61 protein-coding genes and 1 rRNA gene (1 of these 62 running past the window's edge) are annotated in these 57,011 nt (G+C 35.5%); 29 read left to right on the top strand and 33 right to left on the bottom strand.

Translation table 11 applies throughout. From position 1 onward, the window contains the following. From ABJH90_RS01160 to ABJH90_RS01125, 8 genes are all read left to right on the top strand, one after another. Positions 1-906: the 3' portion of a Gfo/Idh/MocA family oxidoreductase gene (locus tag ABJH90_RS01160; RefSeq protein WP_348142775.1), read on the top strand. It extends 60 nt beyond the left edge of the window; 906 of the gene's 966 nt are visible here — the last part of the coding sequence; the start codon falls outside the window, past its left edge; its stop codon occupies positions 904-906. A gap of 57 nt (positions 907-963) precedes the next feature. Beyond that, entirely contained in the window at positions 964-1,854 is an 891-nt protein-coding gene (locus ABJH90_RS01155; RefSeq protein ID WP_348142772.1) for a 3-hydroxyacyl-CoA dehydrogenase NAD-binding domain-containing protein, read from the top strand. A 4-nt stretch (positions 1,855-1,858) separates the two neighbouring features. Further along, positions 1,859-3,109 (top strand): DUF1015 domain-containing protein, encoded by a 1,251-nt coding sequence (locus ABJH90_RS01150; RefSeq protein ID WP_348141736.1) that lies wholly within the window; start codon positions 1,859-1,861, stop codon positions 3,107-3,109. A gap of 95 nt (positions 3,110-3,204) precedes the next feature. Beyond that, the gene (locus ABJH90_RS01145) at positions 3,205-3,861 is read left to right on the top strand and encodes a YggS family pyridoxal phosphate-dependent enzyme (protein ID WP_348141735.1); all 657 of its coding nucleotides are present in this window, start codon (positions 3,205-3,207) and stop codon (positions 3,859-3,861) included. Between the two features lie 40 nt (positions 3,862-3,901). Then, positions 3,902-5,023, top strand: a complete 1,122-nt coding sequence (locus ABJH90_RS01140; protein WP_348141734.1) for an exonuclease domain-containing protein — start codon at positions 3,902-3,904, stop codon at positions 5,021-5,023. Continuing rightward, complete coding sequence (locus ABJH90_RS01135; protein ID WP_348141733.1) at positions 5,020-5,856, top strand: ion transporter; 837 nt, start codon at positions 5,020-5,022, stop codon at positions 5,854-5,856. Before ABJH90_RS01140 ends, ABJH90_RS01135 begins: the two co-directional genes overlap by 4 nt. Continuing rightward, positions 5,856-6,770, top strand: coding sequence for a tRNA (adenosine(37)-N6)-dimethylallyltransferase MiaA (gene miaA / locus ABJH90_RS01130; RefSeq protein ID WP_348141732.1), 915 nt, complete (start codon positions 5,856-5,858; stop codon positions 6,768-6,770). Before ABJH90_RS01135 ends, miaA begins: the two co-directional genes overlap by 1 nt. A 1-nt stretch (position 6,771) precedes the next feature. Then, a complete protein-coding gene (locus ABJH90_RS01125; protein WP_348141731.1) occupies positions 6,772-7,266 on the top strand; it encodes a gluconokinase in 495 nt (164 codons plus the stop codon). 56 nt (positions 7,267-7,322) lie between these two features. Here ABJH90_RS01125 and ABJH90_RS01120 read toward each other — a convergent pair whose 3' ends face one another. The 16 genes from ABJH90_RS01120 to ABJH90_RS01045 all read right to left on the bottom strand — a co-directional run bounded on the left by ABJH90_RS01120 (position 7,323) and on the right by ABJH90_RS01045 (position 23,926). Continuing rightward, positions 7,323-8,030, bottom strand: a complete 708-nt coding sequence (locus ABJH90_RS01120) for a response regulator transcription factor (RefSeq protein ID WP_299163102.1) — start codon at positions 8,028-8,030, stop codon at positions 7,323-7,325. A gap of 6 nt (positions 8,031-8,036) precedes the next feature. Further along, entirely contained in the window at positions 8,037-9,617 is a 1,581-nt protein-coding gene (locus ABJH90_RS01115; RefSeq protein WP_348141730.1) for a HAMP domain-containing sensor histidine kinase, read from the bottom strand. Positions 9,618-9,696: 79 nt separating this feature from the next. Further along, complete coding sequence (coaE, locus tag ABJH90_RS01110) at positions 9,697-10,284, bottom strand: dephospho-CoA kinase (RefSeq protein WP_348141729.1); 588 nt, start codon at positions 10,282-10,284, stop codon at positions 9,697-9,699. Then, the gene (locus ABJH90_RS01105) at positions 10,281-11,237 is read right to left on the bottom strand and encodes a YbbR-like domain-containing protein (RefSeq protein WP_348141728.1); all 957 of its coding nucleotides are present in this window, start codon (positions 11,235-11,237) and stop codon (positions 10,281-10,283) included. The genes coaE and ABJH90_RS01105 overlap by 4 nt, the downstream gene beginning before the upstream one ends. Positions 11,238-11,242: 5 nt before the next feature. Beyond that, the gene (locus ABJH90_RS01100; RefSeq protein ID WP_348141727.1) at positions 11,243-12,253 is read right to left on the bottom strand and encodes a glycosyltransferase; all 1,011 of its coding nucleotides are present in this window, start codon (positions 12,251-12,253) and stop codon (positions 11,243-11,245) included. Positions 12,254-12,536: 283 nt separating this feature from the next. Then, a complete protein-coding gene (locus ABJH90_RS01095) occupies positions 12,537-14,273 on the bottom strand; it encodes an acyl-CoA dehydrogenase family protein (protein ID WP_348141726.1) in 1,737 nt (578 codons plus the stop codon). A 50-nt stretch (positions 14,274-14,323) separates the two neighbouring features. Next, entirely contained in the window at positions 14,324-15,343 is a 1,020-nt protein-coding gene (locus tag ABJH90_RS01090; RefSeq protein ID WP_348141725.1) for an electron transfer flavoprotein subunit alpha/FixB family protein, read from the bottom strand. Between the two features lie 20 nt (positions 15,344-15,363). After that, positions 15,364-16,239, bottom strand: coding sequence for an electron transfer flavoprotein subunit beta/FixA family protein (locus tag ABJH90_RS01085; RefSeq protein ID WP_348141724.1), 876 nt, complete (start codon positions 16,237-16,239; stop codon positions 15,364-15,366). 151 nt (positions 16,240-16,390) lie between these two features. Beyond that, complete coding sequence (locus ABJH90_RS01080; protein WP_348141723.1) at positions 16,391-17,257, bottom strand: SDR family oxidoreductase; 867 nt, start codon at positions 17,255-17,257, stop codon at positions 16,391-16,393. Between the two features lie 87 nt (positions 17,258-17,344). Beyond that, positions 17,345-18,997, bottom strand: a complete 1,653-nt coding sequence (gene recN / locus ABJH90_RS01075) for a DNA repair protein RecN (protein ID WP_348141722.1) — start codon at positions 18,995-18,997, stop codon at positions 17,345-17,347. 60 nt (positions 18,998-19,057) lie between these two features. After that, positions 19,058-19,951, bottom strand: coding sequence for a DUF4835 family protein (locus ABJH90_RS01070; RefSeq protein ID WP_348141721.1), 894 nt, complete (start codon positions 19,949-19,951; stop codon positions 19,058-19,060). Further along, positions 19,944-21,149: a bifunctional phosphopantothenoylcysteine decarboxylase/phosphopantothenate--cysteine ligase CoaBC gene (gene coaBC, locus ABJH90_RS01065; protein ID WP_348141720.1), complete on the bottom strand. Its 1,206-nt coding sequence runs from the start codon at positions 21,147-21,149 to the stop codon at positions 19,944-19,946. Before coaBC ends, ABJH90_RS01070 begins: the two co-directional genes overlap by 8 nt. 4 nt (positions 21,150-21,153) lie before the next feature. After that, positions 21,154-21,480, bottom strand: coding sequence for a DNA-directed RNA polymerase subunit omega (locus tag ABJH90_RS01060; RefSeq protein ID WP_348338026.1), 327 nt, complete (start codon positions 21,478-21,480; stop codon positions 21,154-21,156). A 2-nt stretch (positions 21,481-21,482) separates the two neighbouring features. Continuing rightward, positions 21,483-22,325 carry an outer membrane protein assembly factor BamD gene (gene bamD / locus ABJH90_RS01055; RefSeq protein ID WP_348141718.1) on the bottom strand — a complete coding sequence of 281 codons (843 nt, stop codon included), beginning with the start codon at positions 22,323-22,325 and terminating at the stop codon, positions 21,483-21,485. Positions 22,326-22,484: 159 nt separating this feature from the next. Next, a complete protein-coding gene (gene dapA, locus ABJH90_RS01050) occupies positions 22,485-23,375 on the bottom strand; it encodes a 4-hydroxy-tetrahydrodipicolinate synthase (protein ID WP_348141717.1) in 891 nt (296 codons plus the stop codon). An 11-nt stretch (positions 23,376-23,386) separates the two neighbouring features. Beyond that, the gene (locus ABJH90_RS01045; protein WP_348141716.1) at positions 23,387-23,926 is read right to left on the bottom strand and encodes a hypothetical protein; all 540 of its coding nucleotides are present in this window, start codon (positions 23,924-23,926) and stop codon (positions 23,387-23,389) included. A gap of 66 nt (positions 23,927-23,992) precedes the next feature. Between ABJH90_RS01045 and ABJH90_RS01040 the strand changes: the two genes are divergently transcribed. From ABJH90_RS01040 to ABJH90_RS01030, 3 genes are read left to right on the top strand one after another with little or no spacing between them, the layout of a single operon-like run. Beyond that, positions 23,993-24,763, top strand: a complete 771-nt coding sequence (locus ABJH90_RS01040) for a 5'-nucleotidase (RefSeq protein WP_348141715.1) — start codon at positions 23,993-23,995, stop codon at positions 24,761-24,763. Beyond that, entirely contained in the window at positions 24,760-25,671 is a 912-nt protein-coding gene (locus ABJH90_RS01035) for a metallophosphatase (protein ID WP_348141714.1), read from the top strand. The genes ABJH90_RS01040 and ABJH90_RS01035 overlap by 4 nt, the downstream gene beginning before the upstream one ends. 30 nt (positions 25,672-25,701) lie before the next feature. Next, a complete protein-coding gene (locus ABJH90_RS01030) occupies positions 25,702-26,148 on the top strand; it encodes a hypothetical protein (protein WP_348141713.1) in 447 nt (148 codons plus the stop codon). A gap of 51 nt (positions 26,149-26,199) precedes the next feature. On the opposite strand, the gene ABJH90_RS01025 is transcribed toward ABJH90_RS01030, so the two are convergent. Further along, on the bottom strand, positions 26,200-26,502 hold the full coding sequence (locus ABJH90_RS01025; protein ID WP_348141712.1) for a hypothetical protein: 303 nt from the start codon (positions 26,500-26,502) through the stop codon (positions 26,200-26,202). Between the two features lie 135 nt (positions 26,503-26,637). Between ABJH90_RS01025 and ABJH90_RS01020 the strand changes: the two genes are divergently transcribed. Next, positions 26,638-27,405 carry a hypothetical protein gene (locus ABJH90_RS01020; RefSeq protein ID WP_348141711.1) on the top strand — a complete coding sequence of 256 codons (768 nt, stop codon included), beginning with the start codon at positions 26,638-26,640 and terminating at the stop codon, positions 27,403-27,405. Between the two features lie 53 nt (positions 27,406-27,458). On the opposite strand, the gene ligA is transcribed toward ABJH90_RS01020, so the two are convergent. The 3 genes from ligA to prmC all read right to left on the bottom strand — a co-directional run bounded on the left by ligA (position 27,459) and on the right by prmC (position 30,954). Then, positions 27,459-29,456, bottom strand: a complete 1,998-nt coding sequence (ligA, locus tag ABJH90_RS01015) for an NAD-dependent DNA ligase LigA (RefSeq protein ID WP_348141710.1) — start codon at positions 29,454-29,456, stop codon at positions 27,459-27,461. Next, a complete protein-coding gene (locus ABJH90_RS01010) occupies positions 29,457-30,038 on the bottom strand; it encodes a TIGR00730 family Rossman fold protein (protein ID WP_348141709.1) in 582 nt (193 codons plus the stop codon). Between the two features lie 61 nt (positions 30,039-30,099). Continuing rightward, the gene (gene prmC, locus ABJH90_RS01005; RefSeq protein ID WP_348141708.1) at positions 30,100-30,954 is read right to left on the bottom strand and encodes a peptide chain release factor N(5)-glutamine methyltransferase; all 855 of its coding nucleotides are present in this window, start codon (positions 30,952-30,954) and stop codon (positions 30,100-30,102) included. Between the two features lie 100 nt (positions 30,955-31,054). Here prmC and ribD point away from each other — a divergent pair, with 100 nt between their 5' ends. From ribD to ABJH90_RS00985, 4 genes are read left to right on the top strand one after another with little or no spacing between them, the layout of a single operon-like run. Beyond that, positions 31,055-32,107, top strand: coding sequence for a bifunctional diaminohydroxyphosphoribosylaminopyrimidine deaminase/5-amino-6-(5-phosphoribosylamino)uracil reductase RibD (ribD, locus tag ABJH90_RS01000; protein ID WP_348141707.1), 1,053 nt, complete (start codon positions 31,055-31,057; stop codon positions 32,105-32,107). After that, on the top strand, positions 32,100-32,711 hold the full coding sequence (locus ABJH90_RS00995) for an HAD-IA family hydrolase (protein ID WP_348141706.1): 612 nt from the start codon (positions 32,100-32,102) through the stop codon (positions 32,709-32,711). Before ribD ends, ABJH90_RS00995 begins: the two co-directional genes overlap by 8 nt. Then, positions 32,705-33,568, top strand: coding sequence for an EamA family transporter (locus ABJH90_RS00990; protein WP_348141705.1), 864 nt, complete (start codon positions 32,705-32,707; stop codon positions 33,566-33,568). Before ABJH90_RS00995 ends, ABJH90_RS00990 begins: the two co-directional genes overlap by 7 nt. Beyond that, complete coding sequence (locus tag ABJH90_RS00985; RefSeq protein ID WP_348141704.1) at positions 33,568-34,185, top strand: YigZ family protein; 618 nt, start codon at positions 33,568-33,570, stop codon at positions 34,183-34,185. The genes ABJH90_RS00990 and ABJH90_RS00985 overlap by 1 nt, the downstream gene beginning before the upstream one ends. A gap of 26 nt (positions 34,186-34,211) precedes the next feature. On the opposite strand, the gene ABJH90_RS00980 is transcribed toward ABJH90_RS00985, so the two are convergent. Further along, positions 34,212-34,640: a thioesterase family protein gene (locus ABJH90_RS00980; RefSeq protein ID WP_348141703.1), complete on the bottom strand. Its 429-nt coding sequence runs from the start codon at positions 34,638-34,640 to the stop codon at positions 34,212-34,214. A gap of 208 nt (positions 34,641-34,848) precedes the next feature. On the opposite strand from ABJH90_RS00980, the gene dnaA reads away from it, so the two are divergent. The 3 genes from dnaA to ABJH90_RS00965 are packed head-to-tail and all read left to right on the top strand — an operon-like array spanning position 34,849 to position 37,472. Continuing rightward, a complete protein-coding gene (gene dnaA, locus ABJH90_RS00975) occupies positions 34,849-36,273 on the top strand; it encodes a chromosomal replication initiator protein DnaA (RefSeq protein WP_348141702.1) in 1,425 nt (474 codons plus the stop codon). 7 nt (positions 36,274-36,280) lie between these two features. Beyond that, positions 36,281-36,748, top strand: a complete 468-nt coding sequence (locus ABJH90_RS00970) for a low molecular weight protein-tyrosine-phosphatase (RefSeq protein ID WP_348141701.1) — start codon at positions 36,281-36,283, stop codon at positions 36,746-36,748. 1 nt (position 36,749) lies between these two features. Then, a complete protein-coding gene (locus tag ABJH90_RS00965) occupies positions 36,750-37,472 on the top strand; it encodes an SAM-dependent methyltransferase (protein ID WP_348141700.1) in 723 nt (240 codons plus the stop codon). A 55-nt stretch (positions 37,473-37,527) separates the two neighbouring features. Here ABJH90_RS00965 and ABJH90_RS00960 read toward each other — a convergent pair whose 3' ends face one another. The 4 genes from ABJH90_RS00960 to dapF all read right to left on the bottom strand — a co-directional run bounded on the left by ABJH90_RS00960 (position 37,528) and on the right by dapF (position 40,646). After that, positions 37,528-38,124, bottom strand: coding sequence for a hypothetical protein (locus ABJH90_RS00960; RefSeq protein ID WP_348141699.1), 597 nt, complete (start codon positions 38,122-38,124; stop codon positions 37,528-37,530). 184 nt (positions 38,125-38,308) lie between these two features. Further along, positions 38,309-39,352: an endolytic transglycosylase MltG gene (gene mltG / locus ABJH90_RS00955; protein ID WP_348141698.1), complete on the bottom strand. Its 1,044-nt coding sequence runs from the start codon at positions 39,350-39,352 to the stop codon at positions 38,309-38,311. Continuing rightward, positions 39,352-39,873: a GNAT family N-acetyltransferase gene (locus ABJH90_RS00950; protein WP_348141697.1), complete on the bottom strand. Its 522-nt coding sequence runs from the start codon at positions 39,871-39,873 to the stop codon at positions 39,352-39,354. The genes mltG and ABJH90_RS00950 overlap by 1 nt, the downstream gene beginning before the upstream one ends. After that, positions 39,870-40,646 (bottom strand): diaminopimelate epimerase, encoded by a 777-nt coding sequence (dapF, locus tag ABJH90_RS00945; protein WP_348141696.1) that lies wholly within the window; start codon positions 40,644-40,646, stop codon positions 39,870-39,872. The genes ABJH90_RS00950 and dapF overlap by 4 nt, the downstream gene beginning before the upstream one ends. A gap of 127 nt (positions 40,647-40,773) precedes the next feature. Between dapF and ABJH90_RS00940 the strand changes: the two genes are divergently transcribed. From ABJH90_RS00940 to rplS, 6 genes are all read left to right on the top strand, one after another. Further along, positions 40,774-42,171 (top strand): trypsin-like peptidase domain-containing protein, encoded by a 1,398-nt coding sequence (locus tag ABJH90_RS00940; protein ID WP_348141695.1) that lies wholly within the window; start codon positions 40,774-40,776, stop codon positions 42,169-42,171. Between the two features lie 120 nt (positions 42,172-42,291). Continuing rightward, the gene (locus ABJH90_RS00935; protein ID WP_348141694.1) at positions 42,292-43,740 is read left to right on the top strand and encodes a glyceraldehyde-3-phosphate dehydrogenase; all 1,449 of its coding nucleotides are present in this window, start codon (positions 42,292-42,294) and stop codon (positions 43,738-43,740) included. Between the two features lie 140 nt (positions 43,741-43,880). Further along, positions 43,881-44,501, top strand: coding sequence for a tRNA (guanine-N1)-methyltransferase (locus tag ABJH90_RS00930; protein ID WP_348141693.1), 621 nt, complete (start codon positions 43,881-43,883; stop codon positions 44,499-44,501). A gap of 40 nt (positions 44,502-44,541) precedes the next feature. Then, positions 44,542-44,985 carry a GNAT family N-acetyltransferase gene (locus ABJH90_RS00925; RefSeq protein ID WP_348141692.1) on the top strand — a complete coding sequence of 148 codons (444 nt, stop codon included), beginning with the start codon at positions 44,542-44,544 and terminating at the stop codon, positions 44,983-44,985. A 30-nt stretch (positions 44,986-45,015) separates the two neighbouring features. Then, on the top strand, positions 45,016-45,693 hold the full coding sequence (trmD, locus tag ABJH90_RS00920) for a tRNA (guanosine(37)-N1)-methyltransferase TrmD (protein WP_348141691.1): 678 nt from the start codon (positions 45,016-45,018) through the stop codon (positions 45,691-45,693). A gap of 136 nt (positions 45,694-45,829) precedes the next feature. Next, positions 45,830-46,180 carry a 50S ribosomal protein L19 gene (gene rplS / locus ABJH90_RS00915; RefSeq protein ID WP_348141690.1) on the top strand — a complete coding sequence of 117 codons (351 nt, stop codon included), beginning with the start codon at positions 45,830-45,832 and terminating at the stop codon, positions 46,178-46,180. Positions 46,181-46,254: 74 nt separating this feature from the next. Here the strand turns inward: rplS and rocD are convergent, their stop codons facing one another. The 3 genes from rocD to ABJH90_RS00900 all read right to left on the bottom strand — a co-directional run bounded on the left by rocD (position 46,255) and on the right by ABJH90_RS00900 (position 48,587). Further along, positions 46,255-47,541 (bottom strand): ornithine--oxo-acid transaminase, encoded by a 1,287-nt coding sequence (rocD, locus tag ABJH90_RS00910; protein WP_348141689.1) that lies wholly within the window; start codon positions 47,539-47,541, stop codon positions 46,255-46,257. A gap of 121 nt (positions 47,542-47,662) precedes the next feature. Continuing rightward, a complete protein-coding gene (locus ABJH90_RS00905; protein WP_348141688.1) occupies positions 47,663-48,046 on the bottom strand; it encodes a DUF6768 family protein in 384 nt (127 codons plus the stop codon). Continuing rightward, positions 48,039-48,587 (bottom strand): RNA polymerase sigma factor, encoded by a 549-nt coding sequence (locus ABJH90_RS00900; protein ID WP_348141687.1) that lies wholly within the window; start codon positions 48,585-48,587, stop codon positions 48,039-48,041. The genes ABJH90_RS00905 and ABJH90_RS00900 overlap by 8 nt, the downstream gene beginning before the upstream one ends. Positions 48,588-48,706: 119 nt before the next feature. Between ABJH90_RS00900 and rlmD the strand changes: the two genes are divergently transcribed. Genes rlmD through ABJH90_RS00885 form a run of 3 tightly spaced genes read left to right on the top strand, consistent with a single transcriptional unit; the run spans position 48,707 to position 51,433 of the window. Then, complete coding sequence (gene rlmD / locus ABJH90_RS00895) at positions 48,707-50,122, top strand: 23S rRNA (uracil(1939)-C(5))-methyltransferase RlmD (RefSeq protein WP_348141686.1); 1,416 nt, start codon at positions 48,707-48,709, stop codon at positions 50,120-50,122. Positions 50,123-50,163: 41 nt separating this feature from the next. After that, positions 50,164-50,667, top strand: coding sequence for a DUF6452 family protein (locus ABJH90_RS00890; RefSeq protein ID WP_348141685.1), 504 nt, complete (start codon positions 50,164-50,166; stop codon positions 50,665-50,667). Continuing rightward, the gene (locus ABJH90_RS00885) at positions 50,648-51,433 is read left to right on the top strand and encodes a DUF6048 family protein (RefSeq protein ID WP_348141684.1); all 786 of its coding nucleotides are present in this window, start codon (positions 50,648-50,650) and stop codon (positions 51,431-51,433) included. Before ABJH90_RS00890 ends, ABJH90_RS00885 begins: the two co-directional genes overlap by 20 nt. A 67-nt stretch (positions 51,434-51,500) precedes the next feature. Here ABJH90_RS00885 and ABJH90_RS00880 read toward each other — a convergent pair whose 3' ends face one another. Beyond that, positions 51,501-52,667: a THUMP domain-containing protein gene (locus ABJH90_RS00880; protein ID WP_348141683.1), complete on the bottom strand. Its 1,167-nt coding sequence runs from the start codon at positions 52,665-52,667 to the stop codon at positions 51,501-51,503. 83 nt (positions 52,668-52,750) lie between these two features. Here ABJH90_RS00880 and ABJH90_RS00875 point away from each other — a divergent pair, with 83 nt between their 5' ends. Further along, positions 52,751-53,422 carry a ZIP family metal transporter gene (locus tag ABJH90_RS00875; protein ID WP_348141682.1) on the top strand — a complete coding sequence of 224 codons (672 nt, stop codon included), beginning with the start codon at positions 52,751-52,753 and terminating at the stop codon, positions 53,420-53,422. On the opposite strand, the gene ABJH90_RS00870 is transcribed toward ABJH90_RS00875, so the two are convergent. From ABJH90_RS00870 to rrf, 4 genes are all read right to left on the bottom strand, one after another. Next, entirely contained in the window at positions 53,419-54,045 is a 627-nt protein-coding gene (locus tag ABJH90_RS00870) for a hemolysin III family protein (RefSeq protein WP_348141681.1), read from the bottom strand. The genes ABJH90_RS00875 and ABJH90_RS00870 overlap by 4 nt on opposite strands. Then, positions 54,045-55,364 (bottom strand): amidohydrolase family protein, encoded by a 1,320-nt coding sequence (locus ABJH90_RS00865; RefSeq protein WP_348141680.1) that lies wholly within the window; start codon positions 55,362-55,364, stop codon positions 54,045-54,047. Before ABJH90_RS00865 ends, ABJH90_RS00870 begins: the two co-directional genes overlap by 1 nt. 48 nt (positions 55,365-55,412) lie before the next feature. After that, on the bottom strand, positions 55,413-56,735 hold the full coding sequence (locus ABJH90_RS00860; RefSeq protein ID WP_348141679.1) for a hypothetical protein: 1,323 nt from the start codon (positions 56,733-56,735) through the stop codon (positions 55,413-55,415). Between the two features lie 178 nt (positions 56,736-56,913). Continuing rightward, positions 56,914-57,011: ribosomal RNA gene (rrf, locus tag ABJH90_RS00855) — 5S ribosomal RNA — on the bottom strand; the annotation flags it as partial.

The following is a 57,011-nucleotide window of genomic DNA, read 5'->3' as shown; positions in this document are numbered from 1 at the left end:
AGTGAATCCAGTGAATATGATCTAATTGGATTTTTTGACCCGGATGCCGAGAACGCCGAAAAGGTTGCGGCAGAATTTGGATATTCTTATTTTGAAAATATAGATTCCCTAATGGACGCGGTAGACGTAGTAGATATTGTCACTCCCACTTTATCGCATTACGAGTGTGCGAAGAAAGCCATGGAAAAAGGAAAACACGTTTTTATCGAAAAACCCATTACCAACACTTTGAAGGAAGCAGAGGAACTTCTGATAATTGAGGATGTGAATCAGGTTAAAGGGCAAGTGGGGCATGTAGAACGTTTTAATCCCGCTTTTGGAGCGGTTAAAAATAATATTAAGGACCCTATGTTTATTGAAACTCACCGGCTAGCAGAATTCAACCCCAGGGGGACTGATGTTCCGGTGGTATTAGATTTAATGATTCACGATATAGACGTAATTCTTAGTGTAGTCAACTCCGAAGTAAAAAGAATTAATGCCAGTGGCGTATCTGTAATTAGTAAATCCCCAGATATTGCTAATGCCAGAATTGAATTCGAAAATGGATGCGTTGCTAATCTCACTGCCAGTAGAATCTCGTTAAAAAACATGAGAAAATCAAGGTTTTTTCAGCGAGACGCATATATATCTGTAGATTTCCTAGAAAAACAAGTGGAAGTTGTTAAAATGAAAGACGCTTCTGAAAAACCCGGAGAATTTGATATGGTACTTCAGAACGCGGAAGGAGATAAAAAACAGATTTATTTTGAAAACCCCGAAATTCTAAATAATAATGCAATCCAAGATGAACTTGAAACCTTTGCAATGGCTATAAATAATGATACCACTCCAGTGGTAACTTTAAAACAGGGAACTCAGGCATTGGATGTAGCTTTACAGGTAATAACGTCTTTCAAAAACTAATGGGTTTAGAGTAAAAAGTGCATTAAGTAATTTTCACTTATTAATCAGCATAAAATGATAACAACAATTGCAGTAATAGGAGCAGGTACAATGGGTAATGGAATTGCACATGTATTTGCACAAAATGGTTATAAAGTTCACTTAGTTGACATCTCGCAGGAGTCTCTCGACAAAGGGACATTAACAATTTCCAATAATCTGGATAGGATGCTGTTAAAGAATGTCATTAGTAAAAATGAAAAGACAAATACATTAGAGAATATTACTACATATACCTCATTAAAGGAAGGGGTAAATGGAGTTGGGCTGGTAATTGAAGCTGCAACAGAAAATGTAGAATTAAAATTATCCATTTTTAAAGAACTCGACAGCCATTGCGACGAAAATACGATTCTGGCGACTAATACATCTTCCATTTCAATAACCCAAATTGCAGCAGTTACCGAAAGAGCAGACAAAGTAATTGGAATGCACTTTATGAATCCAGTGCCCATAATGAAATTGGTAGAGATTATTAGAGGTTATAATACAAGCGATCGGGTTACTAAAACGATAATGGAGATTTCTGAAAAATTAGGTAAAACAGCCACAGAAGTAAATGATTATCCGGGATTTGTATCAAACAGAATCCTAATGCCGATGATAAATGAGGCGATTGAAACACTTTACAACAATGTGGCGGGTGTATCAGAAATTGATACGGTAATGAAATTAGGTATGGCACATCCTATGGGGCCGCTACAATTAGCAGACTTCATTGGACTTGACATATGCCTTTCAATTTTGAATGTTATGTATAACGGGTTTAAAAATCCTAAATACGCTCCATGTCCACTTCTTGTGAATATGGTAATGGCCGGTAAAACCGGAGTTAAATCCGGAGAAGGGTTTTACGACTATTCAAAATCACGCAAGGCAGAAAAAGTAGCTATTCAATTTGCCCAATAATTCTATGGCAGTTATTAAACCATTTAAAGCAATACGACCGGCAAAGGATAAAGTGTCATTCGTTTCTTCCCGTTCTTACGAGGAATATTCAAAAAAAGAACTAGAATGCGTCTTAAACTACAATCCATTTTCCTTTTTACATATTATTAATCCAGGAAACAGGTTTAATAAAAAAGTCTCCGGCGAGGAGCGTTTTAAACTTGTACATAACCGTTATTTGGAGTTTCTAGAAGACCAAATTCTTTTAAAAGACGATCAGGAAAGCTTTTATGTATATAAAATAGAAAAGGATAATTTTGGTTGCTGTGGAATTATTTGTGCAACCAGTACTGAAGATTACAGGAATTCTGTAATTAAAAAACACGAAAACACACTGGAACACAGGGAAAAATTATTTGCGAATTATCTCCAGTTAGTTCAGTTCAAAGCAGAACCGGTTTTGATGATTTACCCCGATTCCGGGGAAATAACGAATATAGTTGATAAGGAGACTTCAAATAATCCGGAATGTCATTTTACAACACCCGATAACATAACACATACTCTTTGGAAAATTTCAGCCGAAAGTACTTTAAAACAATTGCAGAATGAATTTGGCAAAGTAAATTCCTTGTATATAGCTGATGGCCATCATAGAAGCGCATCTTCGAACCTGTTATCTCTTATATCGCAAAAGAAAAACCCAGGTCATACCGGTAAAGAACCTTATAATTTCATTATGAGTTACTTAATTCCCGAATCAGAGATTAAAATCTTTGAATTTAACAGGATGGTTCGAGATCTAAACGGGCTTACAACTGAGGAGTTTTTGGTAAAACTCGATGAATTATTTAGGATAAAGAATCATGGCAATCAATTGTACAGACCAAATAAAAAGCATCATTTTAGCATGTATTTAAACGGGTCATTTTATTCATTATACCTAAGGAAAAGTGTTTATAAATTTACCGATGCCCTAAGTAAACTCGATACCCAGATTTTATACAAGACCATTCTTGAACCTATCCTAGAAATAAAAGATTTAAGAAATGACAAACGAATCCAATATGGTTATGGGAAACGCAATGTCCTTAAGATGAAAGATGAAATTGACAGTGGGAATTTTGCCGTAGGTTTTGGTCTGGTTCCTTTAGATGTTGAAGAGATAAAGGCGATTGCTGATGCAGGATTGGTTATGCCCCCAAAAAGCACATACATTGAACCAAAACTCAGAAGTGCCCTCGCCATATTCGATTTAGGCATATCAGAAAGTTAAATATTCAACTTAATGCCTCTACTGTTAGCAGATATATAAAAAGCGTAGAGCGGTCATGTAAAGCATCTCATTGACTAATTTCAAATTAAAACTAAGTGTCCATAAAAAAAAATCTACTTAAAATTCTTGATGAGCTTCCCACAGAGATAAGCCTGGTTGCTGTATCGAAAACAAAAACCAATGAAGAAATAATGAAGGCCTATAAAGCTGGCCAGCATATTTTTGGGGAAAACAAAATTCAGGAAATGGTTCTTAAATGGAGTGAATTACCCAAAGATATTGAATGGCACATGATAGGGCATGTACAAACAAATAAGGTAAAATACATGGCGGAGTTTGTATCATTAATTCATGGTGTGGATAGTCTAAAACTTCTAAAGGAGATAAACAAACAAGCCATTAAACATAATCGTAAGATTAACTGCTTACTTCAGGTTCATATTGCTCAGGAGCAATCAAAATTTGGGCTTAATGAAACAGAGTTATTTGAATTAATAGGTACAGATGAGTTTGGAAATCTCAAAAATGTGACTGTAAAGGGATTAATGGGTATGGCCACTTTTACCGATAATGAAGAACAAATACGTAAGGAGTTTTCATATTTAAATTCAGTCTACTCAAAATTAAAAAATAGAATACCCGATGTAAATGTACTATCAATGGGTATGAGTGGGGATTATAAAATTGCAATTCAGCACGGCAGTACAATGGTACGCATAGGAAGTAGTATCTTTGGTAATAGAAATAACTAATGTAATTTAGGTTTACCACAATTTTGTTATAAAACAGTACATGTACGCCATACTTGACATAGAAACTACGGGAGGAAAATATAATGAAGAAGGGATCACCGAAATTGCCATTCATAAATTTGACGGACATAAGGTTGTAGACAAATTCATTAGTCTTGTTAATCCAGAAAAGGAAATTCAGCCCTTTGTAGTTAATCTCACGGGAATTAATAACAAAATGTTGCGTACTGCTCCTAAATTTCATGAAGTGGCAAAACGCATTGTTGAAATAACACAAGATACGGTCATTGTGGCTCACAATGCCCAATTTGATTATAGAATCTTGCGAACAGAATTTCGTAGGCTAGGATTTGATTTTGAGAGGAAAACCCTGTGCACTGTAGATTTGTCAAAAAGGTTGATCCCGGATGCAAAATCGCACAGCCTGGGCAAACTGGTTCGCTCATTAGGTATTCCAGTAAGTGACCGACATAGGGCGAACGGTGATGCGCTGGCTACTTTAAAATTATTTAAACTTTTACTTACTAAAGACAGTGATAAGTCCATAATCAAAGAAATTGTGCGTGAAGAGTCTCTGGGAGAACTCTCACAAAGGCAGCTGGATATTGTGGCAAGTATGCCAACAGAGGTCGGCGTATATTATATGCACAATAAAGATGGTGATATAATTTTGCTAGGCAAAAGTAACAATATCAAAAAACGTGTTAACCGTCACTTTTTAAAAAGTGGGGACTTGGCCAGACAAATTCAAAAGGAGACCAAAAAGGTTAGCTATGAAAAAACCGGCAATGAATTAATAGCATTGCTAAAAGAAAATGAAGAACTCATTAAGAATAAACCCAAATATAATATACAGGGTAAACAAATTATGTCCTCAAATAAAAAACATCTTGTACAAATAAATGGTTATGATATATTATCAAATAATTTAATAATTGTTGACAAGGGCAGGGAAATTGGTGAACGCAGTGCTATATTAATCAAGAATGGGGAGTTTAGTGGTTTAGGTTTCTATAACCTTAATTATCAAATTAATAATATTCATATCTTGGAAACGATTATTACCCCTATGAATAGCTCACGGTATGCCAGAAAAATTATTGAATCATACTTAAGAGAAAAAAAAGTACTTGAGATTATTGAATTGAAAAATAACCCGTGACAGAATACAAACGAAAAAAAGGCTGGAAATATAAGCTTCACGAAATAATTTATGGCACTCATACGCCCGCCGGTAAGCTATTTGATATAGTCCTGCTAATAGTAATTGTATATAGTGTTATTATTGTCATGCTGGAGAGTATCCCCAGAATAGACATGAAATACCATTCATTTCTAAATGTTTCTGAATGGGTAGTTACAATACTATTTACTATAGAATACATACTTCGTCTTATATGTATAAAAAAGCCAACAAGGTATGTTTTTAGTTTTTTTGGTATGGTTGACCTTCTTTCCACTATTCCAAAATACTTGTCCTATTTCATAGGCGGTTCCCAGTATATTACAGCCTTTAGGGCTTTACGCCTATTGCGTGTCTTTAGAATTCTTAAACTGGTTAGATTTGTTGGGGAGTCTAATAATTTATTGAGGGCATTAAGGGCCAGTAGAACCAAGATCTTTGTTTTTGTATTCTTTGTTTTAGTAATCTCCGTATTGCTTGGTACCATTATGTATTTAGTAGAAGGCCCTGAGCATGGGTTTAACAGTATCCCGCACAGTGTATATTGGACAATTGTTACCTTAACAACTGTTGGCTATGGGGATATTTCTCCGGAGACCGGACTGGGACAAATTATCGCTACCTTTATTATGATTATTGGTTATGGTATTATCGCTGTTCCAACGGGTATTGTATCAGCTGAATATACTACAATGAGCAAGGAAGCTAAGGAGGCCGATATGGGGCGGAGTTGTGATTCCTGTGGCACTGAAATTCTAAGAAAGGATGCTGATTTTTGCAGAAGCTGTGGTCATAAATTAGGCGATGACTAATGCCAGGTAAATATCTTATTACAATTGTAGGGCCCACAGCAATTGGGAAAACAAAACTAGCTATAGACCTTGCAAAATATTTCAAGACAGAGATCATCTCCGCGGACTCCAGACAATTTTACAAGGAAATGTCAATAGGAACTGCGGTTCCTTCAAGAAATGAACTAGAGTCTGTACCACATCATTTTATTCAACATAAGAGTATCCGGGAAATATACAATGTAGGCGATTTTGAAAAGGATGCCCTGAATGTTCTAGATAACCTCTTTAAGAAATACGATATTACTATCATGGTGGGTGGCAGCGGCTTATATGTTGATGCGGTTAATTATGGTTTAGACGCTTTCCCCGGGGTTGATAAGGAAATAAGAACCAAATTAAATTCTATTCATAAGCAGGAAGGAATCGAAGTTTTACAAAATCAACTTAAAGAATTGGACCCAAAATATTACGATAAAGTGGATATTCAAAATCCTCATAGAATCATTCGTGCTCTGGAAATTTGCCTTGGTACTCGTAAGACCTATTCTTCTTTTATAAATAAAAAAAAACCACCCCGACCATTCAATTCAATCATGGTAGGTCTTTCGATGGAAAGAAGCATTCTTTATGATAAAATAAATGAACGGGTGGATACCATGATTGAAAACGGACTCATAGAGGAAGCCAGATCATTATATAAACACAAACATTTAAATGCTTTACAAACTGTAGGTTACACAGAGCTTTTTAACTCTTTTGATGGAATATGGGACCTGGATTTTGCAATTTCAGAAATAAAAAAAAATACACGTCGATTTGCAAAAAGGCAATTGACATGGTTTGGAAAAAATAAGGATATTATTTGGGTAGATGTCTCTACTCCATTTGAGGAGGTACTGGACCAAATTATACATTTAAAAAAGTCCACGTAAAATGATAAAGACGGATCCAAAAATTTACTTTATTATGGGGGTTTCAGGTTGTGGTAAATCTACTATTGGGAGTTTATTGGCAAAAGAACTCAAAATACCTTTCTATGATGGAGATGACTATCATTCTAAAACCAATGTTAAAAAAATGGCCTCCGGACAGCCGTTAACCGACGAAGATAGAATAGGCTGGCTATTAAAATTAAATGAATTAGCCCTTAACAAGCGTGAAGAGGGTGCAATTATAGGTTGTTCGGCATTAAAGGAAGCCTACAGGCAAATATTGGATGCTAATCTTCAGGAAAATGCAAGGTGGATCTACCTAAGTGGTTCTTTTGAAGATATAATGAACCGCTTGAACCAAAGAAAAGGTCATTTTATGCCAGCTGAACTTCTTAAGTCCCAGTTTGAAACCCTGGAGATACCTCAAAAAGCCATAAAGGTTTCAATAAATATGCCTCCTGACGAAATAGTTAACCGAATCCTAGGGTTAATATAGTCTTAATAAAAAAGGCATCCACCATGGGATGCCTAATTATCTTAAACTTTTATATTTTATTGTGTTTTCACTACAAGCCTGAAACCTTCGCCATGAATATTCAAAATCTCAACTACGTCATCTCTTTTAAGATACTTACGCAATTTGGCTATATAAACATCCATACTTCTTGATGTAAAATAGTTGTCATCGCGCCAGATCTTAGTCAATGCTAACTCCCTGGGCATAAGGTCATTCTCATGCAAAGCCAGTAGCCTTAATAATTCATTTTCCTTCGGCGAGAGTTTTATTGGCTCTTCATCCTTGTATTTAAGAAACCTTAGTTTAGAATTTAAATGAAAGTTTCCAATGTTAAATTCAAATTGTTTGCTATCAGCCAAGGTATTAGAGGCCTTTCTTTGAAGAATAGCCCTTAATTTCATCAGCAAAACTTCAGAATCAAATGGTTTGTTTAAATAATCGTCGGCGCCTGCTTTATAACCTTTTAGAACGTCTTCTTTCATAGTTTTAGCTGTAAGAAAAACGATGGGAACGTTCTCATTCTTCTCCCGAATTTCCCTTGCCAGTGTAAACCCATCCTTATAAGGCATCATCACATCCAATATACAGACGTCATAATTGTCTTTTTTAAACTTCTCAAAACCTTCCATTCCGTTTTTTGCTAAAGTAACATCAAAATCGTTCATGGATAGGTAGTCCTTTAACACGATTCCAAAGTTAGGATCGTCTTCGACTAAAAGTATTTTTTTGTTTGCTGTTTCCATAAATTTCTAAATTAATGGTAGTTTAATATAGAAGCTACTTCCTTTATCTTTTTCACTTTCTGCATAAACTTCCCCTTGGTGATCTTCTACAATTTTTTTTACATAAGCCAATCCCAGCCCATGTCCTTTAACATTATGTATATCTCCGGTGTGTTCTCTATAAAATTTTTCAAATACTTTTTTCAACACCCATTTACTCATTCCTGCACCCTGATCTTGTATCTTAATGACAATATAATTATTGGCAATCTCCGTAAAAACATCAATTTTGGGTGCCTCTGGTGAATATTTCACAGCATTATCCAAAATGTTTACAATCACATTTCCAAAATGCATCTCATTTGCCAACACTTCTGATCTTGCAGCATCTAAATTGGTGTGAATATATCCTCCCCTATCCATTACAATAAGCTGAACATGGGTAATGGCTTTTTTAATAATGTCGTGAACATCTACCCTGTCCTTACTTATATCTAATTGGTTTTTTTCAAGTTTGGAGATCCTAAGTACATTTTCAACCTGAGCATGCATTCTTTTATTCTCTTCCTTTATCATTTGCAAATACCGTTGTACCTTTTCCTGATCTCCAATAATTTTTGGATTTCTGATCGCTTCAACCGCCAAGTTTATTGTAGCAATGGGTGTTTTAAACTCATGTGTCATATTATTGATAAAATCTGACTTTATTTCTGAGATCTGCTTTTGTTTTATTAACTGATAAATTGCTCCCGAATATGCCACAACTATAATAAGTGTGAAAACCAAAGATAAAATCGCCATTCCCAGAATCGATCGAAGTAAAAACTTTTTCTTTTTAGGAAAAGATAACAAGAGCGTAAAATTGCTCAATCCTTCACTGTTCTTGAAAAATGGAGCTTTATAAACCGTTGTTCCTCCTAATTTGAATCTTTTAGACTTTACTTTAGTAGGTAGACCCTTGCTATAGACACCATATTCATATTCAATATCCATACCGCGATTTTCCAATTCACGGTCCAGTAATAATTCTATCTCTTGTATTGAAACGCGTTTATGAATAGGAACCTTTTCTGCATATTCCCTATAGACATCGTCAAAAATTGCCTTGTCTATGGATGATAAGCCCCCTACTTTCTCCAATTTTTGTATAGGATTTAGTTTATAGCTTTTACCATCCAGTCCAAAATCCTCTTTATAAACTGTTTTAGTGCGCTTACTAGTATAATTTCTTATTGTTGTGGTATCGTTACCATTGCTATTGTCAAAGAACGTAGATGCAATATTATAATCCTCTTCCAAAATTCCATGCGAGTAAAATAGAATCTCGTTAGAATTTAAATCGCGATCAATAAAAAATATGTTACTCAAATGGGAGCTCTTAAACTCTCCTACACTATCCTTAAGATTTAAAAATCTCTCAGAATAGTCGTCCATTTCACGGTCTTCAATTTTGTCCGTTACTTTATTAAGAACTTCAGCAACTGCATTTGAAAATTGTTCTTCTTTATCTTCAACAGAACTTTTTATCCAATACAATTGTACAGAGATAATCCCAATAAGAGAGAGGCTCATTAAAATGACCAGGCTAACAAATAATCTCTTATTCATCGATTTGGTAAATTTAAAAATTTAACATTTAGTGTATCGCCTGTTTAACCTAACCTTAACAAAAATGTTAAAAAAGCTGTTAGACCACTATTTTAGTAAGTTGGCGATGAATCTGTTCAACTTGTAATTTGGTCTGATCTAAGTCTATATTTTCGATAATATAATCAGATAAAGGAATCTTTTTAGAATCGTCCCATTGATTCTTCATTCGCGCCAATATCTCTTCCTTTGAACCATTATCTCTTGCTATAATTCTTTCTAAACGAACCTCTTTTGGGGCCTTTACAAGTATTATCTTATCAAAATTACTATAGGAACTGTTTTCAAAAAGTATTGCTGCCTCCTGGATTACATATGGAGTTTTTTTCTTTTTTAACCACCCAATAAAATCGTTTCTAACGGCTGGATGAACAATTGCATTAAGCTTCTCAAGTAATTGCTTATCACTAAAAATCTTATCAGCTATGTATTTTTTGTTTAACCTTTCCAATACATATGAATCTTTTCCTAAAAGATCGATAACGGCAGTTCTAATCTCTTTAGAATTTTTCATTAGTTTTTTGGCTCTCAAATCAGAATTATAAACAGGGACACCCAATTCTTTAAAAAGTTTAGCTACTGTTGTTTTTCCACTGCCAATTCCACCGGTTAATCCTATAATCTTCATTGACGTTTCAAGATAAATTCCACTTCATTCTTCATTAGTTGAACACTGTAAACATCTTTGGGTTTTTCAATAAGGCTTACTTGAAGATTTTGATTATCACCTCTTTGCTCCTGAAAATTAGCCACAACTTTAAAGTCTACAGGACTAATATCTTTTAATCGATCAATTTTGGCTTTACAAAGTACCGGAATTGTGTTGGGAAAAGTTTTTATCTGAGTTCCCTCCGGGAGATTAATAACCTCAACTGGAATTTCTATTAACTTCTCAGAGAATCTAAAAACATTCCCTGAGATTCTTACCTTTTTTGCGGAAAGCACCGAATTCTTTAGCTCTTCGGGCAAAACCAAATCAACTACTATGGAAAAATCCTCAGTAATTTCATTGAGTTCAATCTCCGATGTTGAAACTGAATTTACTAAATCCAACTCCTTTATTGGTCCTGATATTGAAATTAGTGAAGGCTCTATACTTAATTTGCCGTCTACAAGATAATTCTGGGCAGGGTTTAAGATAATATTGGGAGAGATGGGAACGTTTTTTAATTCAACCTGGTAAAAATCCAAAAACAGCGTATCCCTATCTACTTCTAAAAGGGTTATAGAACCAGATAATTGACTCTCTATCTGTTTCCTGAAATCAAGTTGGGTAACGAAAAATTTTGATTGGTTATTAGCCATACTAGACAGATCAATCTCAATTTTTTTACTCTTATAATTAAAACCCAAGAACTGAAACCCGCTGGCTCTAAGTCTTACATCAAGATTTTTCAAAGAGTCATCAGCCAAAAGGAGACTGTCAGGTACGTTTATATACTCCAGGTCAAAAGATGTACGGTCAACATAGGTCTCAGATAATCTGCTTACAAGCCAGGCCAGGAAAGAGCACAAAAGGAAGATTAAAAATATATTTATCTTTCTTTTATCACTACTCCTTTTGACTTCTTTCTGCTCCATTAAATTTATTTAAAAAACAATTCGGGAAAAAGTTCCTCTGGTTTTCTTTTGCTAAAATTAACTAAGATTACTGATTTTAGAAAACCATAGCCATAACCAAGAAACTGAATCATAACAGCAATAATAGCCAAAAAGGCAACTACAAGGTTTTTATTCTTTATTAAAGCATCTAAAAAAATAAACGCAAAATACGCAACATAAAGTATAATGGGCCATAGATATCTTCCCGACTCAATGAATAGCATTATTAGAGAAATTATAAGCCCAATACAGAAAAGGGAAGGAAACCAATAAAAGATTCTGGAAGAACCTGGATGCCAGCTATTAAGAATTGGACGTACCATACCAAACTTTTTAACCTGTATAAAGAATTTATTGAAACTTATTCTTCGCTTATGGTAAACAAAAGCCTCACTAATTAATTTGGTTTCATACCCTTTTTCCCATAAACGCATACTTAGGTCCGGGTCCTCACCCGGATGTATATTTCCAAAGCCTCCCGAGTCTTCAAAAGCCTTTTTGGAAATCCCCATATTAAAACTTCTGGGCTGAAATTTATCGACAGTTTTATTATTTCCTCTGATACCTCCTGTGGTAAAGATAGAAGTCATGGCATAATTTATCGCCTTTTGAACATTTGAGAATGACTGATGTGCGGCATCAGGGCCACCAAAACAATCTACGTACTTGTTGTTTAAGCTAACTGCTACCTTTTCGAGATAATCGACAGGAATTACGCAATCTGAATCCAATATTATAAAATAATTCCCTTTAGCCCGCTGCATACCGAAATTTCTGGAATGCCCAGGACCAGTATTCTCTTTGAAAAGATAAGTAATATTTAATGTTCCTTTATAATCTTCAATTACAGTTTTAGAGGTGGTAACAGAGCCGTCTTCAACTATGACTATTTCATATGATTTATTATAGGACTGATGCAATAGACTCTCCAGCAGTTCGCGAATTTCATCGGGTCTGTTAAATACAGGAATGATTAAAGAAAAAGAAAGATCCATAAAAGTCTTGGAATTAGTTAGGAAACCACATCAGAACGAAGATATCATAAAGCCAAGGCAAATTAGTGTAGGGAACCAATTAGTTATTTTTTTGTTGAAGGATGCAATTATTTAAAATGGACCTCACCAATCTAAATTTACTAACCTGATTATTAAAGAAATATCTTTTGTTTTCATTAGTCTAAACAAAAGTAATTAATCCATATTAAATCTAATGCCAAAAAAAACCTCGCTACTTTCAAGCAAGGTTAATTTTGCAGCAATATACAGACACATATTATAATTAAGAAACTTCTTCTAAAACTTCTCCAGGTTTTAAGACTCTATATGATTCTAACTCAGAAACTTCGAAATTTTCAATAAAATCATAACTCTCAAAATTTTCAGATCTTACAAGATTCACGAACAATCTTGCCGACTTGGAGAAGGCTTCATTATTTTGACTATTCAATACCAAAAGATAGCCCATAATTATATTACCCGCCATCTCTACTAATCGCCTTGAATGAAAATCCAATAATTCATTATTATCAATTTCTATTACCCTATTCGTAATGGATTCGTAGGCTTCGGTCATTTTATGAAGTTTTGTTCTGATTTCACAGTTTTTATCAGAAACTTGAGCGTCATAATACTTGATTTGTTCTAAATAAACTCCAGTCGTTACCCCCTTAATAGCTGCTATGGCTTGCATTTGAGTAGTCCCTTCATAAATTGAAGTAATTCTTGCATCTCTATAAATACGTTCTATTGGAAAATCTTTCATAAATCCAGTTCCTCCATGAATTTGAAGCGAGTCATAAGCTATGGCATTGCACGCCTCACTTGAAGTAAGTTTAATCAAAGGTGTAAACACATTAGCCAACTTCATATAATGTTTCATTTCCATACGCTCTTCTTTCTCTAAGCGTCTTTCCTTCATTACTTCTTCATAAGCTTTTGTTATATCTACAAACAAGGTAGTTTCATACAATAATGAACGTAAGGCATCTATCTTAACTTTCATATTTGTAATCATTTCATATACAGCCGGAAACTTTAGAATTATCTTTCCAAATTGTGCTCTTTCTTCTGCATATTTTAAAGCTTCGCGATAGGCAGCATCGGCTATACCAACAGATTGTGCTCCTACACCCAAACGCGCAGAATTCATTAAGGCCATCACGTATTTTATTAACCCGAAACGTTCTTTTCCTACCAATTCTACTGGTGCATCCTTAAATACTAATTCACAAGTTGGCGATCCCTTGATTCCTAATTTCTTCTCTAAGTGCCTTACTTGAACTGCATGGTCGTTTCTATCGTAAATAAACATTGATAATCCACGTGCATCAGTTGTATTAGCTTCCGATCTGGCAAGAACTAAAGAAATATCCGCATCGCCATTTGTGATAAACCGTTTTACCCCATTTAACTTCCAAGTATTATCCTTTTCATCGAAAGTAGCTTTCAATTTTACGGATTGTAAATCTGATCCAGCATCTGGTTCTGTTAAGACCATGGCTGCAGTTGCTCCATCCCTATTAAATCGTGGTAAATATTTATCTTTTTGTTCTTCTGAACCAAATTCATAAATAGTTTCGGCGCAATCTTGTAATCCCCAAATGTTTGCAAATCCTGCATCCGCTCTAGCTACCATTTCAGCTGCCATAACATAGGGTATCATGGGAAAGTTTAAACCATCATATTTTCTAGGCAAAGCCATTCCGATCAACCCTGCATTATAAAGTGCTTTGTAATCTTCCGTTGTTCCCTTTGCATAAATCACTTCATTGTTCTCAATATGAGGTCCTTCTAAATCTACCGATTCTGCATTTAAGGCAATTGTATTCGCACAAATCTCACCAACAATATCCAATACTTTCTCATAATTATCTAGAGCATCTTCATGGTTTAATGGTGCATAATCATAAATTTCAGATTCTGTGAAATTCTTTTCCTTAAGTGCCACAATTTTTTGAAAAAGAGGATGCCCTAAATGAAATTTAAAATCGGGTGTATCGTTAAAAAAATTATCCATTTTTACTTTTTTTGGTTTTGGGTTATTGAATAACTCTATTTTTAAAACGCTTACTTAGCATTTGCTTTATAAAATTTAATCATCTTAGGGATTACAACTCCTAAATCTCCTTGAATCACAAAATCTGCAAGACTATTAATTGGTGCTTCAGGGTCGCTATTGATAGAAATAATCATTGAAGCATCTTGCATTCCTGCTGTATGTTGAATTGCTCCAGAAATACCCGCAGCTATGTATAGTTTTGGTCTTACGGTTGTTCCTGTTTGACCTATCTGACGATTATGGTCTATAAACCCTGCATCGACAGCAGCTCTAGACCCTCCTACTTCACCACCCAATAAATCGGCCAATTCTTCAAGGTGTTCAAAATTTTCCCTGGAACCAACACCATAACCACCTGCTACAATTATTGGAGCTTCTTTAAGATTTACATCTGATTCTTCGATATGTCGTTCTATAATTTTTACAACAAAATCTTCATCGCTTACAATTGAGTTTACATCTACTTCAACAATTTCTGATTTATAATTTTCATCAAAAATCTCTTTTTTCATTACACCTTCCCTCACAGTTGCCATTTGTGGATGTTGATCCCAGTTGATAATATTTGCCATAATACTACCTCCAAAAGCTGGTCTTATCGCATAGAGTAAATCTTTATATTCTTTCTTTTCTTTTTTCACAAAATGATCTCCAATATCCAATATAGTAGTATCGGCAGTTAAACCACAATTTAAGGCTGATGCTAATCGTGGAGCTAAATCCCTACCTACAGATGTTGCACCGAATAACACTATTTGAGGTTCTTCCTGTTTTAAAACATCAGTTGCAATAGCTGAGTGTGGTAAGGTTCTATAAGGCTCTAATCTTTTATCGTCTGCCACAAATATTTTATCTACACCATATTGGGAAATCTGACCTTCAATTCCACCTAACTGACTGCCAAAAACCATTGCTTCAAGAGGAGCACCTAGTTTTGTAGCTAGTTTTTTCCCGGTTGATAATAATTCCTGGCTTATTTCTGCAACTTTATGATTTTCAACTTCGCAATAAACAAATACGCTTTTCATTTTAATTTATTTAGTGGTGATCATCCAATTATATGGTGGTCAATTAACTCCTTAATCATATTTTCTATATCCAAATCCGAATCTGATAATACTTTTGCTTCATTCGCCGTTAAAACTATACTTTCAACACTCTTAACTTTTGTCGGTGAACCTGATAATCCGATTTTGGTAACATCTGCATCAATATCTTCTACCCCCCACTCCGGTATAGTTAAATATGGTCTTTTAGAATGTAATGCTTTTACGAACTCATCATTTTTACGAATTTCGGAGTTAGTTCTAGCATATTTGTATTGCATTACTCGTTTTGCTTCTTTAGATCTACATGCAGGAGAGGCACCATGTACGGTCATTAAGCATGGAAGTGGTGAGGAAACGGTTTCAACCCCTTTTGATAATCGTCGTTTTGCAATAACCTCATCATTTGTAATTGAAATAATTTCTTCTACATAAGTTACTTGGGGGACTCCTAGTTTCTCTGCACATTGCGGGCCAACTTGAGCAGTATCACCATCTATTGCTTGCCTTCCTCCCATTATGATATCGTATGAAGGCAATTTTTGAATTGCTCTAACAAGCGTATAACTTGTTGCCAAAGTATCTGCGCCTCCGAAACGCTTATCTGAGATCATTATTCCATTATCTGCGCCTCTATATAAACTATCTCTAATAATATCAGCTGCTCGTCTAGGACCCATAGTCATAACAGTAACTTCGCTTCCAGGGATACGGTCTTTTAAATTAAGTGCTAATTCCAAAGCATGCAAATCATCAGGGTTGAATACGGTATCTAACTTTCCTCTATTTACAGTACCATCTGGCTTCATTGCATCCGGACCAACATTTCTTGTGTCTGGCACTTGCTTAATAAGCACAACTATTTTGAGTGGTCTCATAAGTGTTATTTGAATTATCTGATGAATATTTCCAAAAATAATACATCTCTTTCGTCAAAAAGGTGACATAACTCATACTTGGGAAAAAATGGCACAAAAAAAGGAGGTCTTATGAAGACCTCCTTTTGTATATATAGTTAAAAGTCAATTTCTATTTCTTACGCTCTTTCTTCACAGTCTCTGCTACTGTTACTTCTGGAGCATTGTTTTTCATGAAATCATCCATTATAGCGGTGCTTATACCCATATTAGAGAAACCTCCATCGTGGAATAAATTCTGTAGTGTTACTTTTTTAGTTAGGTCTGAGAACATGGTCACAATATAATCTGCACATTCTGATGCCGTTGCATTACCAAGTGGAGACATTTTTTCTGCAAAAGCCAAAAAACCATCAAAACCTTTAACGCCACTACCTGCTGTTGTAGGTGTTGGCGACTGGGAAATCGTGTTAACTCTAACTTTTTTATCTCTACCGAAAAAATACCCGAAACTACGCGCTACAGATTCCAAATAGGCTTTATTATCAGCCATATCATTATAATCCGGAAATACCCGTTGTGCTGCCATATACGTCAAGGCAAGTATGCTTCCCCATTCCCTGACAGCATCTTTATTATAAAGCACACTCATTGTTCTATGAAATGATAATGCAGAAACATCCCAACCCGTTTTTGTGAAATTATAATCCTGATGTGTATATGGGTTACCTCTTCTAACATTTACCGACATTCCAATAGAGTGTAATACAAAATCTAGTTTTCCGCCTAAAATTTCCATTGATTTATCAACTAGGTTTTCAAGATCCATCATCGATGTAGCATCTGCAGGAATGATTTCAGAATTGGTTTTTTCAGCAAGTTCAGAAATAGTTCCCATTCTTAAAGCAATTGGTGCATTAGTTAGTACAAACGTACCGCCTTCTTCATGAATGCGCTCAGCAGTTTTCCAAGCAATTGAATTTGCATCTAGTGCACCGAAAATAATTCCTTTTTTACCTTTTAATAAATTATAAGCCATATTCCAGTTCTGTTAGTTTGATTATGAGGTCAAAGATATTTAAATTAGTTGAAAGAACGACTTGAAATTGCCATGCTACAAATAAGCCTAGTTGAGCAACTGTCTGGCATGGGCCATTGCCGAGTCTGATAATTTTTTCCCACCAAGCATTTCTGCCAGTTCAAATACTCTTTCGTCTGCCAATAATTCTTTCATTTGAGTTTCAGTACTATGGTCCTTGTCTGTTTTAAATACTTTGAAATGATGATCGCCTTTTGAAGCAATTTGCGGAAGGTGTGTTATCGAAAAAACCTGCATATACTTACTCATATTATGCATAATATCTCCCATTCTATTTGAGATTTCACCTGAAACCCCACTATCTATTTCATCAAACATCAGAGTGGGTAATTGTTCATATCTGGCGAGTATTGATTTTATTACAAGCATAATCCTGGAAAGTTCACCCCCTGAAGCTACCTTTTTTAAAGTATTGTAATCTGAGCCTTTATTTGCGGAAAACAAAAAAGATAAGGTATCCCGGCCATTACTTTTATAATCTTCGGTTGGAATAATCTCAATCTTGAAAGTAGCATTAGGCAATCCGAGGGAATGCAAAGAAAGTTCAAGTTTTTCTTTGATCTCAGGAATTGCAACAGCCCTTCGTGAAGTTAATAGCTTGGCATCTTCATCCAGGTTATCTTTTAACTTCAAAAGCAAATTTCTTTTTGTTTCTATTTCCTCTTCAAGATTTTGTGTAGCACCTACCTTGGCTGCAATTGTTTCTTTTACTGCAAGCAACGCAGAGATGCTGCTTACGTCATGTTTTCTTTGGAGGTCATATAAAACCTGTAATCTATTGCTTATTTCCTCAAGCTTTGCAGGATCTGGTTCAACAGATTCCTGAAGCATTAGCATTTCTTCTGCAATATCCTTTATTTCAATAAAAACAGAATCAATTCTTTTCTTAAGATCCTCAAATTTATTTCCTATTCCAGAAAGCTTGGAGGATACCAGTTTAAGTTCCGAAAGCATGCTTATAATACCCCTATGTTCATCACTCAGAAGGTGATTCCCCTTAGATAGATTTTCAAGAATTATCTCTACATTGTTCAATTGCTGATATTTCTCTTCCAAATTTTCCTGGAGTCCGTCTTCAAGAAATACAGCATCCAATTCATCTAACAAGAACGTATTGTAATCATACTCCTTATTTGCATTTTTTTGAAACTCAGTTAACTCATCCAACTCTCTTAAGTTGGTTTTATATGTATGGAGTTTACGATTATATGTGCCTAACAATTTTGTATTGTCTGCAAAGGCATCCAGCATTTTCAATTGATAATCATGTTCTGTCAATTGCAGCGTTTGATGTTGTGAATGAATATCGATCAGGCGTTTCCCCAGTTGTGTAAGTATGTCGAGCGTTAGAGGTGAATCATTTACAAATGCTCTGGATTTACCACTGGGATGAATTTCTCTACGAACAATAGTATTGGAGTCATACTCCAGATCATGCTCATTAAAAAATGATTTTAAATCATAATTTTCGATATCAAAAACAGCTTCTATTACACATCTACTGTCTTTATCCTTTAGAGAAGACATGTCTGCACGTTTTCCTAAAACCAGGGAAAGGCCTCCTAAAAGAATAGACTTACCGGCACCCGTTTCACCCGTAATAGTAGTAAATCCCCCAGTGAAATTTACGTTGAGATTATCGATTAATGCATAATTTTTTATAGACAGATTTATCAGCACAGCTATATAATATAATATGGTCTGTAAAGATAAATTATTATTGGAATGAAAGTGAAGTGGTTAATATGTTATTTCATCCCAAGTTGTGGAATAAAATGGAGCTACTTTATTTAATGTCTCTTTTAGGGCAACAATATCAACTTTAGGCCCATCAGAAAAGATGTCTTGTATTTCCTCAGATTTGGCATCAAAGAAAGTTTGTATTAAGAATGCGTTAGGTCTTCTTTGCGTCAAAGTCTCAAACAACCTCATAGACCCTGCTATCACTTGCTTGCCAGTGCTATTATTATCTCCTAAAATATCCAAACCCTTTCGGTGATAATTGTACATGGCAATTCTATATTCTCTAAATGTATTTGACAGAAGGTTATCAACCAACTCAAATCGTGTCCTATTATCTGAAGCCGTTTGCCTCCAACCCGAAAAATTACTACCCTGAGCCTGGGTCACAATTTGCTGTGCCTCTTTATAAAATTCTGTCCCTCCCTCCAAAGCAAAAGTATCAGCATCAAGTCCCAGTAATATATATACATAATAGGAAATAACTCCAACCAAGTTAGAATCAAAAACATTCGGGTTATAAACCAAAGGTTGAAACTCTATATACTGAAAATTGAACTGATTGTCCTTATAATTAAAAATGGGGCTTTCGTAAGAGGTATTAAATACAGGACGAGAAGACTGGATCTGAATATTTGCACTAAATCTGTCTGACGCGTAGTCGGTTACAGTAATAAACATCCTGGCATTTACTTTCTCATTTTCCTTGTAAATCCTATTTGTCCATTGACTTTTATTAACAAAATCATTCAATGCACGTTCTAAAGTCCCAAATATTTGCCTATTTGTCTGGTTTACCTGATCCGCATTAACTGTTATTGTACAATTAAGTTCCTGGGCACTAATGTAATTAGCAAAAAGAAGGCTAAATAAGAGAATAAAAAAATTACGCATGACCCCTACTGATGATTTCGTTCCATATATCTAAGGCTACTTCAGCCTTATTCTTAACTTCAAACGTTTTTATCTCTAAATTCTTATCTATAAATGTTATTTTGTTTGTTGTTTTCCCGAACCCAGCATCTTCGTCATTAAGTGAATTCAGAACAATGGCATCCAAATTCTTTTTTTGCAATTTCTTTTTGGCATTCTCAAGCTCGTTTTCAGTCTCCAATGCAAAGCCCACTAAATATTGATCCTTCTTCTTATCTCCCATTGATAATAGAATATCTTTATTTTTAACAAAATCAATTTGAAGGGTTTCAGATTCTTTTTTTATTTTTTGTTCGGATACCTTGCTTGGTCTGTAATCAGAAACAGCAGCAGCACATACAGCGATGTCGCATTCATTATAATACTTATGAACCGCATTAAACATTTCCTGAGCAGACACTACCCTTACTATTTCAATAGAAGGATTATTCGTTGTTAAGCCTGAAGGACCTGATACCAATACAATTTCTGCCCCAAGTTTGGCAGCTGCATTTGCCAATTCAAATCCCATAAGACCAGAGGAATGATTGCCAACGAAACGCACAGGGTCTATGGCTTCATATGTGGGCCCGGCTGTAATTAATATTTTTTTTCCTTTTAACGGCAAGTTACTGGAAAGATAGTCCTGAATAAACTGCACGATATCTTCGGGTTCTGCCATTCGTCCTTCACCAAATAATCCACTTGCTAATTCACCTTTTCCGGCTGGAATCATGATATTGTCAAAAGTCTGTAATTTTTTAAGACTCGCTTTTGTGGTTGGATGTTTATACATATCCAGATCCATCGCTGGGGCAAAAAATACCGGGCATTTAGCTGATAGGTAAGTAGCTAGCAATAAATTATCACAAGTACCACTTGCCATTTTACTCAGGGTATTAGCCGTAGCCGGAGCAATAAGCATTAAATCAGCCCATAAGCCAAGATCTACATGGTTGTTCCAATCCACGTTCTCTTCTTCTTCTTTGATAAAACTGGTTAGTACAGGATTCTTTGATAAGGTAGCTAAAGTAAGAGGGGTAACAAATGAAAGAGCGCTTTCAGTTAAGATAACTTTAACTTCAGCGCCTGCTTTTATAAATAATCTAACCAGAAAAGTAGTTTTGTAAGCAGCGATACCCCCGGTAATACCTAATAGGATTTTTTTGCCGCCTAACATATTACTACTGGTCTTTCTCTGTATTCCTATGGTAAATTTTATCTTCTAACCATTCCATTAATGCCAAAGCATGTGGTTTTGGAAGTTTTTCATAAAATTTTGAAACTTCAATTTGCTCCTTATTTTCAAATACCTCCTCAAGGCTATCGCTATATGTGGCAAATTCTTCAAGTTTTTCCAGAAGTTCCTTTTTAATTTCAGAATTAATCTGGATCGCTCTTTTGGCTGTTATTGATATAGCCTCATAAATATTATCTGTCTTATCATCAAACTCATTTCTGTTGACGGTAACAGTTGAAACCGGGGCTTTGGAATTCTTCAAATCGTTCATATTCATTTTGAAAGGTTTTTTTGTTCGGAAAAATTGTTTAATTGCTCATCTACTTTTTCAATCAAATCATTGGCAACTTCCTTATATTTAGTCTCAGGAAAGTATTTGAACAAATTATTATATGCCATTCTGGCATCATCCAGACGCTCTTTTTTGCGATTCTCTGTACTGTTTAAGGCTAAATTCGTAGTTGCTTCAATTTTCAGATACAGTGCATCCTCGTAATAAATTGATCCGGGGTGATCCGAAATAAAATTATCTAAGGATGCAATGGCGGAAACGCTATAGTCCAATATATATGACTTTCCAAGTTTTGTAAATTGTTTAGCAACTTCAAAAGCTTTCCGTTCTTTCTTGGTTGTTAATTCCTTTGCCATAATATTTGCCTCTGCAAAGTACTCAGATTCAGGATAAAGATTAATAAACAACTGCAATTTGGTTAAGGCCTTGTCCGTATCGGTCTGGTCTACAGAAAACTTGGGTGAAAGCATATAATAACTTTTCGCTCCAAGAAATGCAGCTTCAGAGGCCTTATCACTTTTAGGGTAGGACTTCAAAAAGCGTTCAAACTGATAACCGGCAAAATTGTAATCCTTAATTTCAAAGTAACTGTTGGCAAAAAAGAACATTACTCGCTCTCCCTGTGGTTTACCCACATATCCCGGAGCAATTTGTTCTAATAAGCGATTGGCTTTTTTAAAATCCCCTTCATCATATAGCTTTTCTGCAAGTTCATACTTTGCTTTTGTATTAGGCTTTTTTAATACCTTCTGGTATTCACCACATGAATTTAAGACAAATGTGGTAATGAGTAAGATGAAAAGATATTTGGTTCTAAAAAACATTTTGCAAAATTAGGAATAATTGACGGAATAAAAAACATTAATTAAAGGCTAAGATAGCACCTCTAAGGCCATTAAAAGGGGATTTAACCCAAATTTGGCTTTTTCAAATCTGTTATAATACTGCAAATTGCGGTTTTGAGAAAAAATTCAACCATTAACTTAAGCTCCAATTTTTGTAAAAGCCCTCATAAATTCGTTTATACGCCCTTTAAGTTCTGAGGATGCTTCTACCAACGGTAAACGCACTGTTGGTCTACAAATTCCTCGAGCTTCCAAAATCGATTTTATCCCTGCGGGATTTCCCTCCTGAAAAATTAATTTCATTCCCTCTATCATCGCATTATGTAATGCAAAAGCTTCTTCTTCCTTACCTTGTAATCCCAACCTTATCATTCTGGATAATTCATTGGGCAGACCTTGTCCTAAAACAGAAATAACCCCTACCCCACCGGCTATAACTGTTGGGTATGCCGTAAAATCATCGCCCGAAATCACCAAAAAATCTGAGGGTAATTTATTTATCAAACTTCTAATCTGAGCCATATCGCCGGAAGCTTCTTTTATTCCAACAATATTAGAACAATCATTTGCAAGTCTGAGAACCGTATCCGGTTCAATATTGCTTCCGGTTCTTCCAGGCACATTGTATAAAATGAGAGGCTTTTCAGAGGCTTGTGCCAAAGTTTTAAAATGGCGGTAAATTCCCTCCTGAGTAGGTTTATTGTAGTAAGGTGATACGGATAAGACCGCCGCAAAATCCTTAAGATTGGTTTTAAGTAATTCCTCAGTTAGAAGTTGTGTATTGTTGCCTCCGATGCCAACAACAAGGGGAAGCCTTCCGGCGTTTTCTTCAACAACCACATCAATTACTAATTGTTTTTCAGAACTGGTAAGTGTTGCAGATTCTCCGGTTGTACCTAATACAACAAGGTAATCAACATTTCCTTCAATGCAAAAGTTTACCACGCGTTTTAAGGCGTCAATATCAATAGACAAATCAAGTTTAAAAGGAGTTATCAATGCAACCCCTGTTCCTAATAAAATTTTCATAGTTACTTATATCAAGCATCAATTTCACCCAAAACTTTAAGATATTTTTTAAGCTCTTTCTTAAAAGTCTTAAAGTCTGAGAGCGATGTCTCTAATATTAGATCATTATGCCTTTCGTCTATCTCCGCAAAACCAACATTAATTCTTGCTCTGGTCTTTATGGACATTAACTGGAGCATTAAATTCTCCTCACTATAATAATTCACCAGCATATCGTATTCCCTGCTCAAAAACTCCAGGGCATAACTATTTTCTATGTCCCCGTTCCAACCAAGGTCTTTATCCGAAAAAACAGGGGTTGCATAAGGTGAATTCTTATCGTAATAATTTTTGTACCCGATAATTTTAACCGCATTGGGCCTTAAGTTAAAGTCTTCTACAAATTCATAGAACAATTCCGCTTTATCAAATTTATCAAGATCTACAATAATGGCGATCGACAAAATACCATTTTTGCGTAATACAGCATCTGGCGGATTTTCAAATTGTTCCTTTAAATATTTTAACCCGGATTTGTATTTAAATTTATCTTTAAGTGCCTTTAAAAACATGTACCTTTACCTTTAGGCAAATGTAATTAATATCCAAGCAATTATTATGCTAAGATAAAAAGGATAATGAATTTAAAAATACAACATTTTGTTATTTTTGTAACAATTACTTGTCTTTGTGCCTGCAATGACGCTCCGAAAAAGCTTAGTAAAATATCTGGTAAGCAACTACCAATTACTGATTCCATAGATATTACAGATTCAATAGATAGTTTCGTAGCCCCTTATAGAAAGCGCGTTAACGAAGTTTTAGATAGTGCTTTGGCCTATTCTCCTAAGCAAATAAGCAAGAAAGATGGTAAATACAATACCTCAGCAGGAAACTTAATGGCTGATATAATACTTAGTGAATCTAACCCCATTTTTAAATCGAGAACTGGACAAGAAGTAGATTTTGTAATTTCAAATCATGGCGGTATTCGAAGTGTAATATCTGAAGGAAAAGTAAGTGCGAGAACAGCTTATGAAGTAATGCCGTTTGATAATTCAATAGTGGTTGTTGAAATTAAGGGCAAGTCTGTGAGGGAGCTTATTTCTTTTCTAATAAACGCAAAAAATCCGCACCCTATAGCGGGTATGCAGATTGTTTTGAATAATAACGAAACTCTTAAGGATGTGAATATTCAGGGCTTGCCTTTTGATGAAAATAGAACTTATTATGTAGCTACATCAAATTACCTGGCAGATGGTGGTGACGATATGGGATTTTTTAAAGATGGTCTCAACACCGTTGATCTAAATTATTTGATTAGGAATGCAATGATTGATTATTTTAAAAAAGTAGATACCCTTACCGCCAAAGTGGACGACCGCTTTATTAAGATTGAATGGAAATGAAAAGACGGGACTTTGTAACAAATTCCTTTGCCGGCGGCACCTACATAGGTGTAGGTGGCCTAAGTTTGAATAGTTGTAATTTTCAGAATTCAAAACACATTACAATACTGCATACCAATGATGTACACAGTCATATAGACCCTTTTCCAAAAGGACATAATTCTTTTCCAAATATGGGCGGCATTGCCAGAAGGGCCACATTGATTCAAAAAATCAGAGAGGAAAATCCATATACCCTTTTATTAGATGCCGGAGATATTTTCCAGGGTACTCCTTATTTTAATTTTTATGGGGGAGAATTGGAATTTAAATTGATGAGCATGCTTAAATATGACGCTGCCACAATTGGTAACCATGACTTTGACAATAGTATCGAAGGCCTTTTGGCCCAGATGCCATTTGCTAGGTTTAAATTACTCTCGGCAAATTATGATTTTACCAATACTGTGATGCATGGTTTTGTAGAGGCCTACAATACATTTTTGCTTAATGGAATCAAGATTGGCGTATTTGGATTGGGAATAAAACTTACTGGCCTTGTTGGAAAGGACCTTTTTAAAGAGACCGTTTATCTTAATCCTATTGAAATTGCACAGGATATTAGTGTTTTATTAAAAAAAGAAGAACAATGTGATTTGGTAATTTGTTTATCGCATTTGGGTTACTCCTACCAAGATGCTGAAAGGCCAAGTGACCTAAAACTAGCTGCAAAAACAGATAATATTGATCTTATAATAGGCGGACATACACATACATTTTTAGATAAACCTGATATTAGACAAAACCGTTTAGATAGATCAGTTTTGGTGAATCAGGTTGGTTGTTATGGAATAAATCTGGGTAGAATCGATTTTTATTTTGATTCTGAAAAGAATATTAAGTCAGAGGGGGTTTCCATTACTGTCTGATCTTTATAAATCGTAATTTTTTAAAATACCATGAAAGTAAATGGCTTTATATGTGAAGGTCATGGAGTAGCTTCAGGTAAATCTGACAATCAAAGATATCCCGGGGGTACACTAAATCAACAGCTTGCATATTTTAAAGAAAGAGGATTAGATCTATCTGCATTTTTTTTGGGCACTATCAATCTGGATATTTCGCCTTATCATCATAAAATAGAAAAGCCTAAATATTATTTTAAAGGTATACCATGGTCCGATTATATCCCGCCAGAAAATTTTTATTTTTTTGATGTTACTTTCTTTTTCGGAGATGTGGAGTACAAAGGACTAATTTATATGCCTGACCCACTTACCAAGTTTGATCATATTCAGGAACCGTCTGTCCTGGAGTTAATTCTGCCAAGAATTTCCGGACTTTCATATGGGATGAAGGTTGAGATTGAAATTGTAGATGAACAACTACAATTGTTCAAGTTATAGAAATCTATTGCATTCGTAATTATATATCATCTTGACTGATTAGGTACTTACTTAGCTGTTAATGACAAAGTCCACTAATATTTTGAATTCTTCCTGTAGGGTATAATTCGGATAAGTCCTGTTCGCCCTTCGGTACCAATATTCTGCATTGAATTTATCACCCTCTTTGCGATGCAGGTAAGCATGTATCCAACATCCAATATCTGAGGGTATATCTTGTGCAATATCATGAGACGCATTCCAATTTTCTTTGGCATCATACCAAAGCGCTTGTAAGGGTGATGGCCAATGCGCTGGTGGATGCACATTTTGGCAAGTTTTTAAGAATTCCTCATAACTGATTGGGATATTCATATTGCATCTGGATAAATTAAATACTTACTTCGGACATTTTTTCCGCTATTTGGTCCTTTTTGATTTGAATTATGAAGAGAATAAACCGTTCTTGATAATTACTATAAAAATAATCTAAAACATAACACATTTATTATGAAAAAAACTTCAATTTCTTATTTATTAATGGCTGCTTTCTTTCTAAGTACCATAGGAATAACTAACGCACAGGAGGCAGACGCGCCCATGTGGGAATCTATTGTCTTAACTCCCGATAATACGAAGTTAAAAGTTCTTTCTGAAAACATGAGGGCACACAATCAAAAATACCATAAAGAGGGAGCCTACAAGGCTACCGTTTACCAAATTTCCAGTGGCCCTGATATTGGCAAAATTGTATGGATGATGGGACCACTAAAATATGCACACCTCGATTCCAGACCATCTGCAGGAGGCCATGATGAAGACTGGCGAGATAACGTAATGGCTTATGTAAAGAAAATGGAGCATGGAGAATATTGGAAAGGCGATGTTAAACTGTCCAATACAGATATGTTAACTGATGATCCTTCACTCTACCCTATTCAATTTATCAGATATTGGGAAGTTAATCTTGAGCACTCTCATAACGCGGAAGGTATGTTAACCATTATTAGCAAAACTATTAAAGCTATGGAAGGTAACAATGCATGGGGTGTTTATTATAACCAATTTAGACAAGGAACAAGAATTGGCCGACATATTGCTACTGTAGGATTTTATAAAAATTGGGCAGAGTTAGATGAAGCGCCTACATTTAAGAAAACTTTTTCTAAAGTTCATGGGGAGGATAAATGGGACGCCTTTGTCCGAAACATGGATCAGGTAATGGATAATAGTTGGGATGAAATATGGGTATATGATAAAGAGCTTAGTGGAGACTAATATTCTGTAAAATATACTTTTTAAACCCTCTTTTTTAAAAAAAAAGAGGGTTTTTAATTGATCATTGCCAAAAAATCGTCCTCAGAAATAATTTGAATCCCCAATTTATCTGCCTTCTCTTTTTTACTGGGCCCCATATTAGCGCCCGCCACTACGTAAGAAGTCTTTGAGGAAATGGAAGAACTTACTTTTCCTCCGTTATCTTCAATATGTTTTTTCAATTCCGTTCGACTTACTTTCTCAAATACCCCGGAGACCACGAAGGTCTGACCTTTAAGTTTTTCAGTTTGCCCATATAGTTGTTCATCAGTAAGTGAAAACTGCAGACCATACTCCTTAAGTCGGTTTATGATATCTCTGTTCTTTTCATCACTAAAGAAATTCACTGTACTTTCTGCGATTCTCTCTCCAATTTCATCCACCATTTCCAGCTCATTAGCTGTGGCAACCATTAATGCATCTATATTCTTATAAGCTTTGGCCAATTTCTTAGCAACCGTTTCGCCAACATATCGTATGCCAAGTCCAAATAACACGCGTTCAAAAGGAATATTAACAGATGCCGCTACACCATTAATCAAATTTTCGGCAGACTTTTCTGCCATGCGTTCTAAAGGCATGAGTTGTTCTTTAGTAAGCGTATACAAATCAGCATAATTATTAATTAAGCCCTCCTTATATAGCAATTCTACTGTTTCACTTCCCAAACCTTCAATATCCAGGGCTTTCCTGGAAATGAAATGTTGAATTCTCCCTGTTATCTGCGGCGGACATCCGCTTTCGTTAGGGCAAAAATGCTGAGCTTCCCCTGCTTTTCTAATCAACTCCGTACCGCATTCAGGACAGTTTGTAATATACAGGGTAGGTCTAGAGTTGGCAGGCCGTTTTGACAAATCGACACTCACAATCTTAGGGATAATCTCACCACCTTTTTCTACACGTACTGTATCCCCTTCACGAATATCAAGCTTGGCTATTTGATCAGCATTATGTAATGAAGCTCTTTTAACAGTAGTTCCTGCGAGTAGGACGGGATGTAAATTTGCTACCGGTGTTATAGCCCCTGTTCGGCCAACCTGATAACTAATTTCATTAAGAATTGTAACTGCTTGTTCTGACTTAAATTTGTAGGCCAGAGCCCACCTGGGAGATTTTGCTGTATAACCTAACTCTTCCTGTTGTTGAAGACTGTTAACTTTTACAACAACCCCATCGGTTTCATAAGGAAGACTATGGCGCTCAATATCCCAAACTTCTAAAAACTCCATCACTTCTTCAGTCGATTTACAAAGCTTCGCAGCAGTTGGAACTTTAAAACCCCATTCACTTGCTTTTAGTAACATTTCAAATTGGGATGAAAAATTTAAGTTTCTTCCGGTAATTCCGTATAGAAGACATTCCAACGGTCTTTCTGCAACCAGTGAACTGTCCTGTAATTTAAGGCTTCCAGCGGCCGTGTTCCGGGGATTCATATAAGGATCCTCCCCATTATTGATACGCTCTTCATTCATTTTAGCAAAACCATCAATGGGGAGTACAATTTCACCCCGAATATCAAATTTTGATGGAAAATCTCCCTGCAGTTTAAGGGGCACAGATCTTATGGTTCTTATGTTAGCAGTTACGTCATCGCCCTGAAATCCATCACCTCTTGTAACCCCTTTAACAAGTTCTCCATTTTCATAAGTCAAGCTAATGGAGGCGCCATCATATTTTAGTTCACATGTAAAGTTAACTTCGGAATCTCCCAATAGACGCAATACCCGTTTTTCCCAGTCCAATAACTCTTCTTTGGAATAGGAGTTGTCTAATGAATACATCCTATGCTCATGAACTACCGTTTCAAAATTCTTAGTGACTGTACCTCCTACTCGCATGGTCGGGGAAGTTGCATCCATAAATTCAGGAAATTGCTCCTCTAATACCTGTAGCTCCTTTAATTTCATATCAAACTCATAATCCGAAATCGTTGGGCTTGTAAGTACATAATACTTATGGTTGTGTTCCCGCAATTCCGTGCGTAAGACTTCTATTTTTTCCTTTATAGTCATTTAAAGCTGATCTTTATTTATCCATTTAGGTACATGTTGAGGGCGATAATGCATCATCTTATCCAATAAACCGTTAATTGAATGGTCTACAAGTATCATATCATAATTTTCTTGTTTGACAAATCCTTGATCAACCATTGTTTTAAGCATCTCCATTAAACTGTTGTAAAATCCGTTAATATTTAGGATGCCAATGGGTTTGTGATGCAATCCCAACTGAGCCCATGTTATCATTTCAAAAAATTCCTCCAAAGTACCAAAGCCTCCAGGCAGCATAATTACACCTTCGGACATTTCATGCATTTTGAGTTTGCGCTCATGCATATTTTCCGTTACGATCAATTTTGTTAGATCAGTATGAAATACTTCTTTAAGCTTGAGGAAATCCGGTATAATTCCAACAACGCTTCCTGAATGGTCCAGTACACCCTGCGCCAACTTACCCATTACACCAATTCTGGCTGCTCCATAAACGAGTTGAATAGATCGTTCTGCCATTTCTCTCCCCAAGGAATAAGATTTATCCAATACAAGAGGGTCTTTTCCCTCACTACTGCCACAAAAGACAACAATACTATTCATTTTCTAAATGTTCTCTGGACTTTAAAAATATTAAAAAAGACAATTAAAACGTATTTTGAATTCATCCGGTTTGCTTAGCCTTAATCATTCTGTCGTTTCCAAAGATATCTTTTCTAAGCTCAATTTCAGTAAAACCAAATTCTTCCATAAGCTCTTTTATCGCTTCTCCTAAATATTGATTTATTTCCATATAAAGAACACCTTTGGGAGTTAAGCTATTTTTTGCCAGTTTGGCTATAGGCTTATAGAAAAGCAACGGGTCCTCATCAGGAACAAACAATGCCAAATTAGGCTCATTTTTAAGGACATTATTATGCATTTTGTCTTTCTCCATTTCCCTAACATAAGGAGGATTAGAAACTATAATGTCATAGTTTTCTTTTAAGGAGGGTATCTTTAAAATATCGGCCTGAATAAATTCAATATTCACATCATTCTCTAACGCATTTTTTTTGGCTACTTCCAGTGCTGATTTCGAAATATCCATTGCTGTAGCTCTTATATTTGGTTTTAGTTTAGAGAGAGAAATTGCAATGCAACCACTTCCGGTTCCAATATCAATAATCTTAAGATTGTCATCCAAATTTTCAATATCTTCAAGCACCCAGTTTACTAATTCTTCAGTTTCCGGTCTTGGTATTAGAACAGACTCATTTACCATGATTTTGAAGTCCATAAAAGTGGTCTCACCCAAAACATACTGAATAGGTTGTTCTTTCTTTAGTTTTGACAAACCTTCAAACATATATTGTTCTTCCTCCTTAGTGATAACAATCCCCGGATCTATTGCAAGAATAAATTGCTCCAAACCTAAAAAGTGTTCTATCATTAAATAAAACATACTGTCCACCTCCTCTTTGGGATAGTTTTCATCCAATTCCTTGTGATATATGTCCTTGATCTCCTTTAACAACATTTTTTTAATGCTAAGTTCCCAATATTGACAGTCCGAAAATCAGCTGTTTCCTGAATTCCTATTACATTCCTATTCTTCAGGAATACCCTACTTTTGCAAGGTGAAGATACATGAAAAATATATGCGTCGTTGCATTGAATTAGGCAAAAAAGCCCTGGGCTCTTCTTCTCCAAATCCAATGGTTGGCAGCGTAATAACGCATCAAAATAAAATAATAGGGGAAGGATTCACCAGTCAGTATGGAGGACCACATGCGGAAGTGAATGCAATAAATTCTGTAGCCGACAAATCACTTTTAAAAGAAGCTATACTTTATGTTACCCTGGAGCCCTGCTCCCATTATGGAAAAACTCCGCCCTGTGCCGATCTTATAATCAAAAATAACTTTCAAAAAGTGATTATTGGCATTCAGGACTCTAATAAAAAGGTATCTGGCCGTGGAATAAAAAAGCTTAAGGATGCCGGATGTGAAGTATTACTAGGAATTTTAGAAGATGAGTGCAGGAAGCATCACAAACGTTTTTTGACCTTTCATGAAAAACACAGACCTTTTATTATTCTGAAATGGGCAGAGACTAAAGATGGATTTATTGCCCCCAAGGCAGACTGGCGTAAAGCCAAGCCTGAACCTTATTGGATCAGTAATTCCTATTCGAAGCAGCGTGTACATCAATGGCGGAGTGAACAACAGGCAATATTGGCAGGGACTAATACCGTTTTAGAAGATAATCCAAGATTAAATGTTCGCTATTGGAAAGGAACTTCCCCAATTCGAATAATTATTGACAAATCGTTAAAACTACCTGTGAATCTTAATATTTATGACAATTCTACCCGAACCATAATCCTAACTCAGGTTGAGGATGAAACGAAGTTTCGTGAAGGTTTGCAATATGAAATCATTGATTTTGAGAAGAATCTGGCCGAAGAAACCTGCAGGATACTGTTTCAAAAAAATATAGTCAGTGTTCTAATTGAAGGAGGTGCTCTTACCTTAGCTACTTTTATCAATGCCGGACTATGGGATGAAGCGAGAATAATTACTGGAGATGTAATTTTTGGTGCCGGCACAAAAGCACCTTATATTGAAGGCAAACAGATTGATACAGAAATCATGGGTAATAATACCATAAAGACACTATTACATGATTGAGAATATCATCTTTGATTTTGGAGATGTCTTTATAAACCTGGACAAACAAGCCACAGCAAGGGAAATGCAGGTATATGGCTTTAAAAATCTCACCCCTGATCTGGAAGTATTGTTTAAGGATTATGAAAAAGGATTGATAACGACTGAGCATTTTCTTAATCAAACTAATAATTTGTTTCCCAAAGCAAGCCGATTGGATTTAATTCACGCCTGGAATTCTATAATTCTTGATTTCCCAGAACAACGATTAAAATTTATAGAAAAAATGGCTAAAGAAAAGGATTATCGTCTATTTCTGTTAAGTAATACGAATGAATTGCACATAGAATATGTAAAACAGAAAATGGGTAACACAAGATATGCGCGTTTTAAGAACTGCTTTGAAAAGTTCTATTTATCTCATGAAATTAATTTGAGAAAGCCCGAACCTGCCATCTTTGAATATGTACTTAATTCAAATAATCTCAGACCCGAAAAAACGTTTTTTGTAGACGACAGTGGGGAGCATACATCTTCAGCTGCAAAATTAGGCATTACATGCTGGAACCTTAAGGTTGGTGAAGAGGATATTTTAGACCTAAATACTAAAATATTAAAATGTTAGACCTTTTATTAAGTATCCTTTTTTCAAGTCTGATATTTGTAATTTTTAAATTATTTGACACACACAAGATCCAAACTTTTTATGCGATAATTATAAATTATATTACCGCATGTCTGGTAGGAGTTCTATATTACAACAAGCCCATTCAGTTATATGAAATTCCAAAAAATGATTGGTTTTATGGCACCTTGTTTTTAGGTGTCTTGTTCATCCTGGTCTTTAATCTTATGGCAAAAACTTCACAGCGTCTGGGGGTATCGGTAGCATCCGTCGCCACCAAAATGTCCTTCGTGATCCCTGTGATACTGGGACTTATATTGTATAATGAAAAACTAAGTTTCTTTAAAACATCGGGTATTATATTGGCACTGGCTGCGGTATATTTTGCATCTGTGAAAGATACACCCAGGGCTATTCAAAAAAAATCTCTCTTGTTGCCTGTGATGGTGTTTTTAGGTTCTGGTATTATTGATGCGAGTATAAAAAACATAGAAGAAAATTATGTTTCGACCAATGAATTTCCAATATTTTCAGCGACTGTATTTGGTGCAGCAGCCTGTACCGGAATCTTGTTTATTTTATTAAGATCTTTTAAAAAACCCTTAAAACTCAATTTCAAAAATGTTTTGGGGGGTATTGTACTCGGGATTCCTAATTTCTTTTCTATTTTCTTTTTATTAAGAGCACTTCAAAATGAAACACTGAACAGCGCCTCGATTTTTACACTAAATAATGTTGCCATTGTAATGTTTTCGACCTTACTTGGTATTGTATTATTCAAAGAAAAGATCAGCTCTAAAAACTGGGGAGGTATCTTTTTGGCAGTTATAAGTATCATCCTAGTGGCATTCTTTTGATGGAAAATAAAATTGGTTTATATAAAACAGTATCCAAGGCATCAGAAGTTATACTTTATAAAGACCGTAAAAGTAAGTTTTATGCTTATACTTTTCCAATAACAAATGAAAGGGAAATAAAACCAATTATAGAAAATCTTCGTAAAAAGCACCCAACGGCGAATCATGTTTGTTATGCATGGAGAATTGGTGTAGAAAAACAAAGTTATAGAGCAAATGACGATGGTGAACCTAATAATTCAGCCGGAATCCCAATATACGGTCAAATAAAATCTTTCGGGTTAACCAATGTTCTGATAGCCGTAGCACGTATTTTTGGAGGTACTAAACTGGGTGTTGGTGGACTTATATCTGCCTATCGGACAGCAGCCCAATTAGCCCTGGAATCTTCTTTAATTATTGAAAAGTCGGTTAAAGTCAATTATGATCTTAATTTTAGCTATCCACTACTTAGCAGAGTAATGCGGGTAATTAAACAAAATCCAATTGATATCATTAAGCAGGAAATGTCACTGGACTGTACTATTGAAATATCTGTAAAACTTAGCGATGAGGTTCAGATAGAAAACATCTTTAAGGGTATTCACGGAGTCTCCATATCAAAATTAGATGACTAGTATTTTAACAGAATATTGCTTTAGGACTAAGTTAGATCACCTATTGAATCATTATCCTGATTTTCCAGTTTATTCATCAGATAATCAGGGCATTTAACAGGTTTTTTAGTCTTTGCATTTATAAATGCCAAAACGGTGTTTGCCTCCACTAAAAGTTCGGCTGCTTCATTGTAAATTTCGTAATCAAATTCTATTCTAACAGAGGGTGTTTTTTTAAGTTTTGTAACCACTGTGATAAGATCATCATAAACAGCAGATTTTATAAATTTTAGTTGTAAGGAAATTACAGGTAATATGATTCCGTTTTCTTCCATACTTTTGTAAGAAATACCCAGAGCCCTTAACCATTCAACTCTTCCCATCTCCAGGTATTGTGCATAATTACCATGATACACCACTCCCATTTGATCAGTTTCTCCATAACGAACCCTAAAAGAAAATTGATAATAAAGCATAATTTATCAGCTAAAAAGTATATATTTATTAAGTAACCTAAAGAGGGGCGTGAACATGCAAAAAAAAAAGAAAATATTCAACCTAAAATGATTTTTTTTTTAGAATATTTGTTCACATATTTGTCTTGCTCTTAAGAATGCCAAATTAGGTATTTCCTTTGACCAATTTAGTAAAATCTCTAACCAACAAAATAAGATATTCTTTAATATGAGTGTTACTGCTAATTCCGTTTGGAACAATTGCTTGGCTTTTATTCAAGATAATATCCAACCGCAGGCATTCAAGACATGGTTTGAACCCATCAAACCTGTAAAGTTATCCGACAACGCATTAAGCATTCAGGTCCCCAGTAAGTTCTTTTATGAATGGCTGGAAGAACACTATGTAAAGTTACTTAAGGTTGCGCTCACTAAAGAACTTGGAGAAAATGCCAAGCTTGTGTATATCATTAAGATGGAGAATACATATGGAAACCGAGAACCATTTACAGAGCAAATTCCAAGTTCAAACCGGGGAAGTGTTAATCCTCAGGAAATGGATGTTCCTATAAAATCTAAAAATCCGGAATTAAAGAATCCATTTGTAATACCCGGAATTCGAAATATAAAGATCGAATCTCAGCTTAATCCTAATTACAACTTTGACAATTTCCTGGAAGGTGATTCCAACAGGCTGGCAAGGTCTGCTGGTATGGCAGTTGCCAATAAACCTGGCGGAACTTCTTTTAATCCTCTTTTGATTTTTGGAGGTGTAGGACTAGGCAAAACACATCTGGCACATGCAATAGGTGTTGAAATTAAAGATAAATATCCGGAACGTACTGTACTCTATATATCTGCCGAAAAATTCACACAGCAATACATTGAATCTGTCAAGAAAAACACCAGAAATGATTTTATTCATTTTTATCAGTTAATTGATGTACTCATAATTGATGATGTACAATTCTTATCAGGGAAATCGGGTACACAAGATGTTTTCTTTCATATTTTCAATCATTTACACCAAAATGGAAAGCAGGTTATTCTAACTTCAGATAAGGCTCCTGTAGACATGCAGGATATTGAACAACGTTTACTTTCGCGATTTAAATGGGGATTATCAGCAGAGCTTCAAAACCCTGATTATGAAACTCGCATATCCATTTTAAGAAATAAACTATACCGTGATGGTGTTGAAATGCCCGATGATATAGTTGAATATGTTGCCAAACACATTAAGACAAATATTCGAGAATTGGAGGGTGCTATAATTTCCCTTATCGCCCAATCTTCCTTCAATAAGAAAGAAGTTACCCTTGAACTGGCACAACAGGTGGTTGAAAAATTTGTAAAAAACACCAAAAGGGAAGTTTCCATAGATTACATACAAAAAGTTGTTTCTGATTACTTTGAAATGGATGTAGCTACTTTACAATCCAAAACAAGGAAACGACATATAGTTCAAGCAAGACAGCTAGCCATGTTTTTTGCCAAAAAATTTACTAAAGCTTCGTTGGCGAGTATCGGTTCGCAGATAGGCAAAAGGGATCATGCAACTGTACTTCACGCGTGCAAAACAGTAGATAATCTGGCCGAAACAGATAAGCAGTTTAGAAAATACATTGAAGATTTAACTAAGAAATTTTCCTGATCAAGTTATGCAAACAAGGGTTCTTATGGTATGCCTGGGGAATATCTGCAGGTCGCCATTAGCCGAAGGCATACTAAGGTCAAAAACCGATTCGCAGATTGTGTTTGTAGATTCTGCGGGTACTGCGGGATATCATATTGGAAATAATCCTGATAAAAGGTCTGTATCTGTTGCCAAAAAATATGGTATAGATATTTCTGGTCAAAGATGCAGAAAATTCAGCCAAATCGATTTTACTCAATTTGACATAATTTATGCCATGGACTTAAGTAATTACCATGACATCATAGCTTTGACTGATGATAAAAATGAAATTGAAAAGGTAAAACTTTTATTGGAGGAAGGAAGTTCATCCGTAAGAGAAGTCCCTGATCCATATTATGATGGAGCAGATGGTTTTGAAGAAGTTTATAAACTTATAAATCAAGCTTGTAATATGATAGCTGAAAAATTAAATTCAAAACAGAGTTCATAAAATGAAAAATAAAAATACTTCACAGGGTAAGTTATATATGATCCCTACTACTCTGGGTGAAAATGAACCATTAGAAGTATTACCGATATCCATTAAGAGAATAATAGAAGAAATTGATTTTTATATCGTAGAAAATGAAAAATCTGCAAGAAGGTTCATTAAAAAAATTAGTCCCAGAAAATCACAACCCAATTTAAACATCTCTCTTCTCAATAAATTTACTGACACAGAAATCATTCCCTCTTTTCTTAATCCATGTTTAGAAGGCCAGAATGTGGGTGTTTTATCTGAAGCCGGATGCCCGGGAATTGCTGATCCTGGGTCTGAAGTAGTTCGAATTGCGCACCAGAAAGAAATATCAGTAGTACCCCTGGTCGGACCCTCATCTATAATATTAGCTCTTATGGCGAGTGGTCTTAACGGTCAAAATTTTGCATTTAACGGTTATCTGCCTATTGAAGCTGCAGAGCGTAAAAAAGCTATTAAGAGATTTGAAAAAATTTCCAGGGAAAATAATCAAAGTCAGTTGTTTATAGAAACTCCTTATAGAAATAATAATCTGCTTGAGGAGTTTGTCAAAACACTTTCAAAAAATACCTGGCTCTGTGTGGCAACTGACATTACATTACCCACAGAATTTATTTTAACCAAATTAGCTGGTAATTGGAAATCAGAATCTGTTGAACTCCATAAAAGGCCCACAATTTTTATAATTCAGGCTTAAAAAAAGCCCTGACTTTAACGCCAAGGCTTTTATTTATATCTGTCGTGTAATTCAATTATACTTTAGGGTTCCGAATTGCTGAAATCTCGGAAATATCGTATCCTGAAAACTTTTTTAAGTAATCCGCAAGACTCGTCCCATAAGCATCCTTGACATCCCTTATGCCATTAGAGTACAAATATTTTATTACGTTACCCGGGCCTGCCAAGTGGGCAGCTGCTAATATTCCGGATTCTGTTATTTCAACACCCTTGACTTTTTTACCTACAAAATATTTAATGTATTTACGTAATATCCATTTGTTCCGGGAAATATTGGTGTAAAATACTTTCTCCTGTAAACTTGGATCGTTTAGAAATTTGGTAGCACTATAAACCCCCATTAATTGCAGAGTCCCTATTCCAAATTGATATTTACCCAGATAGCCCAGAGTATTTATTATAAAGTAATTACCCTGAGACTCTCTGAATGCGAGTGCCTCTTTGAATCCTATATAACAACTTCCCAAAAAGGGAGGCGTTACAGAGGTTGAGTTGAAAGTTGTTCTGTTTTTGGGGAACAGAACTAGCGTAGGTTCTTTTACTTTTAGTGTTTCGGGGACCTTAACTTCAGATTTTGTGGTAAACCCAAAACTAACTAAAACTAAAATCATGATAAGCGGACAAAAAATATATGGCCACTTCTTCATATATGTGTTTTCTTAAGACTAACTACCAAAAAAGATGGTATGCTTAAATTACTAACACAAAGATAGAGCAGATTTGTACGAATATTCCTTAAAATACCTTATAAGAGGTCTTTATTTGTTGAGCTGTTCAAAATTCTGGATTAACAGTCTAACGGTTTATATTCTGTTCATTTATCCATCGGATATATTGCGTTTTATTCCGGTTATGTTGCGTCAGGCTTTTCGCAAATATATGATACCCGAAATCTTGTACATTTGCCACCATATAATAGTACTCATGATTCTCTGGCTTTAAAACCGCATCAACAGAGGATATGTCCGGCATAGTGATTGGGCCGGGTGGTATACCTCCATATTTATAGGTATTATAGGGAGAGTCTAATTCTAAATCCTTATAAAGCACTCTTTTAATAATGGTGTCGAAATTACCCAATTTCCTTTTTAGCGCATAAATAACAGTAGGATCCGCCTGAAGTAACATATTCTTTTTCAGCCTGTTAACATATAATCCCGCAACCCTTGGCCTTTCATTAACCTTAGCTGTTTCCTTTTGAACAATTGAAGCCAGGGATATTACTTGTATTTGAGTCAAATTCAGCACCTCTGCTTTCTTTAGTCTATCCTCATTCCAAAAATGAAGATATTCCTTGAGCATTCTATCGCGAAATTCTGTGCCAGACGTATTCCAAAAAAATTCATAGCTGTTGGGAATAAAAAGTGAAAGGGCCGCATCTGTTGTAAAGCCATTTTCTTGCAGAAATCCGGGATCTGTGAAAGCTTTTAACAAAGAAATACTATCTGCCTCAATTTGGCTTGAAACTCTTCCCGCCAATTTTGCCAAAGTTTCCTGATTATTGAAGGAAACATTGACAGGAAGATTGTTACTTCTTAAAGAATTAACAATCTCATTGTTGTTCATTCCTTTCTTTAAAACATATTTTCCTGGTTTTATATAGTCAATATATTTTTTCCGTTTTGCTACCGCTTCAAAGGTCTCCAAATCAGATAAAAGCGGTGCAACCAGACTTTTTAAATCATCGTATGAACTGCCTGTTGGTATATAAATGTAGGCTTCCTTATTATTAAAGGCAGTATTCGGTGAAAAAAGAGCGTTATATATTAAATAGGCAAAGGCTCCTCCTGCAATCAAGCCGAGAAGTACAATGATCAATAAAATTTTTTTTATATACATTATTGGCCGAACTTTTGAAAAAGTAATTCATTTTTAAATTTTCCTCCCACAAGGATCCAATCCTTTTTAACTCCTGCGAGCTTAAAACCCATCTTTTTGAATAGTTGTATACTCGCCTGATTCTCTTCCCCTACATTGGCATATAACTGGTTCAAATTCAGTACGGTAAAAGCATAATCACATAATAAAGATAAAGCTTCGGAACCGTGACCATTATTGCGATCCGACTTATCCAGAATTACAATCCCAATTCCCGCCCTTCTGTGTTTAGGGTCAAAGTCAAAGAGATCGATAAAACCGATTACTTTGTTCAGTTCGCTGCATATAGCAAGACGTAGCTGTTTTACTTCATAAATATCTCTGTGCGCATTATCCAGATACAATTTGAGTACATGCCTGGAATAAGGTGTTATAGTACCGCTAATTTCCCAGATTTCGGAATTATTCTCCAGTTCGTATAAAAATTCTAAATCTCCCGGTTCTAATGCCCGTAATTTGGTCTGTTTTCCTTCTAAAATCAAATCTTTATTGTTCCTTTAAAAACCTTTTTGGCCGGACCATCCAGCCTTATATTTTCATATCCCTTCGGGCCTTTGTTAAACTTAACTGATAAATCTCCACCTTTGGTGAAAATATTTACCTTCTCACTGTTTGTCTTACCCCAATAATGCATTCCCAGAGCAACTGCAGTAACACCTGTCCCACAGGACAAGGTTTCATTTTCCACACCCCTTTCATAAGTACGTACAGAAAAATCGTTGTCTGAAGTTTGCTCAACAAAATTTATATTACTGCCGCTTTCTCCATAAATTCCATATCGCAGCTTTGCTCCTTCCTCAATTACATCATAAGTATCTAAATTAGAAACCATTTGAACATGATGGGGAGAACCGGTATTTAAAAAAAGACAATTAGGTTTTGCCATAATTTCAGTCACATTTTGCATCTGTAAGCTAATAATTCCATTATCAATGGTGGCATGGTGTAACCCATCTACTGCATTAAATTCTGCATTTTGCTCAACAATTCCCAGGAATTTGGCAAAGGCTACAATACATCTTCCACCGTTACCACACATACTACCGGGATTTCCATCAGAATTATAATATATCATCTTAAAATTCGATGAATTATCTTCTTCCAACAAGATTAACCCATCAGCACCAATACCGAAGCGTCTGTCACAGAGAAATGAAATTAATTTGTTATCAGTTTTTGGAAATTCTCCAATCCGATTATCTATCATGACAAAATCGTTACCCGTTCCCTGATATTTATAAAATGTAACTGTCATAGCTAATTCAAGTAGCAAAGATATGACTTTATTTAAGCAATTTTAATGAGTTAAAAAGTCGTTAAATGGAAATATTTAGATTAAAAATCAAGTATTTTTACTAGGCAATTTAAAAAAACTTTTATTTATGAAAAGAATTGGAAGCCTATTATTAGTTGCTGTTTTTGCCGGGGCAATTACCCTTATTTCCTATAAGATGTTTTTTGAAAAAACAAATTATGCCGTAGTTACGGACAATTCGGAGATGCCATTACTAACTACTAGTAACAGACCAGCATCTTACAAAGGAAATGGTATTAATGAAGTTGATTTCACCATTGCTGCAGAAAATACCATTAACGCAGTTGTGCATGTTAAAAACCTTACTTTAAATAGCAGTCCGGGAAGCTTGTTAGATTTTTTCTATGGATCTGAAAGTCGTCAAATTCCCCAGGTAGGAACCGGTTCCGGGGTTATTATTTCCCCCGATGGATATATTGTAACTAATAATCATGTGATTGCCAAGGCTAATGAGATTAGAATTACGTTAAACAATAATAAGACTTATGAGGCGGAAATTATCGGATCCGATCCTAATACCGATATTGCATTACTTAAAATTGATGTGAATGAGAACCTCCCCTATCTTGCTTTTGGTGATTCTGATGAAGCTAAAATTGGACAATGGGTGTTAGCCGTTGGTAATCCGTTTAATCTAACATCAACCGTAACAGCAGGAATAGTAAGTGCCAAAGCCAGAAATCTTGATCCTGTTCGGGATCAATCATTTATTCAAACAGATGCGGCAGTTAATCCTGGCAACAGCGGTGGTGCATTAGTAAATACAAATGGTGATCTAATAGGCATAAACACTGCCATTACTTCACAAACCGGTTCCTATGTTGGCTATTCCTTTGCAGTTCCAAGTAATATTGCCAAAAAGGTAGTTGAAGACATAATGGAATATGGAAACGTTCAGAAAGGAATACTTGGTATAACTTCTCCACGTCTTAGTACCGTCTATGCAGTGAATAATGGGATAAATGAAATTGATGGTGTATATATTGATGGTGTGGAAGAGGACTCAGGTGCAGATGACGCTAATTTGAGGTCAGGAGATATTATAAAGATGGTAGATAATATTAAAGTACGGAAATTTGCAGATTTAACTGGTTATGTATCCACCAAAAGACCCGGAGATAGAATTAAAGTTACAATTGCCCGAAATGGAGAAGATATGGTAATACCGGTTGAACTAAAAGAAAGGCAATCCATTATTGTTCCGGTTATGGGGCTCCGAGTTAAAAACTTGTCAGAAAATGACAAAGAAATCTTTAATACAAGTTTTGGTGTAAAGATTACGGGGGTACCCGAGACCTACAGGGGATATGGACTAAATGGAAAAGTGATTTTGGAAATTGATAAAGAGAAGATAAATGATATTTATGAAGCAAAAAACATCTTTGGCGCTATCTCAAGATATGACAAAACGGTAATAACACTTATCGATAAAAATGGAGAGAAAGAACGAATAGTCTTTCAATAAAGAAATTATTTTTAATCTATAAAAAGCACTCTCTTTAGAGTGCTTTTTTATTTATCTTTTCCTTATGTGATCCGATTAGAATTCAATAATTTTGCCCTCAAATCAAACAACATAAAATAGATGAGCCCAATCAAATCTTATGAAAAAGAGCTTGCTTTCCAGGCCGATAGAAGGAAAGCCACAACGGAATTCATCAAAATTATAAATGATCTATGGTATGATAAAGCCATTGAAGTGGTGCTTTTTAAGAACCAGGTGATTGATAAAAACGTTAGTGATATAATTAAACTTCATGAATACGCAGGTGAATTTGTACAAAAACCGATTTCTATCTTTGATTCAGTAGAATTATTAGGCGCAATTAATGATATTAATTTACCCCCATCCAAGATAGATATCGGAAAGCTTACCTACGAGTTCCACTCAGATAATAACAATTATCATGACGTTAAGACATTTATCCTTGATAAATTAAAAGATGCTAAGAACTCCAAAGAAATTAAACCTAAGGATGTAGTGCTTTACGGTTTTGGCAGAATTGGCAGGCTTATAGCAAGAGAACTTATGGCTAAAACAGGCAAAGGCAATCAGCTAAGGCTCAGGGCAATAGTTACAAGGGGAGAATTAACAGAGGGAATTCTGGAAAAAAGGGCTACGTTGTTGAAAACAGATTCTGTTCATGGTCAATTTACAGGAACCGTAGATTATGATATTGCTAAGAAGGCATTAATTATTAATGGTACTACAGTTCATATTATTAATTCTGATAAGCCTGAAAAAATAGACTATACCAAATACGGAATTAACAATGCTCTTATTATTGATAATTCGGGCGCCTTCAGGGATAAAAAATCTTTGGAAAGACATTTGAACGCATCAGGGGTCAGCAAAATTCTTCTGACCGCCCCTGGCAAAGAAATACCAAATATTGTACATGGTGTTAATCAATATGATTTTGATCCGGATACTACCGACATTTACTCCGCTGCCTCATGCACAACCAATGCCATTACTCCAATATTAAAGGTTGTTGATGATTCACTGGGGATAAAAAAAGGACATTTAGAAACCATCCATGCCTATACTAACGATCAAAACTTGGTTGATAATTTACACGGTAAATACAGAAGGGGAAGAGCAGCTGCACTAAATATGGTAATAACAGAAACAGGGGCAGGAAGTGCCGTGGAAAAAGCACTACCGTCACTGAAAGGTAAAATAACATCAAATGCAATAAGAGTTCCTGTTCCGAACGGTTCATTGGCTATACTCAACCTGGAGATTAAAAATAGAACATCGGAAGATGCCCTAAATACCATAATAAAAAAGTATGCTTTGGAAGGTGATTTGGTGGAGCAAATTAAATATTCACTAAGTAATGAACTGGTTTCGACAGATATTGTTGGCACCGCCGCACCTTCTATTTATGACAGTAACGCAACTATAGTATCCGCTGATGGTAAAAATATTGTGCTATATGTATGGTACGATAATGAATTTGGGTATTCACATCAGGTAATCAGATTAGCAAAATATATAGCAAAAGTGAGACGATTTACGTATTATTAATGGGCTATTTCATCAGTTATTGCAGCTTTCAGGTTTTTCGGTAATAATTCATGATAGTCGATTTTTTTTTTATTAATTAATAATATTAGAGTACTTTAGTTCCCTCTCTAAATCATATATTAATACTTAGAATTATTTTAATGAAAGGTTTTAGCAAATTTTATATTGTAATCGCCTTCCTGACTTGTAACCTACACTTTGCACAACAGAGTGCCCAGCAGGAAGAATTGTCTTTAGATAGTGGTTCTATAGAAAGTCAATTTGAATATTTATACAAAAAATCTGGCAACTATAATGCCGAAGGAAAAAGATATGAGGTGGTTCGAATTATCAACCTCGATAAACTCAAGAAAAATGTTCTTGATTCTGTAAATGCCTCAAATAAAAAGGCAATCGAACTAAAAAATACTATTAGTAACCACGAAGCCACTATTAGTTCCCTTAATAGCAAATTAAAAGAAACAACTGATAGCCTTACAACCGTAAGCAATGAGAAAGACAGTATGTCCTTATTAGGTGCTCAGGTTTCCAAAGCTACTTATAATGTCATTCTGTGGACTGTAATAATTGGCTTGCTCCTGTTATTCTTTTTGTTTGTTTATAAGTTTCGAACAAGCAATATCTTAACTCAGGAGGCAAAGGCCAATTTAAGCGAGTTGGAAACTGAATACGAGGACCACAGGCGCAGGGCATTGGAAAGAGAACAAAGGATAAGCAGGCAACTCCAGGACGAAATAAATAAATACAGAAAATCAAAATAAAAAAAGCTCCTAATGGGAGCTTTTTTTAGCATAATGCATCATGATCAATATTATTCAGGCGAAAGAAGAACATCTCCCAATATTGATTCCACTTTTGGATAAATACAGAATTTTCTACGACCAGAGTTCAGATGAACAGGGGGCCCGAAGATTTTTGGAAGCCAGAATAAAGAATAAGGATTCTACGATCTTTGTAGCATTTTATAACGGTTCTCCAGCAGGTTTTACCCAATTATATTCTTCTTTTTCCTCCGTAAGTCTTAAACCAATATTTGTTTTAAACGATTTGTATGTATATAAGGAATTTCGGGAAAAAGGTATTGGCGAAGAATTATTGAACACTGCCAAAGATTATTGCAAATTGTTAGATTATAAAGGATTAGCTCTGGAAACTGCAATAAACAATCCTGCGCAAAAATTATATGAACGCCTGGGTTGGGAAAAAAACACCTCCTCTCTTTATTATTTTTGGGAAGATAAATAGGTCCATTAAAATAGAACAAGAATAACTCTTATGCGAATAGATATTATTACCGTCTTACCAGAATTATTAAAAAGCCCTTTTGAGGCCTCTATATTGAAGCGTGCAATAGAAAAAAAGCTGGTCAAAGTTCACCTACATAACTTAAGGGATTATACGGATAAAAGCTATAATCAAGTAGATGATTACCAATTTGGGGGTGGCGCAGGTATGGTATTAATGATTGAACCTATTGATAAATGTATCAGTGCTCTTAAAAAAGAGCGACATTACGATGAGATTATTTATATGACCCCTGATGGTGAGACTTTAAATCAAAAAGTGTCAAATGGTCTGTCTTTATTAAAAAACATTATTATTCTCTGTGGTCATTATAAAGGAGTTGATCAAAGAGTTAGAGAAACTTTAATCACGAGGGAGATATCTATTGGAGATTACGTATTATCGGGAGGTGAATTGGGCGCAGCTGTGCTTTGTGATTCTATTATTCGTTTGCTTCCGGGGGTGCTTAATGATGAAACCTCTGCCCTAACGGATACTTTTCAGGACAATTTATTGGCCCCACCTGTCTATACCAGACCCAGAGAATATAAAGGTCTAAAAGTTCCTGATATTTTATTAGGCGGTAACTTTCCTGAAATTGAAAAATGGCGGGAAGACCAAGCAATGAAAAGGACCATAAAGCTCAGACCTGATTTATTGGAAGAGTAAAACTTTTGATTCCGAAGAAAAATTGCCAAAAATATCTTGTAAGTAATAATTTAAAGACTATTTTTGCATTCGATTTGAAATTAACCTCTGACGAAGTCCGTGAATGTTGGTTTTGACTTAATTAAAATAAAAATCAATGGAATCCTTAATATCATTTGTTGAAAACGAATTTGTTCCAAAAAAAGAATTTCCACAATTCACTCCGGGTGATACAATTACCGTTTATTACGAAATAAAGGAAGGTGAAAAAACACGTACACAGTTTTTTAAAGGGGTAGTAATACAAAGAAGAGGATCTGGTGCAACAGAAACATTTACAATTCGTAAAATGTCGGGCACGGTTGGTGTGGAAAGAATATTTCCTGTAAACATGCCGGCTTTGCAGAAAGTTGAGATTAACAAAAAAGGTAAAGTGCGGAGAGCTCGTATTTTTTACTTTAGAGGTCTTACGGGCAAAAAAGCCAGGATCAAAGAAATTCGTTCCTAAGAAGAAGTACACAGAATAAAAAACCCTGATAAATATATCAGGGTTTTTTATTGTCCAAACATTAATAAATCTATTTAACCGTTTTCTTTCTCAAAAGCCAAGATAGTTTTAGAAATAATAGAAACACAGTCTAAGAGTTGGTCTTCTGTCATGACCAATGGAGGTGCAAAACGAATGATATTTCCATGGGTAGGTTTTGCAAGTAACCCATTTTCTTTCAATGCTAAGCATATTTCCCAGGCAGTTGAGCTGTCTTCCTCGTCATTAATCACGATCGCATTTAAAAGCCCTTTGCCTCGTACCAGCATTACAAGTGCGCTTTTTTCAATTAATTTTCTCATTTCAGACCGAAATAATTTTCCAAGGTAAAAGGCATTTTCAGCTAGATTTTCGTTTTTGACCACTTCCAAGGCAGCAATTGCAACAGCGCAGGCCAAAGGGTTTCCTCCAAAGGTAGAACCGTGATTGCCAGGTCGGATTACATCCATGATATCATTATTGGCAAGAACAGCTGATACAGGGAAAACACCTCCGGACAAAGCTTTTCCTAAAATCAATATATCAGGTTTCACCTCTGGGGTTCCACTACATAACATATCAGTACAGGAACAATTACCGCAAGAAGCTAGTAATCGGCCGGTTCTGGCAACCCCAGTCTGCACTTCATCCGCAACAAACAAAACATTATTTTGCCTGCATAGATTATACGCCTCCTTTAGATAGTCCTCCTCTGGAACATAAACACCCGCTTCACCTTGTATTGGTTCAACCATAAATGCGGCAACATTCTTATCCTCCAAGGCCTCACCTAGTGCATTTATATCATTATATCTGATTGAGAAAATTCCTGGAGTAAAGGGACCAAAATTCTCAGTAGCTATTGGATCATTGGAGGCCGAAATAATAGAAATAGTACGACCATGAAAATTATTTTGGCAAACAATTATTTTTGCCTGATTCGCATGAATCCCTTTTTTTTCATATCCCCATTTTCTAGCTAGTTTCATTGCGGTTTCTACCGCTTCAGCTCCCGTATTCATTGGTAAAACACGATCAAAACCAAAGTATTCGGTGACATATTTTTCGTATTTACCCAGCATGTCATTATAAAATGCTCTGGAAGTAAGCGTTAATTTTTCAGCTTGTTCTTTTAATGCAGAAATAATATGTGGATGGCAGTGCCCTTGATTAACAGCTGAATATGCGGATAAAAAATCATAATATTTGTTACCTTCTACATCCCATACATAAACTCCCTCACCCCTGTTTAGAACCACAGGTAATGGATGATAATTTTGTGCTCCGTATTTAGCTTCCAATGCTATAGCATCCTGGGAAGATATCTTTTCTAATACTGACATTTTCCTGACAATTTAAATAAAACCTTAGCTATTCCTTCTTTGGGAGAGAAATCATCCTATGCGGAGGCGCTAAAATACAAATTATGCCGCTATTTATGAAATGAGCTTTGCTTCTCCTTCTTTATTTTTCAATCCTGCTAAGGGTTGCTATTTGTAGTTCTAATCGTTTGAGTTCGCGAAGAATATCATTCTTGTCCATTTGCATCCAAACAAATAACTTAAGCATTCCCATAGCTATCATACTCAAAAAACCGGCAGATGCCCATTTTATAAGTTCATTAGTGTTATCTGTACTAAAAAACTGAACTATACAATAAACGAATGCCATAAACATTAGCAAGTGAACTACATTCATAATGGCTGCTAACCATCCTAATTTTCCCCTATAAACTTCCCCAATTTTACCTATCAGATTTTGTTCTTCCAACTCATCGTAAAAGGCAGCCTCTTCTTTAGATAAAGTCTCTTTGATTAAATCGTCAATTTTTTCTGTCTTCTTATTCATGATTTCTGTTTTTTAAAATTGTCTTTAATTTTTCACGGGCATGGTATAGTCTTGATTTTACCGTCCCTTCTGATTTGTCTAAAATATCACTGATTTCCTTAAGGGAGTACTCTTCCAAATAAAACAAACGAAGAACAACTTGTTGATCTTGAGGCAATCCCTTAATTGCCTCATAAACTTTTACCAGATCAGATTCTTTATGATCTAAATTATTATCTACTTTCGGTTCATTATGGTAATCCTTTAATTTTTCTCTATTTCTATGATTTTTGTTTAAATAATCAATGGATTTTCTGGTGACTATCTGCATCGCCCAACTACCAAAACTGTTAGGCTTTTTTAGGTAGGGTAGCTTTTTGATAATTATCCCCCAGCTGTCCTGAACAATATCTTTAGCCATGTCTTTATCATAAGTGAACCAATAGGCGTGGTTACACATTTTGGAATTATATCGTTTTACTAATAAAGTAAATGCTTTCTTATTCCCTGATCGATATTGTAAAACCAACAATCCTTCGAATATTTTTTTAGCGTTTCCCATATCCTTTCTTACAATAGAGACCGATTAATTTGGAAAAGGTTCAATTATTTTTGACTTTTTTTATCCAATTCCTCTTAAAGATAAGATTAAAGATTCGCGGTAAATAGTATTTTTGCCGCATGAGGAAAAGCAGAACCAGGCAAATTTTTGAGAATGTAGCCGTTATAGATGCAGGTGCTAAAGGAAAAACCATCGGTAAAGCGCCAGATGGCAGAGTTATCTTCATCTCCAATGCTGTGCCAGGCGATGTTGTTGATATTCAAACCACTAAAAAAAGAAAGGCTTATTTTGAGGGTGTTGCCACTAAATTTCACACCTTGTCTGATAAACGCACAGAACCCGTATGTGAACATTTTGGTGTTTGTGGAGGATGCAAATGGCAACATATGGGTTACCAGCACCAATTGTATTACAAACAAAAAGAAGTTGAAAACAATTTAAGACGAATAGGCCATCTGGAAATTCCTGAAATTTCACCAATAATTGGGTCTGATCAAAAGTATTTTTACCGGAATAAAATGGAATTCTCGTTTTCTGACAGCAGATGGCTAACCCAGGAAGAAATCAATTCAAAAAATCAAATAACAGATAAAAATGCTATTGGATTTCATATCCCGGGTATGTGGGATAAGATACTTGATATTAAAAAATGTCATTTACAATCAGATCCTTCAAATGACATACGCCTGGAAATAAAGAAATATGCTCAGGAAAATGAGCTTAGTTTTTTTAATCCCAGAAATCAAAAGGGGCTTTTGCGAACACTAATGATAAGAACGTCGTCTACTAAAGAAATTATGGTGCTAATTCAATTCTATGACTATGACGAGAACAAACGAAACGGATTGTTAAATCACCTTAAGAATAAATTTCCACAAATTAACTCATTATTATACGTTATTAACCGCAAGGGGAATGACACAATTTATGATCAGGAAATACATTGCCATTACGGCGAAGAATTTATCTCCGAACAAATGGAGGGTCTTAAATTTAAGATCAATGCAAAGTCGTTTTACCAGACCAATTCTCAACAAGCCTACGAACTTTATAAAGTAGTTAGAGAATTAGCTGATTTAAATAAAACGGAACTGGTTTATGACCTTTATACAGGAATAGGTACTATAGCTCAATTCATTGCCGCTGAAGCTAAGAAAGTTGTCGGAATCGAGGCAATACCAGAAGCTATTTTAGCGGCCGAAGCCGATGCTCAGGAGAATAACATTAACAATGTTACTTTTTTCTCAGGAGATATGAAAAACATATTTAATGATGAGTTTGTGGCCTTTCACGGAAGACCGGACGTTGTGATAACAGATCCGCCACGAGATGGGATGCATAAAGATGTTGTAAGGCAAATTCTTGAAATTTCACCAGATAAAGTTGTATATGTGAGTTGTAATAGTGCAACGCAAGCACGGGATCTGGAACTTATGAAAGAAGTATATCAAATAAAAAAAATACAGCCGGTAGACATGTTTCCACAAACGCATCACGTAGAAAATGTTGTACTTTTGGAAAAACGCTTCCATTGATAAAGAAAGTCTGATATGCGTAATAAATTTGCTAACTAGGTATGGAAAAAAAAAGGATTCTCCTATTTGTTCTAATAGTAATTATTTCCATTATAGCCTGTGAAAAAGACGATATCTGCGTGGATGGCAATACGCCTCTGCTAATCATTCGATTTTATGATAGTGAAAATCCGAGTGAATTAAAAGCCGTACCCAGTTTAAGAGTTATTGGTTTAGGTCAATCCTCCACAGTTAATACAATTGCCGATAGAACTTCTTTAGACTCAATTTCACTGCCTTTAAGAATAAATGAAGCCAACACCGGGTTTATATTGATATCTGATTCAGCTGATGAAGATGACTTGGAAACAGGTAACAATGATACCCTCACATTTGACTATAATACACTGGAAATCTTTATTTCGAGGGCCTGTGGTTATATTGCAAATTATGATGACTTAGGCGAACTACTTTCTTCAGACAGTGAAAATTGGATCCAAAATATCGAAATAGTTTCGCCTTTAATACAACAGCAAGACAGCGCCCATGTTAAGATATTTCATTAGTGTTTTTTTTCTTTTTAGCTTCTTTCTAAGTCAAGCGCAGAAAGATTCTTTGCAAATTGGTTCCCGGGATTCAACAAGATTTGGTCAGCGTTATGGACTGCGTATTGGTGTTGATTTAAGTAAACCAATAAGAGCACTTTTCGATAGTGATTATTCAGGCCTGGAATTCGTTGCGGACTATCGTATTACCAATAAACTTTACATTGCAGCTGAGTTTGGTAATGAAAAAAAAACCAGTTTTGAATCTCTTGAAAATATAGATGATATTAATAGAGTTGAGTTGTATAACTATACCACCTCTGGAAGTTATGTAAAGCTTGGAGTTGATTTTAACACCTATGAGAATTGGTACGGGATGACCAATGCGATAATTTTCGGCGCCAGATATGCAGGTAGCTCTTTTAGCCAGACATTAAATAATTATACAATTTATGACAGTAATAGGTATTGGAATCCTACTACATTTGCTCCTGGTTCTGGTTCCTCTGAAGAATTCAGCGGTTTAACTGCTACCTGGCTAGAACTTCTTTTAGGAATAAAAGTTGAACTAGTTGCTAATTTATACCTTGGCGCCAGTGTTAGACTCTCTTATTTATTTACAAATAAAGAAGCTGATTTCTTCCCAAACTTATGGATTCCCGGTTTCAGTAAAGTAAATGATAATAGTAAATTTGGAGTAGGTTATAATTACTCTATTTCTTACTTCATCCCCTTATATAGCAAAAAGGAAAATAAAAAGAAGAATGAAAGCCCTCCGGAAGAATAGTTCAAATTTTCCAGATCCCTTTTTAACCAAAATACTTAAGCGCCAAAGCTTTGAACTCAGGATTTATTTACTTGAACTGATTGTTGTATTTAGCTTTTTTACTACCCTTGTACATAACATATTTCACAAGGCGCGATTCCAAATGACTGTTAAATACTTTTATTTTACGTGAAGGACGAAGCCCAACAAACTTTAAAGCTTCAAGATTAGATGTAATGAACCATGCGTCTGTTCCGGGATAATTTTGCTTCAAAGTATCCCCAATATTCCCATAAAATTCTTCCATCTCAATATTCAATCGCTCTCCATAAGGTGGATTAAACACTATATGCAAATGGTTTTCTGTGAATTTTTCCGATTCAAAGAAATTTTTACGTTCAACAGAAATATATTCTGAGAGATTGGCGTTCTCTACATTATCAATTGCTTTTTGTACTGCTGATGGCGCTTTATCATAACCAGTGATTTTATAATGAAACTCCCTTGTTTTATTAAGGCTACTTTCAACTATTTTCTCATAAAGTTCACTGTCAAAATCTTGCCATTTTTCAAATGCAAATTCCTTGCGATTTATATTTGCCGGTATGTTGCATGCAATCATTGCAGCTTCTGTTAAGAATGTACCACTGCCGCACATCGGATCTAAAAAATGTGACTGTCCATCCCATCCACTTAAAAGAAGAAGTCCGGCTGCTAAAACTTCATTGATTGGAGCAATGTTGGTTGCTGTTCTGTAACCTCTTTGATGCAATGAGCGACCCGAAGTGTCAAGGGAAACATTACACTGGTTCATTTGGATGTGTATATTTATTCGTAATTCCGGAAATTTAATATCCACATTGGGTCGCTTACCAACTGTATTTCGAAATTTATCTACAATGGCATCCTTTGTTTTTTGTGAGACATATAATGAATGTGTAAAATTTTCCGAATTAACCGTAGCATCGATGGCAAAAGTTATTTCCGGATTAAGGTATTTGGACCAATCCATAGCATATATCTTCTTATAGAGATCTGTTTCATCTTTTACATAGAACGAATGAATAGGTTTTAATATCTTTATAGCAGTACGAAGGCATAAATTAGCCTTATACATAAAGCCGGTATCGCCTTCAAAAGAAACCATCCTTACACCTTCAAGAACATTTACGGCTCCCAGGTTACGTAATTCCTTTGCAAGTATTTCCTCAAAACCAAACATGGTCTTGGCAACCATTTTAAAATTATTACCCATAGTACATTTAAAGAATGCCACAAAAATACATTATTTTTATCCACATTGTTTTTCAGTAAACCTAATACCATTTTAAATTAAACATGACTTATATTTTACTGATCTTTGCTGTTCTTTTAAGTTTTGGGTTTGTGGTCCTTACAAGACCTAAAAAGAAAGAAGGTCTGCGCTTATTACTGGCATTCAGTGGATCATTTTTATTAGCACTTACACTTTTTGAACTTTTACCGGGAGTCTATAAAGTTGCTGATCCTAAGGTAATTGGGATATTTATAATGCTTGGGATTCTCCTCCAGATTTTTTTAGAGTTCTTTTCGAAAGGTGCGGAACATGGTCATGTACATCTTAATAGCGAAGAAAGTAATTTTCCCTGGTTACTTTTTATAAGTCTTTGTGTTCATGCATTCTTAGAAGGTATTCCTATAAACCAGAACAATGATATAATATATGGCATTTTGGTACACAAAATACCAATAGCCGTTATTCTAAGTATCTTTCTCGTGGGTTCCAAAATTAATATTTTTTATGGGTCATTGTTTATGGTATTTTTTTCTATAATGACCCCGCTAGGAAGTTATGCAGCCTCAAAGTTTGATTTTATCTCAGATTATAGCGCTCCAATTACAGCATTGGTTATAGGTGTATTTCTCCATATTTCTACTGTTATCCTTTTCGAAAGCTCGGAAGGTCATACATTCAATATCAGAAAGTTAACGGCCATTGTTCTTGGAACAGCGATAGCATATTTTCTCTAGATTACTGCCAAGGCAATATACAGCCAATGACTTATGGCGCCACCTAGTACCAAGAAATGCCAAATAAGATGATTATACGGCAGACGTTTAAAAGCATAGAAAAAAATACCTGTTGTATAAAAAAACCCTCCCAGCATAAGTAAATAGAGGCCTGTTTTGGAAGTATTTGAAAGCAGGTTTTGAAGGTCAAAAACTATCAACCAACCCATAAAAAGATATAGTATTAGAGACAATACCTCAAATTTTCCTGTAAAAAATAGCTTGAGTATGGTACCTGCTATAGCAATGCCCCAAATAGTATAAAAAATTAACCATCCATTCCCTTCCTCCAAAGTTATTAGGGCTACCGGGGTATAAGTACCGGCTATTAAATAATATATACATATGTGATCCAAAACCCTGAGGTTTAGCTTTATTGATTGGGTAGAAACATAATGATAAAGTGTTGATGCCAGGAACAAGAGGATTATGGAGATACTATAAACAACTAAGGAAATGGTTGAATACTGGGTTTTTTGGGTATCAAACTTTAAAAGCAAATAGAATCCAACTATACCAAGTAAAATCCCAATACTATGGGATAGAGCATTTAGCTTTTCTTCTTTGTGATAATCTAAATTCACTATTTATAGCGTTTTCCGCGCTTTATAACCATATCTACGTCTTGCAATAAACTAATATATCTCAAAACGTCGCCATCAACGGCAATGATGTCTGCATATTTACCTGGAGTTATCGTCCCTACTTCATCGGCGACGCCCATCCATAAGGCCGGCCAGTATGTTGCAGATCTAATCGCATATTTAGGGTCTATTCCAAATTCATTAACCCAAACATCTAATTCATTCCAGGTAGATTGACTATGAAATTTCATTGGTATACCACTATCAGTACCAACGAGAAGAACAACACCTGCATCGAGCAATTGGTTAATTTTAGTTTTTAATGTGGGCTTTCTGGAAGGTGTCAATTGATAATAGGGAAGTCTATCCGGATGAGATATACTTCTCTTAATATCCGCAATTATGCTATCCGGTAACCCGAGGTGCCAGGAATCATTATCCAGTTTTTCAGGATTATCCCGGACATATTCATAATTATAAAGACCTTCAACTGTTGGGCACCAGAAGAGGGGACCCATATTCATTTGGGCTGTTCTCTCTTTAATCATTTCCATAACATCATCTGGGTATTTTGGTGCGGAAGACAAACCCGTATGTTCAAAACAATCCACACCTACCTCTAGTCCTCTTCTAATTTCTTCCGGTCTGTGCCCATGTGCCACAACTTTTAAATTGTTTTTATGGGCTTCATCTACCACGGCTCTGAGTTCTTCCATGGTCATTTGGTCCTGATCAATTAGTTTGATAACATCTACTCCTGCGTCGGCTAACTTTCGTATTTTTTTTCTTCCATCCTCAGGGTTGTCCACTCCCCATCTAAAATCTTCTGTTCCCGGATAAGGTTTATTCTGTATAAACGGCCCCGAAACATAAAGAGTGGCACCCGGGATTTCTCCGTTATTAATCGCGTCTCTTACCGCTATGCTTTCTTCAAGAGGGGCACCTAGATCCCTCGCACTAGTAACGCCAGCCATGAGCAATTGATGGGCCGAAGATGGCATAATAACATCTCTAAAAAGTGGAGGATATGTTTTATCCCAATAGGCATAGTCCGCGTGGCCATTGATCATAGTATGGACATGCATATCCCATAGGCCAGGAAGTACTGTCATTCCTTCTGTAGAAATAATTTCTGCATCGGCGGGTATGGTAATGTTACCCTTTGATCCTACGGTCTTTATTTTTTGACCTTCAATGATGATAACACTGTTTTTTATTGGATCAGAACCGAACCCATCTACCAGGGTTCCACCCACCAAGGCTTTAACTTTGGTGTTTTGACCAAACCCTATAAACCCACTTATGAGTATTATAGACATAATGAATCGATTTTTAACAAAAAAATTTATTCTAAACATTGTAATTGTTTATTTATTTTCCGGATAATACCAAAATGGAATTTCAATTATTTTTCTCAAATATATACTGTCATTATCATGGTCTTTCCTGGAAACATTTAGAATGTGTTTTCCCTGTGGAACTGATCTGATATCAACAAAGGTTTCAAATCCCAGTTGATTTTGGAAATTTTTGGTAACTACAAATTTGGGTTTAAATTGAATGCTGTCAACACTAAGTGTATACATATCTTCAATTTCTTCCATGTACTCATGTATTCGTTTTCCACCCTCGGACCAGGGAATGGTACCTTCCGAAAATACAGGCGAATATATGCCTCGTCTGTCTTCCTCAGGTTTCAGATCCTTATTAAAAAAAAACACATCATCTTCAATAGACCGGCCATAAATCACAAAAACATTTAGGAACGATGTTTGAATTACTTTGGAAGGAATAGTAGCACGGTCAGCAAAAGAATTGTTCAGACTGATGAGATCATTATAATTTTTGGTGCTAGCTGCAAAAGAAGATGAATCCATTTCTTTTTCCAGATAGTTTGATGTACTAAACTGGGTGGCCGCAAGAATAGATATAAGTACAATTAGTGGGATAAGAACTAAACTTAAACGTTTCCCAAACTTATTATCCAAGAAATTATAAACCATTGGACGATAAAGGAATGAAAAGGTAATATATTTAAATATCCAATAGACGGGATAGTAAAATGAGGTTGTCCATTTCTTCTTTTTAAGCCAACCCTGAGTTACAAAGTCAATAAAAGTAAGGAGTGTGCCAATGGCAGTCAAAACAATTGCAGGTGTAGCTATCCAATAACGTACCCAATCCGGTGTTGTTTCTTTAGCCACAAGGAGACCTAAAAGTGCAAAAATAAGTCCTATTGAGACCAAGCCTATTAAATAAAATACCAGTAAAAAAGTTATTGAAAAAATAACACTGCAGTATTTTTCTAGTGTAGCGACATAATTATCAAAAGAACCAACCCTTTTTATCAGGTGTTTAGTAAATTTTGGGCTGTATTTTAATATATCATATTCAATATCCCCGGAGACGTATCGAAGACCTATGGCCCCTATCCACAATCCACGTAGAATTACGTGGGCTATAAGATTTATAGTAAGAATATACCAGGATATTAATAGGCCTTTGGTTAGAAATACCCGATATATATTCTGCTCATTTTGAGCTTCAAGACCGGCTAATTCAATAGGTTCTATAATCATAAACAGTCCATAGATGGCAAAACCGGAAATAATCAATTCCAATTGCCAGCTTTCTTGTTGAAGAATATCCAGCCATTCTTTGAATTTCTTATCTTGAGGATTGTTATTCATAGATATTAAGGTTCTCCTTATAAATATAACTGAAAACAATTTCTAAAAAAAGTATGGGACTCGAATGATTTTTATGTTGTTAGATAGCCAAATCCATTAATTTCAGTTTATTTGTGTCAGATCCTTTCAAGTAGGTCAAAAAAAAAGCACTTATCAAATACATGATAAGTGCTTTCAAAGAAGGCGGCGGCCTACTCTCCCACCAGTTACGGCAGTACCATCGGCGCAGACGGGCTTAACTTCCCTGTTCGGTATGGAAAGGGGTGGACCCCGTCG

It is taken from the genome of Eudoraea sp. (genome assembly GCF_039969275.1).
Taxonomy (GTDB): Bacteria; Bacteroidota; Bacteroidia; order Flavobacteriales; family Flavobacteriaceae; genus Eudoraea.
This window is presented reverse-complemented; position numbering and strand designations above follow the sequence as displayed.

Excerpts from the sequence above, each read along its gene's own strand:
- ABJH90_RS01085 (WP_348141724.1), bottom strand. The coding sequence starts at position 16,239 with ATGAGACCACTCAAAATAGTTGTGCTTATTAAGCAAGTGCCAGACACA.
- ABJH90_RS01090 (WP_348141725.1), bottom strand. The coding sequence starts at position 15,343 with ATGAAAAGCGTATTTGTTTATTGCGAAGTTGAAAATCATAAAGTTGCA.
- ABJH90_RS01150 (WP_348141736.1), top strand. The coding sequence starts at position 1,859 with ATGGCAGTTATTAAACCATTTAAAGCAATACGACCGGCAAAGGATAAA.
- ABJH90_RS01120 (WP_299163102.1), bottom strand. The coding sequence starts at position 8,030 with ATGGAAACAGCAAACAAAAAAATACTTTTAGTCGAAGACGATCCTAAC.
- bamD (WP_348141718.1), bottom strand. The coding sequence starts at position 22,325 with ATGTTTTTTAGAACCAAATATCTTTTCATCTTACTCATTACCACATTT.
- coaBC (WP_348141720.1), bottom strand. The coding sequence starts at position 21,149 with ATGTTAGGCGGCAAAAAAATCCTATTAGGTATTACCGGGGGTATCGCT.
- ABJH90_RS01125 (WP_348141731.1), top strand. The coding sequence starts at position 6,772 with ATGATAAAGACGGATCCAAAAATTTACTTTATTATGGGGGTTTCAGGT.
- ABJH90_RS01020 (WP_348141711.1), top strand. The coding sequence starts at position 26,638 with ATGAAAAAAACTTCAATTTCTTATTTATTAATGGCTGCTTTCTTTCTA.
- ABJH90_RS00860 (WP_348141679.1), bottom strand. The coding sequence starts at position 56,735 with ATGAATAACAATCCTCAAGATAAGAAATTCAAAGAATGGCTGGATATT.
- ABJH90_RS00925 (WP_348141692.1), top strand. The coding sequence starts at position 44,542 with ATGATCAATATTATTCAGGCGAAAGAAGAACATCTCCCAATATTGATT.
- ABJH90_RS00965 (WP_348141700.1), top strand. The coding sequence starts at position 36,750 with ATGAAAAATAAAAATACTTCACAGGGTAAGTTATATATGATCCCTACT.
- ABJH90_RS00890 (WP_348141685.1), top strand. The coding sequence starts at position 50,164 with ATGGAAAAAAAAAGGATTCTCCTATTTGTTCTAATAGTAATTATTTCC.
- ABJH90_RS01105 (WP_348141728.1), bottom strand. The coding sequence starts at position 11,237 with ATGGAGCAGAAAGAAGTCAAAAGGAGTAGTGATAAAAGAAAGATAAAT.
- ABJH90_RS00985 (WP_348141704.1), top strand. The coding sequence starts at position 33,568 with ATGGAAAATAAAATTGGTTTATATAAAACAGTATCCAAGGCATCAGAA.
- ABJH90_RS01060 (WP_348338026.1), bottom strand. The coding sequence starts at position 21,480 with ATGAACGATTTGAAGAATTCCAAAGCCCCGGTTTCAACTGTTACCGTC.
- miaA (WP_348141732.1), top strand. The coding sequence starts at position 5,856 with ATGCCAGGTAAATATCTTATTACAATTGTAGGGCCCACAGCAATTGGG.
- ABJH90_RS00885 (WP_348141684.1), top strand. The coding sequence starts at position 50,648 with ATGTTAAGATATTTCATTAGTGTTTTTTTTCTTTTTAGCTTCTTTCTA.
- ABJH90_RS00960 (WP_348141699.1), bottom strand. The coding sequence starts at position 38,124 with ATGATTTTAGTTTTAGTTAGTTTTGGGTTTACCACAAAATCTGAAGTT.
- ABJH90_RS01070 (WP_348141721.1), bottom strand. The coding sequence starts at position 19,951 with ATGCGTAATTTTTTTATTCTCTTATTTAGCCTTCTTTTTGCTAATTAC.
- ABJH90_RS01095 (WP_348141726.1), bottom strand. The coding sequence starts at position 14,273 with ATGGATAATTTTTTTAACGATACACCCGATTTTAAATTTCATTTAGGG.
- ABJH90_RS00990 (WP_348141705.1), top strand. The coding sequence starts at position 32,705 with ATGTTAGACCTTTTATTAAGTATCCTTTTTTCAAGTCTGATATTTGTA.
- dapA (WP_348141717.1), bottom strand. The coding sequence starts at position 23,375 with ATGAAAATTTTATTAGGAACAGGGGTTGCATTGATAACTCCTTTTAAA.
- rlmD (WP_348141686.1), top strand. The coding sequence starts at position 48,707 with ATGAGGAAAAGCAGAACCAGGCAAATTTTTGAGAATGTAGCCGTTATA.
- trmD (WP_348141691.1), top strand. The coding sequence starts at position 45,016 with ATGCGAATAGATATTATTACCGTCTTACCAGAATTATTAAAAAGCCCT.
- mltG (WP_348141698.1), bottom strand. The coding sequence starts at position 39,352 with ATGTATATAAAAAAAATTTTATTGATCATTGTACTTCTCGGCTTGATT.
- dapF (WP_348141696.1), bottom strand. The coding sequence starts at position 40,646 with ATGACAGTTACATTTTATAAATATCAGGGAACGGGTAACGATTTTGTC.
- ABJH90_RS00875 (WP_348141682.1), top strand. The coding sequence starts at position 52,751 with ATGACTTATATTTTACTGATCTTTGCTGTTCTTTTAAGTTTTGGGTTT.
- ABJH90_RS00880 (WP_348141683.1), bottom strand. The coding sequence starts at position 52,667 with ATGGGTAATAATTTTAAAATGGTTGCCAAGACCATGTTTGGTTTTGAG.
- ABJH90_RS01080 (WP_348141723.1), bottom strand. The coding sequence starts at position 17,257 with ATGGCTTATAATTTATTAAAAGGTAAAAAAGGAATTATTTTCGGTGCA.
- coaE (WP_348141729.1), bottom strand. The coding sequence starts at position 10,284 with ATGAAGATTATAGGATTAACCGGTGGAATTGGCAGTGGAAAAACAACA.
- dnaA (WP_348141702.1), top strand. The coding sequence starts at position 34,849 with ATGAGTGTTACTGCTAATTCCGTTTGGAACAATTGCTTGGCTTTTATT.
- ABJH90_RS01025 (WP_348141712.1), bottom strand. The coding sequence starts at position 26,502 with ATGAATATCCCAATCAGTTATGAGGAATTCTTAAAAACTTGCCAAAAT.
- ABJH90_RS00995 (WP_348141706.1), top strand. The coding sequence starts at position 32,100 with ATGATTGAGAATATCATCTTTGATTTTGGAGATGTCTTTATAAACCTG.
- ABJH90_RS01035 (WP_348141714.1), top strand. The coding sequence starts at position 24,760 with ATGAAAAGACGGGACTTTGTAACAAATTCCTTTGCCGGCGGCACCTAC.
- rplS (WP_348141690.1), top strand. The coding sequence starts at position 45,830 with ATGGAATCCTTAATATCATTTGTTGAAAACGAATTTGTTCCAAAAAAA.
- ABJH90_RS01010 (WP_348141709.1), bottom strand. The coding sequence starts at position 30,038 with ATGAATAGTATTGTTGTCTTTTGTGGCAGTAGTGAGGGAAAAGACCCT.
- ligA (WP_348141710.1), bottom strand. The coding sequence starts at position 29,456 with ATGACTATAAAGGAAAAAATAGAAGTCTTACGCACGGAATTGCGGGAA.
- ABJH90_RS00930 (WP_348141693.1), top strand. The coding sequence starts at position 43,881 with ATGAAAGGTTTTAGCAAATTTTATATTGTAATCGCCTTCCTGACTTGT.
- ABJH90_RS00905 (WP_348141688.1), bottom strand. The coding sequence starts at position 48,046 with ATGAATAAGAAGACAGAAAAAATTGACGATTTAATCAAAGAGACTTTA.
- ABJH90_RS00900 (WP_348141687.1), bottom strand. The coding sequence starts at position 48,587 with ATGGGAAACGCTAAAAAAATATTCGAAGGATTGTTGGTTTTACAATAT.
- ABJH90_RS01115 (WP_348141730.1), bottom strand. The coding sequence starts at position 9,617 with ATGAATAAGAGATTATTTGTTAGCCTGGTCATTTTAATGAGCCTCTCT.
- rocD (WP_348141689.1), bottom strand. The coding sequence starts at position 47,541 with ATGTCAGTATTAGAAAAGATATCTTCCCAGGATGCTATAGCATTGGAA.
- ABJH90_RS01030 (WP_348141713.1), top strand. The coding sequence starts at position 25,702 with ATGAAAGTAAATGGCTTTATATGTGAAGGTCATGGAGTAGCTTCAGGT.
- ABJH90_RS00980 (WP_348141703.1), bottom strand. The coding sequence starts at position 34,640 with ATGCTTTATTATCAATTTTCTTTTAGGGTTCGTTATGGAGAAACTGAT.
- ABJH90_RS00940 (WP_348141695.1), top strand. The coding sequence starts at position 40,774 with ATGAAAAGAATTGGAAGCCTATTATTAGTTGCTGTTTTTGCCGGGGCA.
- ABJH90_RS01140 (WP_348141734.1), top strand. The coding sequence starts at position 3,902 with ATGTACGCCATACTTGACATAGAAACTACGGGAGGAAAATATAATGAA.
- ABJH90_RS00970 (WP_348141701.1), top strand. The coding sequence starts at position 36,281 with ATGCAAACAAGGGTTCTTATGGTATGCCTGGGGAATATCTGCAGGTCG.
- ABJH90_RS01045 (WP_348141716.1), bottom strand. The coding sequence starts at position 23,926 with ATGTTTTTAAAGGCACTTAAAGATAAATTTAAATACAAATCCGGGTTA.
- ABJH90_RS00865 (WP_348141680.1), bottom strand. The coding sequence starts at position 55,364 with ATGTCTATAATACTCATAAGTGGGTTTATAGGGTTTGGTCAAAACACC.
- ABJH90_RS00935 (WP_348141694.1), top strand. The coding sequence starts at position 42,292 with ATGAGCCCAATCAAATCTTATGAAAAAGAGCTTGCTTTCCAGGCCGAT.
- ABJH90_RS01100 (WP_348141727.1), bottom strand. The coding sequence starts at position 12,253 with ATGGATCTTTCTTTTTCTTTAATCATTCCTGTATTTAACAGACCCGAT.
- prmC (WP_348141708.1), bottom strand. The coding sequence starts at position 30,954 with ATGTTGTTAAAGGAGATCAAGGACATATATCACAAGGAATTGGATGAA.
- ABJH90_RS01040 (WP_348141715.1), top strand. The coding sequence starts at position 23,993 with ATGAATTTAAAAATACAACATTTTGTTATTTTTGTAACAATTACTTGT.